This window comes from Mycobacterium palustre, assembly GCF_002101785.1.
GTDB classification, from domain to species: domain Bacteria; phylum Actinomycetota; class Actinomycetes; order Mycobacteriales; family Mycobacteriaceae; genus Mycobacterium; species Mycobacterium palustre.
In genome coordinates this window covers 1-49,190 of the sequence record NZ_LQPJ01000110.1, presented here as the reverse complement: position 1 = coordinate 49,190, position 49,190 = coordinate 1, and the positions used below count along the sequence as shown (strand labels likewise).

Sequence of the window (49,190 nt, the reverse complement as noted above, 5' to 3'; positions counted from 1 at the left end):
ACACTCAACGCCGCCACAGCGCACTCAGCGGCCTACCACCCATCAGCCGCCTGTAACCAACGTTATGGCCGGGTACAACTAGGCGCGGGCCGGGTCCGCGTCGCCGAACTCTTGCATTGACGGTGCCGGCGCCGAGGCGGTGCCCGGCGCCTGCTTTCGGTTGCCCGGACGTCTTATGGCAAATAATCACCGCGGCCGAGCCGTCCTTAGCCTGGCGGCGCCGCGGGCGCGCCCGGCTGCGGGGTGTCGGCGGCGTCGGACCCCGCGTGCTCCGGCGGGCCCGTGCGCCGGCCGGGTGCCGCGCGAGGCGGAAGGCGCCGGGGGTGGCGGCGGACACCGTGATTTCCTGCCGTTTTGTAGGACAAGCGTTCTCGCACCTCCCCGGCATCGGCCGCCGCCCGCGTTCTCGGTTCGGGCCGCGGCGGCGCAGGCCGCACAGCCGAGGCGGCGGCGCATGCGACGACCTCCGATCGGCTGAGCCACAAGAGGCACGTGCCGCCGTACTCGCTGCTGGCCGCCGTCATCGTCCCGGCCGCGCTGATCGTCGGCTCGCTGCTGTCCGAACACCCGCTCAACAAGCTCGTCAGCTTCGGCACCGTCGGGGTGTACCTCGGCTTCCAGATGGTGGTGTTCGCGGCGCTGCGGGCCCGGCTGAAAGGCTGGAAGCCGTCCGGGAAGTACCGGTTGGGCCGCTGGGGAATCGTGGTCAACGTCGGGGCGCTGGCCTACGGGTTCGCGGCCATCGTCAACATCTGCTGGCCCCGCACGCCCGAGGCGCCGTGGTACGACAACTACGTGGTGCTGTTGATGTCGGGCCTCATCGTCGGCTTCGGGCTGCTCTACATGGTGGCCACCCGGGCCTACGCCAAGAGCGACGCCCCCTACGCCGACGCCGTTTCGCGGTCCGACGCGTCGGTCGCCTGAGGCGCGGTGCGGCCCTCGCCGGGCAATGGCAGGATCTAGCACGACATGTTTCTCACGCCGCACGAGCAAGAGCGACTGCTGTTGTCCTATGCCGCCGAGTTGGCCCGCCGGCGCCGGGCCCGCGGGTTGCGGCTCAACCACCCGGAGGCCGTCGCGATCATCACCGACCACATCCTGGAAGGCGCGCGCGACGGCCGCAGCGTGGCCGAGTTGATGGCCAGCGGCTGCGACGTGCTCAGTCGCGACGACGTCATGGAGGGGGTTGCCGAAATCATTGACGACGTGCAGGTCGAGGCGACCTTCCCGGACGGCACCAAGCTGGTCACCGTGCATCACCCGATCAAATGATCCCCGGCGAAATTCTCTATGGCGCAGGCGAAATCGAGATCAACGCCGGCGCCGAACGCCTCGAGATGCGGATCGTCAACACCGGTGACCGCCCGGTGCAGGTCGGCAGCCACGTCCACCTGCCGCAGGCCAACGCGGCGCTGTCGTTCGATCGCGCCGCGGCCCGCGGATACCGGCTGGATGTGCCGGCGGCCACCGCCGTCCGATTCGAACCGGGCATCGCCCAGACCGTTCGACTGGTGCCGCTGCGGGGGCGACGCGAAGTGCACGGGCTGAGCCTCAACCCTCCCGGACGGCTCGACCCGTCATGACGCGGCTGTCCAGGGAGCGCTACGCCGACCTGTTCGGCCCGACCACCGGCGACCGGATCAGGCTGGCCGACACCGACCTGCTGGTCCAGATCACCGAAGACCGCAGCGGGGGACCGGGTTTGGCCGGTGACGAGGCGGTGTTCGGCGGCGGCAAGGTGCTGCGCGAGTCGATGGGGCAGGGGCGCACCACGCGGGCCGACGGCGCGCCCGACACCGTGATCACGGGCGCGGTGATCATCGACCACTGGGGAATCATCAAGGCCGACATCGGGATTCGCGACGGCCGGATCGTCGCCATCGGCAAGGCGGGCAACCCCGACACCATGACCGGCGTGCATCCGGACCTGGTGGTCGGGCCGTCCACCGAAATCATCGGCGGGAACGGGCGAATCGTCACGGCGGGCGCGATCGACTGTCACGTCCACCTGATCTGCCCGCAGCTGATGCCCGAGGCGCTCGGGTCCGGCATCACCACCATCATCGGCGGCGGCACCGGGCCCGCCGAGGGCACCAAGGCCACCACCGTCACCCCCGGGGCGTGGCACCTGGCCCGGATGCTGGAGGCGCTGGACCCCTGGCCGATGAATTTCGCGCTGCTGGGCAAGGGGAACACCGCCAGCCACGAGGGATTGTGGGAGCAATTACGCGGTGGCGCAGCGGGTTTCAAGCTGCACGAGGACTGGGGGTCCACCCCGGCGGCCATCGACGCCTGCCTGACCGTCTGCGACGCCGCCGGCGTGCAGGCGGCGCTGCACACCGACACCCTCAACGAGATGGGGTTCGTCGAGGACACCCTCGGCGCCATCGCCGGCCGCTCGATCCACACGTATCACACCGAGGGCGCCGGCGGCGGGCACGCGCCCGACATCATGAGGGTCGCCGCCGAACCGAACGTGCTGCCCAGTTCCACCAACCCGACGCGCCCGCACACGGTGAACACCCTCGACGAGCACCTCGACATGCTCATGGTCTGCCACCACCTCAACCCCACCGTGCCCGAGGATCTGGCGTTTGCCGAGAGCCGGATCCGGCCGTCGACGATGGCCGCCGAGGATCTCCTGCACGACATGGGCGCGATCTCGATGATCGGCAGCGATTCGCAGGCGATGGGACGCATCGGCGAGGTCGTGATCCGCACCTGGCAGACCGCGCACGTGATGAAGCGGCGCCGCGGCGCCCTGCCCGGCGACGGCGCGGCCGACAACCACCGGGCGCGCCGCTACGTCGCCAAATACACCATCTGCCCGGCGATCACGCACGGGCTGGACCGCGAGATCGGCTCGGTGGAGGTCGGCAAGCTCGCCGACCTGGTGCTGTGGGAGCCCGCGTTCTTCGGGGTGCGCCCGCACCTGGTGCTCAAGGGCGGCATGATCGCGTGGGCCGCGATGGGCGACGCGAACGCGTCGATCCCGACGCCCCAGCCGGTGCTGCCGCGCCCAATGTTCGGCGCCGCGCCAGCGCCATCGGCCGGCACGTCCGTGCACTTCGTGGCGCCGCAGGCCGTCGACGCCGGCCTGGCGGAAAGGCTGGCAGTGAACCGGCCGTTGGTGCCGGTCGCCGACGTCCGCAAGGTCGGCAAGGCGGACCTGCCGCTCAACGACGCCATGCCGCGGATCGACATCGATCCAGACACCTTCACCGTGCGGATCGACGGCGAGGTCTGGGAGGAGCAGCCGGCCACCGAACTGCCCATGGCGCAACGATATTTCCTGTTCTGATGATCCAGCCGTCGTTAGCCACACTGCTCGCGCTGGCCGACTCGCGGCTGCCCACGGGCGGACACGTCCACTCCGGCGGCGTCGAAGAGGCCGTCGCCTGCGGCATGGTGACCGACCTGCCGACGCTGAAAGCCTTTCTGGTGCGCAGGATTCGATCGCACGGGCTGGTCACCGCGTCGGTGGCGGCCGCGGTGCACCGTGGCGACCTCTCCCTCCAGGACGCCGACCAGGAAACCGACGCGCGCACCCCGGCGCCCGCGGCCCGGCAGGCGTCCCGCAGCCAGGGCCGCGGGCTGGCGCGGCTCGCCCGCCGGGTCTGGCCGGACGCGGGCTGGGACGAGCTGGGCGCGCGTCCGCATCTCGCGGTCGCCGCCGGACGCGTCGGGGCGACGAGCGGCCTGCGCCCCGGGCACACCTGCCTGCACGTCGTGTACACCACCATGACCGGCTCGGCCACCGCCGCGCAGCGGCTGCTGGCGCTGGACCCCGGCGCCGTCGCCGCCATCACCTTCGGGCTGTCCGAACTGTGCGACCGCACCGCGGCCGAGGCGAGCGCGGGGCTGGCCGACCTGTCCGATCCGCTGCTCGACACGCTGGCGCAGCGCCACGCCGAGCGCGAGCGACCCCTGTTCGCCTCCTGAAAGGTCGTCCATGACAACACATGTCCACCCCCACCCGCACACCCATCCCGATCGGCCGAAACGGGTCCGCCGGCCCGGGGAGCCGCTGCGCATCGGCGTCGGGGGCCCGGTCGGATCCGGCAAGACCGCGCTGGTCGCCGCCCTGTGCCGCGGGTTGCGGGGCGAGCTGTCGATCGCGGTGCTGACCAACGACATCTACACCACCGAGGACGCCGACTTCCTGCGCAGGAACGCGGTGCTGCCCGACGACCGGATCGCGGCCGTGCAGACCGGCGGCTGCCCGCACACCGCGATCCGCGACGACATCACCGCCAACCTGGACGCGATCGACGACCTGATCGCCGAACACGACGCGCTGGACCTGATCTTGGTCGAGTCCGGCGGCGACAACCTGACTGCCACCTTCTCGTCGGGCCTGGTCGACGCGCAGATCTTCGTCGTCGACGTGGCCGGCGGCGACAAGGTGCCGCGCAAGGGCGGCCCCGGCGTGACCTACTCGGATTTGTTGGTGATCAACAAGACCGACCTCGCACCGATGGTCGGGGCCGACCTGCAGGTGATGGCGCGGGACGCCGACGCCGTGCGTGCGGGCCGGCCCACGATCATGCAGTCGCTGACCGAGGACCCCGCCGCCACCGACGTGCTGACCTGGGTGCGCGAGCAGCTGGCCGCCGCGCCCTGATGCGCGCGGAGGTCTTGCTGGTCGCCTCCGGCAACCGGCTGCCGCGCATCGAGTGCCGCGGCGGGGCCATCCAGGCGCGGTGCACCGGGCCGGACACCGTGCACCTGCTGTCGGCGGCCGCCATCCCGCTGGGCGGCGACACCATCGACATTCGCCTCGTCGTCGAGGGGGGCGCCCGGCTCAGGCTGCGCAGCGCCGCGGCGACCGTGGCCCTGCCCGGCGCGGCCACGGCGACGTCGCACGCCAGCTGGGCGATCGAGGTGACCGGAAGCCTCGACGTCGATCTGGAGCCCACCGTGGTCGCCGCGGCCGCGAGCCATGTCTCCAGCGTGGCCGTCGCCGTGCATCACGGGGGCCGGATCCGCTTCCGTGAGCGGGTGCAGATCGGCAGATGCGGTGAGCAAGAAGGGTTTTGGTCCGGCTCACTGCACGCCGACCACGACGGGCGCCCGCTGCTGCGCCACCGGGTGGAGCTGGGAGCGGGGTCGCTGGCGGACGACAGCATCGATGCGCCCCGCGCGGTGATCAGCGAATTCCGTTACCCCGCAGGCGCTTTCACCGAAGTGGCCGACGACCAGGTGGGAACGGTGCTGACGCTCGCCGGTGGCGGCACGCTCAGTACGTGGCAGGCCGACCGGCTGCCCGGCTAGCTTGCCACCCGGGCGGTCCTTGCCGAGGCGCGCGACTCGGCGGCCAGCTCGGCCAGCTGCTCGAGCCGCGTTCGCGCGAAGGCCTGCTGGTCGGTGATGGTCAGCTGGCCGCGCCGGGTGCTCAAAAACGTCACGGTCCACGACAGCAGTGTGGTGATCTTGGTCTTGAAGCCGATCAGGTAGACCAGGTGCAGCACCAGCCACATCAGCCAGGCGATGAAGCCGCTGAACTCGAGCGGCCCGATCTTGGCGACCGCGGAAAACCGCGACACCGTGGCCATGGAGCCCTTGTCGAAGTACTGGAACGGCTCCCGCTCCGCCGGGTCGGCCCCGGCGACCTCGGCCTTGATCACGTTGGCGACGTACTTGCCGCCCTGGATCGCGCCCTGCGCGACGCCCGGCACGCCCTCGACGGCGGCCATGTCGCCGACCACGAACACGTTCGGGTGCCCGGGGATGGACAGGTCCGGCAGCACCTTGACCCGGCCGGCCCGGTCGAGTTCGACCGGCGACTGCTCGGCCAGGTCGCGGCCCAGCCCGCTGGCCTGCACGCCGGCCGACCACACCTTGCAGGCCGACTCGATGCGCCGCTTGGTGCCGTCGGAATCCTTGACCGTGATGCCGTTGCGGTCCACGTCGGTGACCATCGCGCCCAGCTGGATTTCCACTCCGAGCTTCTCCAGGCGGGCACGCGCCCGCTCCCCGAGCTTTTCGCCCATCGGGGGCAACACCGCCGGGGCGGCGTCGAGCAGGATCACCCGCGCCTTGGTGGGGTCGATGTGCTGGAAGGCGCCGCGCAGCGTGTATTTGGCCAATTCGGCGATCTGCCCGGCCATTTCGACGCCGGTCGGGCCGGCGCCGACGACGGTGAAGGTCAACAGCTTCTTGCGGCGCTCCGGATCGCTGGACCGCTCGGCCTGCTCGAAGGCGCTCAGGATCCGGCCGCGCAATTCCAGGGCGTCGTCGATCGACTTCATGCCGGGCGCGAACTCAGCGAAGTGGTCGTTCCCGAAGTACGACTGGCCGGCGCCGGCGGCGACGACCAAGCTGTCGTAGGGGGTTTCATAGGTGTGGCCCAGCAGCTCCGACACCACCGTCTGGCGGGCCAGGTCGATGTGGGTGACGTTGCCCAGCAGCACTTGCACGTTGCGCTGCTTGCGCAGCACGACGCGAGTGGGGGGAGCGATCTCGCCCTCGGAGATGATCCCGGTGGCCACCTGGTACAGCAACGGCTGGAACAGGTGATGGGTGGTGCGGGCGATCAGCTTGATTTCGACGTTGGCGTGCTTGAGCTTCTTTGCCGCATTGAGTCCGCCGAATCCCGATCCGATGATGACGACTTGGTGGCGACGTTCGGATGCAGCGGTGTTCCCGGGCTGCGGGCTCATGTTTTGGCTACTCCTGACGGTGGCTCCTGGACGCGCGACTGCAGTTAGCTACCACGCTATCCAGCCGGATACCCAGAACCCAGGCCGTTAGCATGTGTAATGAACCACATCGTCGTATCGTGCCTGGTCAGGCGAACGTGATGCTCGTCATGCCGGCCGCTGGATGCGACCTTCGTTACAGTCCGATCGGCGGACGAGGAATTCGCCGACGGGGTCGGCTCGGTATTGCGCCCGCTAGGCGAATTGGGCCAGCGCGCCGTGGCTGACGTGCAGCGTTTGGCCGGTGATATGACGCGCGGCGGGGGTGGTGAGGAACAGCGCCAGGCGGGCGACCTCGGCCGCGACCGTCGGCGGGGTGCGGGACAGGCCGTCGTAGCCGGCGGGCACGCTGCGGCCGCTGGCCACGGCGTTGACCGTGATGCCACGGGTGCCGAAAACGCTTGCCTGACCGGCGATCCAGTTCGACAGCGCCGCCTTGATGGCCGCGTCGATGCTGCCCGCGGCCGCGTTTTCCGGCACCACGCTGATGATGGAGCCGCCCGAGCGCAGGTGGTCGCCGACGGCCTGAACGGTCAGCACTTCCGACAGCACGGTCGCGTCGAGGGCGCCGCGCCAGGCCTTGGCGGTGTCGGACGTCGAATAGGTTCGTGGGTCGCCGGCGTCCGAGGACGGTGCGGGCACGTTGACGATGGTGTCGAGGTGATGCGGGAACAACCCGCAGGCCTCGGCGAGGCTGTCGGGGTCGGTAACGTCGCAGACGATGGCGTCCACGTCCAACTCCTTGGCCGCGACTTCCAGCTCGCTGCGGCGCGCGCCCACGAGCGTCACCTTGTGGCCGTCATCGCGAAAGCCTTCGGCTACCGCGCGCCCCAAGTCCGTGTCTCCGCCGGTGACCAGCACCTCCACTGCCATGACCTCCTCGAGTCTGAGCGCGCAATGACGCCAGTCCCGTTGATGTTACTGGACGGTAGCTAGGTGGCGAAATTCGCCACGGCGCGACGCGCGGATCATTTTCGTAACTATTGGGCCGTCACGCGTTTGCGACGATTAGCCGCCGCGCGAACCGCATCGTCGGAGGATAGGGTGCCTTCATGCGTCGGATCGCGATCCTGGCCGTGGGGTTTTCGGCGATGCTGCTCGCGGTCGGCGTCGGGTGCGGCCCCAAGCCGCCCGCGTCGGCCCCCGGAAAGATCGTGGTGTTCGCCGCCGCCTCGCTGAAGCCGGCGTTCACCCAGATCGGTCAGCAGTTCAAGACCGAAAACCCGGGCTCGGGAATCGATTTCGAATTCGCGGGGTCTTCGGAGCTGGCGACTCAGCTGACCCAGGGCGCGACCGCGGACGTCTTCGCCTCGGCGGACACCGCGCAGATGGACACCGTCGCCCGGGCGGGCCTGCTGGCCGGCAACCCGGTCAACTTCGCGTCGAACACCTTGGTCATCGTCACGGCGCCGGGCAACCCCAAGCACATCGGGTCCTTCGCCGACCTCGCCCGGCCCGGCCTGAGCGTGGTGATCTGCCAAAAACCCGTGCCCTGCGGGGCGGCCACTCAGCGCGTCGAAGACGGCACGGGCGTGCGGCTCAGCCCGGTCAGCGAGGAGCTCAGCGTAACCGACGTCCTCAACAAGGTCACCACGGGCCAGGCGGATGCCGGCCTCGTGTACGTCACGGACGCCCACAGCGCCGCGGACAAGGTGGCGACCGTCGACTTCCCCGAAGCCCGCAGCGCGGTGAACGTCTATCCGATCGCGGTGCTGAAGAGGGCTCCGCAGCCGGGGCCGGCGCAGAAGTTCGTCGCCCTGGTCACCGGCGACACCGGTCGAAAACTGTTGGCCCAAGCGGGCTTCGCTGCGCCCTGAATCCCGCCATGCACCGGCCCACGGACCTGCCGCGCTGGGTTTACCTCCCGGCCGCGGTGGGGGCCGCCTTCGTGGCGCTGCCGCTGGTGGCCATCGCCGTCAAGGTTGACTGGTTGCACTTCTGGTCGTTGATCACCAGCGCGTCGTCGCGGACGGCGTTGTCGCTGAGCCTGAAGACCGCCGCCGCCAGCACCGCGCTGTGCGTGCTGCTGGGCGTGCCGATGGCGCTGGTGCTGGCCCGCAGCAGGGCCCGCGCGGTGCGGGTGCTGCGACCGCTCATCCTGCTGCCGTTGGTGCTGCCGCCGGTGGTGGGGGGCATCGCGCTGCTCTACGCGTTCGGGCGGCTCGGGCTGATCGGCCGGTATCTTCAGGCCGCCGGCATCAGCATCGCCTTCAGCACGACGGCCGTCGTGCTGGCCCAGACCTTCGTGTCGCTGCCGTTTTTGGTGATCTCCCTCGAGGGCGCCGCGCGCACCGCGGGCGCCGACTACGAAGTGGTGGCGGCGACGCTGGGGGCCCGACCGAGCGCGGTGTGGTGGCGGGTCACGCTGCCGCTGCTGTTGCCGGGCATGGCGTCGGGCGCCGTGCTGGCCTTCGCGCGGTCCCTCGGGGAGTTCGGCGCCACCCTGACGTTCGCGGGCTCCCGGCAGGGGGTCACCCGGACCCTGCCGCTGGAGATCTATTTGCAGCGGGTCAGCGACGCCGACGCGGCGGTCGCCCTGTCGATCCTGCTGGTCGCGGTGGCGGCGGTCGTCGTGTTCGGTCTGGGCGCGCGGCGGCTCAGCGGAACCGGCGCCGGGTAGCCGGCCGTGAGCGAGTTGCAGCTGCGCGCCGTGGTCGCCGCGCGCCGTCTGGATGTGGAGTTCTCGGTGCGTCCCGGCGAGGTGCTGGCGCTGCTCGGGCCCAACGGCGCCGGCAAGTCGACGGCCCTGCACGTCATCGCGGGGCTGGTGCGCCCCGACGACGGCCTGGTGCGGCTGGGGGACCGGGTGCTGACCGACACCGCGGCCGGGGTGCACGTGCCCACGCACGATCGCCGCGTCGGGTTGCTGCTGCAGGACCCGTTGCTGTTCCCGCACCTCAGCGTCGCCGCCAACGTCGCGTTCGGTCAGCACAGCCGCGGGCCGATGCGGCGACGGCGCCGCGACCGGTCCGCGGTGCTGCGCTGGCTGCGCGACGTGGACGCCGAGCGCCTCGCCGACCGAAAGCCGCGGCAGCTGTCCGGTGGCCAGGCCCAGCGGGTGGCGATCGCGCGGGCGTTGGCCGCCGAACCCGACGTGCTGCTGCTCGACGAGCCGCTGACCGGGCTCGACGTCGCCGCGGCCGCGGGCGTTCGCGGAGTGCTGCGCGACGCGGTCGCCCGCACCGGCTGCGCGGTCATCCTGGTCACCCACGACCTGCTGGACGTGTTCACCCTGGCCGATCGGGTGCTGGTGCTCGAGGCGGGCCGCATCTCCGAGATCGGCGCGGTGACCGACGTGCTGGCCGCGCCCCGCAGCCGTTTCGGGGCCCGCATCGCGGGCGTCAACCTCGTCGCCGGGGTCGTGGGCGGGGACGGTTCGCTGCACGCCGGCTCCGGCGCTCACTGGCAGGTGGCGCCCGCCGAGGAGCCGGGGGAGCGGCTCACGGACGGGCAGCACGCGGTCGCGGTGTTTCCACCCAAGGCGGTCGCGGTGTATCGGGAACGGCCGCACGGCAGCCCGCGCAACGCGGTCGAGGTGACGGTGGCTGAGCTGGATGTGCGCGGGTCGGCGGTCATCGTGCGGGGCCACGAGCAACCCGACGGCGCGCCCGGGCTGGCCGCGGAGGTCACCGTCGACGCCGCCACGGAACTGCGGCTGGCGCCCGGGGAGCGGGTGTGGTTCTCGGTCAAGGCCCACGAGGTCGCCCTATATCCGGCGCGCCATCCCGGCAGCCGGTGACCTGCTCCGACGCCGGCCGGTTGCACATCGGCAACAGTAGAAAAACCTGAGCGCATCGTCAGCACGGCGCCCTTGCGTCACAGCGGTAACACGGTAGGTTCGTCGCCATGGAGCAGGTGGATCCGAACTCGACGCGCCGCAAAGGCCTGTGGGCGTCGCTGGCGCTCGCCACGGTGGCCAGCGCCAGCGCCCTTACCATCGCGCTGCCGGCGACGGCGGGCGCCGATCCCGAGACCCCTACGCCGGTCCCGCCGACCACGACGGCGGCGCCGCCACCTGCTACGACCACGGCCCCGCCGCCTCCCGGCGCACCCGGTTCGCCGCAACCGCAACAACCGGCCGACCCCAACGCGGCGCCGCCGCCACCGGCGGACCCCAACGCGCCGCCGCCGGCCGTCGACCCCAACGCCGGGCGGATCGGCAATGCCGCGGGCGGATTCAGCTTCGTCCTGCCCGCCGGCTGGGTGGAGTCCGACGCGACGCACCTCGACTACGGTTCGGAGCTGCTCAGCAAGACCACCGGCCAGCCGCCCGCGCCCGGTCAGGCGCCGCCGGTGGCCAACGACACCCGGGTCGTGATGGGCCGGCTGGACCAGAAGCTCTACGCCAGCGCCGAGGCCACCAACGCCAAGGCCGCCGTCCGGCTGGGCTCGGACATGGGTGAGTTCTTCATGCCCTATCCCGGCACCCGGATCAACCAGGACACCACGCCCCTGACCGGTGCCAACGGCATCACCGGCAGCGCGTCGTACTACGAGGTGAAGTTCAGCGACCCGGCCAAGCCCAACGGCCAGATTTGGACGGGCGTGGTCGGCTCGCCCTCCGACGGAAACGGGCCCCCGCAGCGCTGGTTCGTGGTGTGGCTGGGCACGTCGAACGACCCCGTGGACAAGGGCGCGGCCAAGGCGCTCGCCGAGTCGATCCAGCCGTGGTCGCCACCGGCGAATCCGGCGCCGGCTCCCGGTGCCCCGGCCCCCGCCCCGGGCGCGCCGGCCCCGGCGGCACCGGCGCCGGGCCAAGCACCGGCCCAGGCTCCGGCTGGCGAGGTCACGCCGACCCCCGCATCGCCGCCGCAGCGCACCCAACCGGCCTGAGCCGGCTGAGCCGTTGCGGCCGTGTACGCCAGCGGCAAGATGGACGCATGACCCCCTCAGCGACCCGAGACACGATGCGCGCCTGGCGCGTGCGCCGGCCGGGGCCGATGGGCACCGGCCCGCTCGAGCAGGTGACCGCCGAGGTGCCGCGACCCGGGCCGACGGAGCTGCTGGTCGCCGTCCGCGCGTGCGGGGTGTGCCGCACCGACTTGCACGTCACCGAGGGCGACCTGCCCGTGCACCGCGAGCGGGTGACCCCCGGCCACGAGGTGGTCGGTGAGGTCGTCGAGCTCGGCGCCCGGGCTGGCGGCCAGTTCAAGGTGGGGGATCGGGTTGGCATCGCCTGGCTGCGCCACACCTGCGGCGTGTGCAGGTACTGCCGTCGCGGCAGCGAGAACCTGTGCCCGAAGTCCCGCTACACCGGCTGGGACGCCGACGGCGGCTACGCCGAATTCGCAACGGTCCCTGCCGATTTCGCGCACCACCTGCCGAGCGGCTACAGCGACAGCGAGCTGGCGCCGCTGTTGTGCGCCGGGATCATTGGATACCGCTCGCTGCTGCGCGCCGACCTGCCGCCGGGCGGGCGGCTGGGCCTGTACGGCTTCGGCGGCAGCGCCCACATCACCGCGCAGGTCGCGCTGGCGCAGGGCGCCGAGGTGCACGTGATGACCCGCGGCGCCGAGGCCCGCGAGCTGGCGCTCAAGCTCGGGGCCGCGTCGGCGCAGGGCGCGGCCGACCCGCCGCCGGTGCCGCTGGACGCCGCGATCCTGTTCGCGCCGGTCGGGGACCTGGTGCTGCCGGCTCTGGAGGCGCTGGACCGCGGCGGCACCCTGGCGATCGCGGGCATCCACCTTTCGGACATCCCGCCGCTGAACTACCAGCGCCACTTGTTCCAAGAGCGCCAGCTGCGGTCGGTCACGTCCAACACCCGCGCCGACGCGCGGGCCTTCCTCGACTTCGCGGGGACGCATCGCATCGAGGTGACGACTCCGGAATATCCGCTGGCGCAGGCCGATCGGGCGCTGAGCGATCTGGCCGCCGGCCGCATCGCGGGGGCGGCGGTGCTGCTCGTCTAGGCCCGCGACGATGTCGGCCGCGGGTGCGGCCGGCTGCAAAGTGGGGCAATCGGCCTCAGGTCGACAGGTGCCACACCAGCGCCGCGGCCAGGGCGCCCATCCCGTTCAGCGACCAGTGCAGCGCGATCGGGGCGATCAGGCTGCCGCTGCGCCTGCGCAGCCAGCTGAAGACGAACCCGGCCGCCCCGGTGGCCAGCACGGCCAGCGTCACCCCGGCCGCCATCCCGGCGAACCCGCCGCCGAGCACCCGGGTGAAGCCGACGTTGCTGCTGGTGAGCCCCAGCGACGTGGCGACGTGCCACAGCCCGAACAGCAGCGATCCCCCGAGCGCGACGCCGCGAAAGCCCCAGGCCCGATTCAGCGCGCCGTGCAGCACGCCCCGGAAGGCCAGCTCCTCGGGGATGACCGTCTGCAGCGGGATGATGACCATCGACGCGATCAGGGCGCCGGAGATCGTGGCGTAGCGGTTGTTCAAGAACATCGGCCGGGTCACCGGCAGCAGCACACCCGCCGCGATCACCGCCGCCACCACCGCGACGGCGGCCAGCGCGTATCCCATCCCCGACTTCCAGTGTTCGCGGCCCAATCCCAAGTCGGCCCACTCGAGGCCGCGGGAGCGCATCAGCAGCACCAGGCCGACGGCGGCCGCCGGGACGGTCGCCACGCTCGCCCACGGCGTGGTGAAGTGGGCGATCACGTTGGTCAGCACCAGCACCGCGACGACGACCGCGATGTCGAGGTGGAGATGGAACCGATGCGGCGCCGGGCGGGCGTCGGCAACCGTCGCGTCGGGCATTGGGCTAGCTTACCCGCGAAGGCCGTTCGTCCAGCTCAGCCGACTCAGGGACGCTGCGCGACGGCATGCTGGCGGGCGCGGAAAGCCTGAACCTTGGCGCGGTTTCCGCAGGTGCGCATCCCACACCAATGCCGGTTCTGGGCCCGCGACGCGTCGACGTAAAGGCGCGTGCACCCGGGACGGGAGCATTCCTTGACCTTCTCGATGTCCGGTCCGGCGTACAGGTCGAGCAGGTCGGCGGCCAGCCCCGCGAGAAGCTGCGCGGCGGTTCCGCCGCGGCTGACGGCTCCGTCCGGGTGCAATATCGGCGTCAGCTGGGGTTGGGACGCGTGCGCGTTCAGCAGGTCGACGTCGGCGGCTCCGGGACGGCCGCCCCGGAGCCGCGCGAGAACCACCCGGTAGATCGCCTCGCGCAGCGCAATTGCCGCCGTCAGTTCGGCGTCAGTGACCTCGAGCGCCGTATCGACCAGACCGGCCCCCATCGCCCAGTCGGACAACCGCCGCGGATCGGTCAGCATCTCCTCCCTTGCCGAGGCGCGGTATTTCAACGTGCCCACGAAGTCCAAACACCGCCGCCCGCCGACGTAGAGGAACTGCATGTAACCACCTTGACAGGTTTCATCGGTCCTTGGCAAGATGTAACCATCCAAGATGGTTACGCAGCGGGCGTCGGCGGACAGGAGGAACCAATGGCTACGACGGTGTGGACGTTGCTCGGTATTCTCGTCATCGCTCCCGCGGGCGCTCTCGCCTTCGACCGGCCCCTGCACGGCAATTGGCTCTGGCACATCGACGCCCAGAACCCGGCGGACTACGGCGACGCTTCCGCCGCCAACGGCACACCGCAGGCGCGGTAGCTAAAAGGGGGCGACCCGCGCTCTGCTCCCAGGTCGAATGGGTCGCCTCGCTCGCCTCACTCACTACGTTCGTGCCGCTCGCTCCGCTCCCAGGTCTAATGGGTCGCCTCGCTCGCGCCACTCACTACGTTCGTGCCGCTCGCTCTGCTCCCAGGTCGAATGGGTCGCCTCGCTCGCGCCACTCACTACGTTCGTGCCGCTCGCTCTGCTCCCAGGTCTAATGGGTCGCCTCGCTCGCCTCACTCACTACGTTCGTGCCGCTCGCTCGGCTCCCAGGTCCACCCGGAGATCGCCGGGTCGTCCTCGCCGTGCTCACGGGTGTAGGCCCGCGCGGCGAGCCGGGCGTCGGCCATGCGCTGACGCAGCAGCGCGGCCTGGCTGGCCAGGCCGTCGACCCGGTCGATCACGTCCATGACGAGGTGGAAGCGGTCGAGGTCGTTGAGCATCACCATGTCGAACGGCGTGGTCGTGGTGCCGCGCTCCTTGAAGCCCCGCACGTGGATGTGCGCGTGGTTGGCGCGACGATAGGTCAGGCGGTGGATCAGCCACGGGTAGCCGTGGTAGGCGAAAATGACCGGCCGGTCGCGGGTGAACAGCGCGTCAAACTCCCTGTCCGGCAAGCCATGTGGATGCTCGGAGTCGGGCTGCAGGCGCATCAGGTCGACGACGTTGATTACCCGCACCGCCAGCCCGGGCAGTTCGCGGCGCAAGATGTCGGCGGCGGCCACGGTTTCCTGCGTCGGGATGTCGCCGGCACAGGCCAGCACCACATCGGGCTCGGCGACCGCGGATCCGGCCGTGCTCGCGAATTCCCAGATCCCCAGCCCGCGGGTGCAGTGGGCGACCGCCTGGTCCATGTCCAGATAGGACAGCGCCGGCTGCTTGCCGGCCACGATGACGTTGATGTAGTCGCGGCTGCGCAGGCAGTGGTCGGCCACCGACAGCAGCGTGTTGGCGTCCGGCGGCAGGTACACCCGCGTCAGCTCGGCACGCTTGTTGGCGACCAGGTCGATGAACCCGGGATCCTGATGCGACGCGCCGTTGTGGTCCTGGCGCCACACGTGCGAGGTCAGCAGGTAGTTCAGCGACGCGATCGGCCGCCGCCACGGCAAGTCGCGGCTGGTGGCAAGCCATTTCGCGTGCTGGTTGAGCATCGAGTCGACGATGTGGACGAACGCCTCGTAGCAGTTGAACAGCCCGTGGCGGCCGGTCAGCAGGTAGCCCTCCAGCCAGCCCTGGCACAGGTGCTCGGAGAGCACCTCCATGACACGGCCGTCGGGCGCCAGGTTCTCGTCGTCGGGCCCGATCGCCGACATCCACGCCTTCGACGTCGCGCCGTACACCGCGTCGAGCCGGTTGGAGGCGGTCTCGTCGGGACCCATCAGGCGGAACCGGTCGGGGTTGCGGGCGATCACGTCGCGCAGGTAGGTGCCCAGGACCCGGGTCGCCTCGTGCATTTCGGCGGCCGGCCGTTCCACCGGCACGGCGTAGTCGCGGAAGTCCGGCAGGTCCAGGTCGTGCAGCAGCAGGCCACCGTTGGCGTGCGGGTTGGCGCTCATCCGCCGGTCGCCGCGCGGCGCCAGCGCGCGCAGCTCGGGCCGCAGCGCGCCACCGGCGTCGAACAGCTCCTCGGGGCGGTAGCTGCGCAACCATTCCTCCAGCTGGGCGCGGTGGGCGGGGTTGACGCGGGTCTCGCTCAGCGGCACCTGATGCGCGCGCCAGGTGCCCTCGACCTTCTTGCCGTCGACCTCCTCAGGCCCGGTCCAGCCCTTCGGGGTACGCAGCACGATCATCGGCCAGACGGGGCGCTCGACCGCCGCGCCGCCGCGCGCCGCGCGCTGGATGGCACCGATCTCGTCGAAGGCGTCGTCGAGCGCGGCGGCCAGCTGCCGGTGCACGTCGGCCGGGTCGTCGCCGGCGACCGTGATGGGACGGTAACCGTAGCCGCGCAGCAGCGACTCCAGTTCGGGGTGCGGGATGCGGGACAGCACCGTCGGGTTGGCGATCTTGTAGCCGTTGAGGTGCAAAATCGGCAACACCGCGCCGTCGCTGACCGGGTTGAGGAACTTGTTGGAATGCCAGCTGGCGGCCAGCGGCCCCGTCTCGGCCTCGCCGTCGCCGACCACGCAGGCCACCACCAGATCCGGGTTGTCGAAGGCCGCGCCGTAGGCGTGCACCAGCGCGTAGCCCAGCTCGCCGCCCTCGTGGATCGAGCCGGGCGTCTGCGCCGCGACGTGGCTGGGGATGCCGCCGGGAAAAGAGAACTGGCGGAACAACTTTCGCAGCCCCTCGGCGTCCTCCTCGATGCCGGTGTACACCTCGCTGTAGGTGCCCTCGAGGTAGGCGTTCGCCACGAGCCCGGGACCGCCGTGACCCGGCCCGGTGACGTAGATGACGTTGGCGTCGCGGGCGCGGATGACCCGGTTCAGGTGCGCGTAGATCAGGTTGAGGCCCGGCGTCGTGCCCCAGTGCCCCAACAGCCGGGGCTTGATGTGGTCGGCCGACAGCGGTTCGTTCAGTAGCGGGTTGTCCAGCAGGTAGATCTGACCGACCGACAGGTAGTTGGCGGCGCGCCAGTACTTGTCGATCAGGGCCAGTTCGTCGTCGGAGACGTCGGCGCGGGTGGTTGGGCTTTCTACGGTCACCCCGCCGATTGTGCGCGCCGCGGACGAACGACGCTCGCGATCGCCGGGGCCCGATGGCGGCGACCCGCTGCACCCGGCTCCGCCGCGCTCGCGATCGCCGGCTAGTCTTCGCCGCGGGCGCGCGCCTCGTAGGCGCGGCGCTTCTCGACGTCGACGTCGTCGGTGAAGACGTGTTCGCCTCCCAGCAGGCGGTTCAGGCCCTCGGCCAGCCGGCGCGGCCAGAATTTTTGGGACACCACCATTGCGCCCGCCGCCTTCGTTATCCGCACCCGCGGCTTCGGCCTGACAATCAGGCCGACGATCGCGTCGGCGATCTCCGCCGGCTCGGCGTTGCGGAAGCCCTTCATCCCCGGCGTCCCGGCAACGAGCTCGGTGTTGACGAAGGTGGGCAACACCGCGGAGAACTTCACACCGCTCGAGTGGTACTCGAGCCGCGCCGCGTCGGTGAATGCCAGCACCGCGTGCTTGCTGGCGCAGTAGGTGGCGAGCCCGACGATGTAGAGCTCCCCGGCCAGCGAGGCGACGTTAATGACGTGGCCGGATTTGCGCGGCACCATGCGCTGCGCCGCCAGCTTGCTGCCCAGGATCACGCCGTAGACGTTGATGTCCAGGATGCGGCGGGTGACCGCATCGGGCTCGTCGACGATCCGGCCGACGGGCATGATGCCGGCGTTGTTGACCAGCACGTCGATCGGCCCGAGCTGGCGCTCGACCTCATCGAGGAACTCCGAGAACGAATGCGCGTCGGTGACGTCGAGCTTGCCGTAGACGTCGAGGCCGAGCGCGGCCCCCGACTCCTTGACCCGCACCTCGTCGACGTCGCCGATCGCGACCTTGGCGCCCAGGTTGTGCAGCGCGGTCGCGGTGGCCAGCCCGATTCCCCGGGCGCCGCCGGTGATCACCACCACCTTGTCGCGCACCTTCAGCCCGATCGATGCCGCGTTGGCCATGGTGGTCGCCCTTCCCCGAAAGTTGACGGGTGTCAATCGCCGATCCGGTAAGCACAGCACTCCGACGGCGTCCCGCGCAAATGTCGGCCTCGAGGCCGATACTGCACCGATGATCGAGGTGCGCCCGGCCGCCCCCGAGGACACGCGCGACGTGGCCCGCGTGCACGCGCGGTCCTGGCGGTCGGCCTACCGGGGGCTCCTGCCCGACGGCTACCTCGACGGCCTTGACCCCGAGGTCCTGGCCCGCCGCTACACATTCGGCCGGATGGGTATTCGGGTGCCGTCGACGGTGCTGGCGGTCGACGGGCCGGCGGTCTGCGGCCTGGTGACCACGGGCCTGAGCCGCGACGAGGGCCTACCGAACTTCGGTGAGCTGATGGCGCTCTACGTCGACCCCGCGTACCTGGGGACGGGCGTGGGGCGCCTGCTCATCACCGCCGCGCGGGAGCGGCTGCGCGGACTCGGCGTGGCCGGCGCGCTGCTGTGGGTGCTGGACGGGAATGCGCGCGCCCGGCGGTTTTACGAGCGCGACGGTTGGTGGCGCGACGGGGCTTGGCGCACAGAGACGTTCGACGGTCAGCCGGTGCGCCAGCTGCGCTATCGGCGCGACCCGGTCTAGCCCGACGCCGCGGCGAGCCACACCAGGCTGGCCGCCCCGAACGCCGCGCAGTAGATCGCGAACGGCGTGAGCGTCCGCGTCTGGAAGTAGCGCGTCAGGAACCGCACCGCCAGGTAGGCGCAGACGAAGGACGCGACGCTGCCGGCCAGCACCTGGCCGCCGATGCCGCTGGCCAGCGGCCCGAACAGCTCCGGGATCTTGTAGACCCCGGCGGCCAGGATGATCGGCGTCGCCAGCAGGAACGAGAAGCGGGCGGCGTCCTCGTGGGAGAGCCCGCGCCACAGGCCGGCCACCATGGCGATGCCCGAGCGGCTGATGCCGGGCAGCAGGGCCAGTATCTGCGAGGCGCCGATCAGCACGCCGCGGCCCAACGGCAGCTGGGACAGCCGATTGTCGATGGCCGCACCGGCGTGGTCGTCGTGCTCGACGTCACCTTCCGGCGACACCCGGCGCCGCAGCACCTCGCCCGCGTACAGGGCGACGCCGTTGAGCAGCAAAAACGCCGCGGCCGGCGCCGGCTTGCCCAGCGTGGTGCGGAACAGGTGTTCCAGGGCCACCCCGGCCAGGCCGACCGGGATGGTGGCCAGCGCGATCAGCCACGCCAGCCGCTCGTCGGGCGTCTCGATGCGGCGGTGCCGCAACGACGAGACGAAGCCGGCCACGATGCGCAGCCAGTCCCGCCAGAAGAACACCAGCAGGGCGGCGGCGGTCGCGACATGCAGGCCGACGATGAACGCCAGGTAGGGCGACTCGGGGGCGGAGACGTTGAGGTCGCGGGCCCATTGCCCGCCGATCAGCGCCGGCACCAGCACCGCGTGCCCGAGGCTGGAAACCGGGAACAGCTCGGTGACGCCCTGGAACGCGCCGACGACCACCGCCTCGACGTAGCTCAGGTGCGCGCTCATGCGTGTGGGTCCTCCCGTGGATGGTTTCGCGGCCTGCGACGATAGCCGACGCGGCCGCCGCCCACCTGTCCGGCCATGGCCGCGGTCACCAATCGGCTTGCGCCGCTGGGCTTCTGGGCCTCCGACGCGCCCGGGCTGACCGGCCGGGTACCGTGGGCGGGTGGCCGACGGGTTGCTGCATGGCGTGCGCGTGCTGGACCTCGCCTGCGGCAGCGCCGACGCGGTGGCCCGGCTGTTTGCCGACCTGGGCGCCGACGTCCTGAAGATCGAATTCCCGGGTGGCAGCCTCGGACGCGACGAGTTGCCGACGGTGGCCGGGGCCGGCATCCCGTTCGCGGTGCACAACGCCAACAAGCGTTGCGCGGTGCTGGACCCGCTCCAGGACGGCGACTGCGAACGGTTTTTCGAGCTGGCAGCCGGGGCCGACATCGTCGTGGACAGCGGCCACATGGGCCCCGCCGGGCACGCCGGCGCGTTCGGGATATCCGACGCCGAACTGGCGGCCCGCTACCCGCACCTGGTGGTGCTGGCGGTCAGCGACTTCGGTGCGACCGGCCCGCGGTCGTCGTGGCGTGCCAGCGACGCCGTGCTCTACGCGATGTGCGGCTCGCTGTCGCGATCCGGGCCCACCAATGGCACGCCGGTGTTGCCGCCGCAGGGCATCGCGTCGGCCACCGCCGCCGTCCAGGCGGCCTGGGCGGCACTCGTCGCCTACTACAACCGATTACGTTGCGGCACAGGCGAATACATCGACTTCTCCCGTTACGAGGCCGTCGTGATGGCGCTCGACCCCGCATTCGGGGCGCACGGCCAGGCCGCCGCCGGCGTCCGCCGCGCCGGCGGGTGGCGGGGCCGCCCGAAAAACCAGGACGCCTACCCGATCTACCCCTGCCGGGACGGCTACGTCCGGCTGTGCGTGATGGCGCCGCGGCAATGGCGCGGCCTGCGGCGCTGGCTCGGGGAGCCCGAGGACTTCCAGGACCCGAAGTATGACGTGATCGGCGCGCGGTTCGCGGCGTGGCCGCAGATCAGCGTGCTGATCGAGGCGTTGTTCGCCGACCAGACCATGAAGGACCTGGTGGCCGCCGGGCAGGCGCACGGGGTGCCGATCGCCGCGGTGCTGACGCCGGCACAGATCCTGGGGTCCGAACACTTCCAGGCGGTGGGCGCGGTCACCGAGGCCGAGCTCGTCCCGGGGCTGCGCACCACAGTGCCCACCGGCTACTTCGTCGTCGACGGCCAGCGCGCGGGGTTTCGGACGCCGGCGCCGGCCGCCCCGGGCCAGGACGAACCGTTCTGGAGCGCGAACCCCACGGTGGTGCCGGCGCCGTCGGGCAAGGTCGGCGACTACCCGTTCACCGGGCTGCGGATCCTCGATCTGGGCGTCATCGTCGCCGGCGGCGAGCTCAGCCGGCTGTTCGGCGACCTGGGCGCCGAGGTCATCAAGGTCGAAAGCGCCGACTACCCCGACGGCCTGCGGCAGGCCCGCCCCGGCGACGCCATGAGCGAATCGTTCGCCTGGACCCACCGCAACCAGCTCGGGCTCGGCCTAAACCTGCGCAGCCCGCGCGGCAAGGAGATCTTCGGCCGGCTGGTGACTCAGGCCGACGCGGTGTTCGCCAACTTCAAGCCCGGAACCCTGACCGCGCTTGGGTTTTCCTACGACACGCTGCGTTCGATCAACCCGCGCATCGTGCTCGCCGGCAGCAGCGCTTTCGGCAACACCGGCCCGTGGAGCACCCGGATGGGCTACGGCCCGCTGGTCCGCGCGGCCACCGGCGTCACCCGGCTGTGGACGTCCGACGATCCCGGCGACCAGGCCGACACCGGGCGGCACGCGTTCTACGACGCGACCACGATCTTTCCCGACCACGTCGTCGGGCGGGTCACCGCCATCGCGGCGCTGGCCGCGCTGATCCGCCGCGACCGGACCGGGGCCGGCGCCCACGTCCACGTGTCGCAGGCCGAGGTCGTCGTCAACCAGCTCGACGCCGTCTACGTCACCCAGGCCGCGCTGGCCGCGGGCATCGCCCGGGTCCGCGAGGACACCGGCGTGCACGCGGTCTGCCCATGCGCGGGCGACGACGAATGGTGCGTCGTCACGATCGGCTCCGATGACGAATGGCGCAGCGCCGCAACGCTTCTGGACCGTCCGGAATGGGTGGAGGACCCGCGCTTCGCGACCGGCGAGGCGCGCCGCGCCCACCGGCGCGAGTTGGTGGAGCTGTTGTCGGCCTGGACGCGCACCCGCACCCCGGGGCGGGTGGCCGAGCTGTTGCAGTCGGCCGGGGTTCCGGCCGGGCCGATGAACCGCCCTCCGGACCTCCTCGAAGACGCCCAGCTGCTCGAGCGAAACCTGTTCGCCGACATGGTGCATCCGCTGATCGAGCGTCCGCTGCCGGCCGAGACGGGCCCGGCGCCGTTTCGGCACATTCCGCCGGCCCCGCGCCGCCCGGCGCCGCTGCCCGGCCAGGACACCCGCGAGATCTGCCGAACCCTGCTGAACATGAGCGCGGGGGAAACCGAGCGGCTGATCGCCGACCGCGTCCTGTTTGCCCCGCCTGCCAACGCCTGAGCGACGCGCCGTCCGATAGGTTCGTTCCCATGACCGTCGACCCCGCGACACCGGTGCTGATCGGCTACGGCCAGGTCAACCACCGCGACGAGATCGACCCCGCCACGCCGTCGGTCGAGCCGGTCGACCTGATGGCCGCCGCGGCCCGCGAAGCCGCCGATGCCCGGGTGATCGAGGCGATCGATTCCATCCGCGTCGTGAACATCCTGTCGGCCCAGTACCGCGACCCCGGGCTGCTGCTGGGCCAGCGGATCGGCGCATCGGGGTTCACGACCCGCTACAGCCCCGTCGGCGGCAACGTGCCCCAGTCGCTGGTCAACCGGGCCTGCCTGGACATCCAGGCGGGACGCGCCGGCGTGGTGCTGATCGCCGGCGCCGAGACCTGGCGCACCAGGAGGGGCCTGAAGGCCCAGGGCGGCAAGCTCGAATGGACCGCGCAGGACGCGTCCGTGCCGATGGCCGCGATGGAGGGCGACGACGTTCCGATGGCCGGTGAGGCCGAGCTGCGGATCGGGCTGAACCGCCCGGCGTACGTCTACCCGCTGTTCGAGCAGGCGCTGCGCATCGCCAACGGCGAAGCGGCCGACGAGCACCTCGAGCGCGTCGGTGAGCTGTGGGCCCGCTTCAACGCCGTCGCGGTCGAAAACCCGCACGCGTGGATCCGCACGCCGGTGACCGCCGAGGAGATCCGGCACCCCGGCCCGCGGAACCGGATGATCAGCTGGCCCTACACCAAGCTGATGAACTCCAACAACATGGTCGACCAGGGCGCCGCGCTGGTCCTGACCTCGGTGGAGCGGGCGCGGCGGCTGGGCGTTCCGGAGGAGCGGTGGGTGTATCCGCACGCGGGCACCGACGCGCACGACACCCCGGCCGTCGCCGAGCGCGACGAGCTGCACCGCTCGGCGGCCATCCGGATCGCCGGCGCGCGGGCGCTGCAACTGGCCGGCCTGGGCATCGACGACGTCGACTACGTCGACCTGTACTCCTGCTTTCCCTCCGCGGTGCAGGTGGCGGCCGCCGAACTGGGCTTGAGCGTCGACGATCCGGCCCGCCCGCTCACCGTCACCGGCGGCCTGACGTTCGCCGGCGGGCCGTGGAGCAACTACGTGACGCATTCCATCGCCACCATGGCCGCCCTGCTGGCCGCCAACCCCGGGCGGCGCGCCCTGGTCACCGCCAACGGCGGCTACCTGACCAAGCACAGCTTCGGCGTGTACGGCACCGAACCGCCGACCGAGTTCCGCTGGGAGGACGTGCAGGCGGCGGTGGTTCGCGAGCCGACGCGCGACGGCCTGGTCGAGTGGGAGGGCGTCGGCACGGTCGAGGCGTGGACGACGCCGTTCGACCGCGAGGGGCGGCCGGAGAAAGCGTTCCTGTCCGTGCGCACCCCCGACGGCTCGCGCGCGCTGGCCGTCATCGGCGATCCGGCCGCGGCGGAGGCGACGGTGGCCGAAGACATCGGCGGCGCCAAGGTGGCCGTCGCCGCCGACGGCAGCGCCGCGCTGCGATAACGCGCCACGCGCACCGCCTTGGCCCGCGGCGCCAGTTGCGCGGCAATAGTCGCGAATCGGCTAGCGACTTGCCTATTGTCGACTTTGAGGTTGGGGAGGTGAAGCCCAGGTGCGGATCCTGGTGACCGACGCCACCGGCGCAGTCGGGCGGCTGGTCGCACGCCAGTTGATCGCGGCGGGGCACACCGTCAGCGGCATCGCCGAGCGCCCGCACCCCTGCCTTGACTCGGCCGTGGAGTTCGTCCGCGCTTCGCTGAGCGACCCCGTCCTGCAAGAGCTGGCCGACGAGGCCGACGCAGTGGTGCACCTGGCCCCGCCCGACACCCGGGCGCCGGGCGGCGCGGACCTCGACGCGATCGCGCATGTCACCGACGCGAGCAGCCGCGCCGGTGCGCGGCTGGTGTTCGTGTCCCAGGCCGCGGGCCGGCCGGAGGTCTATCAGCCGGCCGAAGAGCTGGTGGCGGCGGGCTGGGCGCCGAGCCTGGTCGTCCGGGCCGCCCCGCCGGTCGGCCGCCAGCTCGACTGGACGGTGTGCCGCACGGTGGCCACGCTGCTGCGCGCCAGGGTCTCCGCGCAGCCGATCCGCGTGCTGCACCTCGACGACCTGGTGCGCTTTGTGGCGTTGGCGCTGAACAGCGACCGCACCGGCGTCGTCGACCTCGCCACCCCCGACACCACCAACGTCATCACCGCGTGGCGGCTGCTGCGGGGCGTCGACCCGCGCTCCCGGCTGCACGGCGTGCGGGCCTGGTCACGGCTGGTCCCCGACATGGATATCACAGCGGCCCAAGAGGTTTGGGGCTTCGAGTTCGGTTGGCAGGCCCTGGAAGCGGTCGCCGATACCGCGCGCGGCCTGGTCGGGCGCCGGCTGGACCCCGCCGGCGCGACCAGCCACGGGGGCCAGCTGGCGATCCCCGTGGAGGTTGTCCCGCGCCGACGCCCCTCGGAGGCATTGCACAGCGCGGCCCCCGAGGGAATGGAGGGCGAGTTCGACGACCGGATCGACCCGCGGTTCCCGGTCTTCAGCGCGGCCCGCCTGGCCGAGGCGCTGCCCGGCCCGCTGACCCCGATCACGCTGGACGTCCAGATCAGCGGGCTGCGCGCGGCCAGCCGGGTGATGGGTCAGGCGCTCGCCCTGGGCGACGTGGTGGACGACGAGTGGGGGAACAGGGCCATCGCCGTCTTCGGCCACCGCGCCTACGTGGGGGTGTCGGCCAACGTCGTCGCCGCCACCCAGCTGCCCGGCTGGGACCAGGAAGCCGTCACCCGCCACGCCCTAATCGACCAGCCGCACGTCGGCGACGTCCTGCCGTTCGGCGAGCCCGAGCGGGCCGAAGGGGTGCTCGGCTCCATCGCCAAGGCGGTCGTCGCGGCGCGCTCCCTCGCCCTGATGCGCAACCTCAAGGCCAACACGGTCGCCTACGTCGGCGCCGCCGCGGCCGAACACCTGGACGCCGCCCAGCTGGCCGCGCTGCCGGACGCCGGCCTCGAGGTGCGGGCGTGCCTGCTGCGGGATCGGATCCACCAGGGCTGGATCCTGACGGGGCTGTGGTTGATCGACACCGGCGTCACCGCGGCGGCGCTCGAGCACAGCCGTGCCGCCTCCCGGGTGCCTGGGCTGGGCATGATCGTGGAAAGCACCCGTGTCGCCGCGCACACCGCCGAGCTGGCGGCCGTGCTGCGCGGCGATCCGCCCCTGCGGGCGCTGGCGAAGGAAGGCAACGTCGGCAGCGTCCGCGCGTTGTCGCCGAGCACCGCAGCCGTCCTCGACGCCGCGGTCGCCCGCATCGGGCACCGGGGGCCGGGGGAGGCCGAGCTGGCCAGCCAGGTGTTCGCCGACGATCCTTCGATGCTGCTCGTCGCGGCGGCCGAGGCCGCTGACGCTTCGGAGGCCTCGGAGGCTTCGGAAGCCGCTACGGCCGATGCCGTGCCGGCGCCGCCGCCGTCGCTGGCACGGCGGCTGGCCGCCAACGCCCGCGGTTCGCGCGAGCTGGCCCACGACACCACGATGCGTTTCACGCACGAACTGCGGATGACGTTGCGCGAGTTAGGGTCTCGGCGGGTGGCGGCCGACCTCTTCGATGCCGTCGACGACGTGTACTACCTGACCTGCGACGAGCTGGTCAGCATGCCCGCCGACGCCCGGCTGCGGATCAAGCGGCGCCGCGCCGAGCGGGACCGCCTGCAGGCGCAGCGCCCACCCGACGTCATCGACGGGAGGTGGGCGCCGGTGGCCGCCACCGCCGGCGCCGGCGGCTAACCGGCCCGGCCCACCAGGTCGGCCAGCGGCGATCCGGGGTCGGCCAACGCGTCGACGTCGACGGGAACCCTCGAGCGGATCAGGGCCTTGACGTCGTCGAGCACGTCCCAGACGTTGACGTTCATCCCGGCCAGCACCCGGTCCTCGCCGTCCAGCCAAAACGCGACGAATTCGCGGCCTTCGACGTCGCCGCGGAACACCACCCGTTCGAAGCCGGGCGCATGCCCGGCGTACTCCATTCCCAGGTCGTACTGGTCGGTGAAGAAGTAGGGCAGCTCGGCGTATTCGCCCGGCCGGCCGAGCATCCCGGCCACCGCCACCGCGGGCTGCTTGAGCGCGTTGGCCCAGTGCTCGGTGCGGATGCGGGTGTGAAACAGCGGGTGTTCGGCCGCGGCGATGTCCCCGACGGCGTAGACGTCGGGATCGCTGGTGCGCAACGACGCGTCGGTGAGCACCCCGCCGTCGCCCATCGCCAACCCGGCCGCCTCGGCCAGCTCGACGTTCGGTTTGGCGCCGACGGCCACCAGGACCGCGTCCGCGGCGATCGTCGACCCGTCGCGCAGGCGCAGGCCGGTGGCGGCGCCGTTGGTCGTCTCGATCTCGTCGACCTGCGCCTGCAGCCGAAGGTCCACGCCGCGCTCGCGATGCAGGTTGGCGAACACCTCGCCGACCGATTCCCCGAGCGCGAGCGCCAGCGGTTGCTTGGCCGCCTCGACGACGGTCACGTCGACGCCGCGCTGGCGGGCCGCGGCCGCCACCTCCAGGCCGATCCAGCCCGCGCCCACCACCGCCAGCGAAGACCCTTCGGTCAGAACGGAATTCAGTTCGACCGCGTCGTCATAGGTGCGCAGGTAGTGCACCCCCTCGGCACCGGACCCCGGGATCGGAGGGCGGCGCGCGGCCGATCCCGTCGCCAACAGGAGCTTGTCGTAGGTCACGCTGGTGCCGTCGCCGAGGCCGGCGGTGTGTGCGGCCGCGTCCAGGGACGTCACCCGCGTGCCGAGCCGCAAATCGACCCGGTTGTCGCGATACCAGTCCGAGTCGTGCACGGTGAACTCCGCGAGCGACTTCGCGCCGGCCAGATAGTCCTTGGATAGCGGGGGACGCTCGTAGGGCGGGTGCTTCTCGTCGGCGAACAGGACGATTTCCCCGTCAAAGTCGTTGTCGCGCAACGATTCCGCCGCTTTAGCTCCGGCGAGGCCGCCGCCGACGACGGCGAAGGTGGTCGAACTGGCCATGATCGCCACCCTACTCACGGCGGCTCAGCTCAACAGTTTCCGCAGCGTCAGCGCATTGCGCACGGCATGGCCGCCGAGGTCGTTGTTGAAATACATCCACACGTCCCTGCCCTGGCCGTCCCACTGGGCGATCCGGTCCGCCCAGCGCCGCAGCTCGTCGTCGGAATAGCTGCCCGCATAGATCGCGTCCTGGTCGGGACCGTGCATCCGCACGTACACCAGGTCGGTGGTGGCCCGCGGGACGCAAGCCAGGCCGGCGCCGCTCATCACCACGTAGGCGGCCCGGCGGCGTTCCAGCAGCCGGTAGACGACCGGGTCGTTCCACGACGGGTGCCGCAGCTCGACGGCCACCCGGATCCACTCGGGCATGCTGCGCAGGAAGTTGTCCAGCCGGGCGTCGTCGCGCTGCTGCTCGGGGTGGAGCTGCACCAGCAGCACGCCGCGGCGATCGCCCAGCAGCTGCCAGCAGCGCTCGAAGCGTTCGATCCACGGCTCGGGCGAGGCGAGCCGACGGTAGTGGGTCAGCCCCCGGTGCGCCTTGACCGACATCTTGAACCCCTCCGGCAACTGCTCGCGCCACCCGGCGAAGGTCGAATCCTTGGGCCACCGGTAGAAACTCGCGTTGAGCTCGACGGTGTCGAAGACCTCGACGAACCGGGCCAACCGCCGCGCGGACGGCAGCCCCGGCGGGTACAGGACGTCGGCCCAGTGGTCGTAGGACCATCCCGAGGTCCCGATCCGGACGGTCAACGGCGGATCAACCGGCCACCCGCCGGCACACGTCGTCGTCCAGGGAGGCCCGGACGAGCGCGGCCGCCAGCCGCGCAGTCGCCCGCGGGGCAAGCGCCGCCAGCTTCTCCGGCTGGCTGGGCAACCCCAGTCGGTCAGCCCCCGCGATGGCGCGGTCGTCGAAGTAGGGGCGCACCCAGCCCCAGACGTCCTGCACCTCGCGCAGGAAGATGTCGGCGCCGGTGTCGCCAATTCCCTTGAACTTCTTCAGCATTCGCGTGGCGTCGGCGACGTCGGGCCGGCTGCGGTCGGCGAGTCGCCGCAGGTCCCCGGAATAGTCGTCGCGGACCCGTCGGGCCATGTCGGTGAGGCGGGTGGCCGAACTCTCGTCGTAGCGCACGTAGTGGGCGCGCCCGAAGGCGCTGATCATGGTGTGCCGGTCGGACGCCAGCACGGCCGTGGGCGTGCGCAGGCCCGCGCGGAAGACCTCGCGTGCGGCGTCCATCGCGATGGCGGCATCGATCGGCTTGCTGGCGAGCATGCAAAGCACCAACAGTTGAAACAGCGGCATCGGCTTGTCGGCCATCTTGATGCCTGCCTCGGCCGCGTAGGTGGTGCCGGCGACGTCGAGCAGCCGCCGCACGCGCTTGTCCATACCGCACCCCGTACCCGCGGCGCCCCGCGGCTAACCGGGCCGCGATTTGGGCGGCAGCCCGCGCGCGCAGCCAACCCCGCGCGTGACCCAGTCCCGAAGCTGGCGCTTGGTCGCCACGGCGTCGGCGTCGACGCGCAGCCAGCCGCGGGTCTCGCGGCCCGAAATCAGCATGGGGCTGACGTGCCGGCGGCGGGACAGCTTCTCGGTGTCCTCCGGCGGCACCCGCACCAACAGACCGCCTTGGCCGCTGACGGCCACCGACATGTTGCCGTCGATCAAAAACGCCAGACCCCCGAACATGCGTTTTTCCTCGACGCCCCGCTCGGAGCCGAGCAGCTCGCGGATCCGGTTGGCCAAATCTTCGTCGTAGGCCATAAGCCGCGATTCTGCCGCAACGTGGAACAGCCAGCGTGCAACAGCCGCCCCTTTTCAGGGGCGGCTGCCACAGCTTTCGAAAAGCCGGTTTTACCTGGGCGCTCCAACGCCACCATTGACGCCCCCATTGACGCCGCCATTGACGCCGCCGGCGGGCGTGTAGGCCTGGAAGCCGCTGGAGGTGTTGACGCCCCACTGGCCCAGGTCGGGGTTGAACACCACCGGAAGTTGGGTCCCGTCGGGGTCGCCCACCGGGGGAACCCAGGTGGCCGGGAGCCCGTAGCGGCCCGGGTCGTTGTAGTGCCCCGGCGGCGGGAACCCGTTCTGCCCCGGCGGCAGCGGCGAGCCCGGCCCGTTGCAGTTCACGCCCTGTCCGCCGTTACAAATCGGCTGCCCCGGCGCGTAAGGGAGCTGCCCGGGCCCGTCGCGGTCGGGAACGCCCGGCGCGTTCGGCCCCGGGACGTTGGGGCCCGGGACGTTCGGACCCGGCACGTTGGGGCCGTTTGGGTCGGCTTGCGCGAAGCCGGCGCCGATGCCCAGTGCTGCGGATCCCAGCGCGCCGGTCATCGCCGCGGTGGCTGCGAATTTGCTCAACTTCATGTGAACTCCTTGTCGACGGTTGGGCTGCCCCGCAGGCGGCAGAACGGCCATTGACCTTGCTGTTCGGTTGATTCCCAGCCCCGGCCCAGGCCTATGGGTGACCCCCCGACCGCTGTTGGCTACCCGGGCCGGGACGGACGAAAACGGGATCGTCCCAACCAGTTCGCAACGATTTCCCAGGCGTTCGACATGGGTTCGACAGGATCGGCGCCGGGTCAGGCCGCGGCCGAGGCGGCCTGCGGCGCCGGTTCGAGCGCCTGGGCGACGATCTCGGCGACGTCGGTCATCGGCTTCACCTCGAGCGCGTCGAGCACCTCGGCCGGGACGTCATCCAGGTCCGGCTCGTTGCGCGCCGGGATGAAAACCGTCGACAGCCCGGCGCGCTGCGCGGCCAGCAGCTTCTGCTTGACGCCGCCGATCGGCAGCACCCGCCCGTTGAGCGTGACCTCGCCGGTCATGCCGACATCGGAGCGCACCCGGCGCCCGGTGGCCATCGAGACCAGCGCGGTCACCATCGTGACGCCGGCCGACGGGCCGTCCTTGGGCACCGCGCCCGCGGGCACGTGCACGTGGATCCGCCGGTCCAGCGCCTTGGGGTCGACACCGAGCTGCGGGGCGTGCGAGCGCACGTAGGACAGCGCGATCTGCGCCGACTCCTTCATCACGTCGCCCAGCTGGCCCGTCAACTGCAACCCGGGTTCGCCGTCGGTGGCGCCGGCCTCGATGTAGAGCACGTCGCCGCCCAGGCCGGTGACCGCCAGGCCGGTGGCCACGCCGGGCACCGCGGTGCGTTCGGCCGACTCCGGGGTGAACCTCGGACGGCCCAGGTAGGACACCAGGTCCGGTTCGTCGATGACCACCGGGGTCACCGGTTCGTCGGCGATCTTCGTCGTGACCTTGCGCAGCGCCTTGGCCAGCAGCCGCTCGAACTGCCGCACCCCGGGTTCGCGCGTGTAATCGGCCGCGATCTTGCGCAGCGCGGCGTCGGTCACCGTGACCTCGGCGTCGGTCAGCGCGGCCCGTTCCCGCTGCCGGGGCAGCAGGTAGTCGCGCGCGATGGCGACCTTGTCGTCCTCGGTGTAGCCGTCGATGGCCACCAGCTCCATGCGGTCCAGCAGCGCCGACGGGATGTTCTCGATCACGTTGGCGGTGGCCAAAAACACCACGTCGGACAGGTCCAGGTCCAGATCCAGGTAGTGGTCGCGGAAGGTGTGGTTCTGCGCGGGGTCGAGCACCTCGAGCAGCGCCGCGCTCGGGTCGCCGCGGTAGTCGGAGCCGACCTTGTCGATCTCGTCCAGCAGCACAACGGGATTCATCGACCCCGCCTCGCCGATGGCGCGCACGATGCGGCCCGGCAGCGCGCCCACGTAGGTGCGCCGGTGCCCGCGGATCTCGGCCTCGTCGCGCACCCCGCCCAGGGCGACCCGCACGAACTTGCGGCCCAGCGCCCGCGCCACGCTCTCGCCCAGCGATGTCTTGCCGACGCCGGGCGGGCCCGCCAGCACCATCACCGCACCCGAGCCGCGGCCGCCGACGACCTGCAGCCCCCGCTGGGCCCGACGGGTGCGCACGGCCAGGTACTCGACGATGCGGTCCTTGACGTCGTCCAGCCCGTGGTGGTCGGCGTCCAGGATTGCCCGGGCCGCCTTGAGGTCCGTCGAATCCTCGGTCCGGGTGTTCCACGGCAGGTCCAGGACCGTGTCCAGCCAGGTGCGAATCCAGCCGCTTTCCGGGCTCTGGTCGCTGGCGCGTTCCAGCTTGCCGACCTCCCGCAGCGCGGCCTCGCGCACCTTGTCGGGCAGGTCGGCGGCCTCGACGCGGGCGCGGTAGTCGTCAGACCCGTCCGGTTCGCCCTCGCCGAGTTCCTTGCGGATCGCGGCCAGCTGCTGGCGCAGCAGGAATTCCTTCTGCGTCTTCTCCATGCCCTCGCGGACGTCCTCGGCGATCTTCTCGCTGACCTCGATCTCGGCGAGGTGCCCGCTGGTCCAGTCGATCAGCAGACGGAGGCGACGGCCCACATCTTCGGTCTCCAGCAGCTGCCGCTTCTGCACGTCGGTCAGGTAGGACGCGTAGCCCGAGGTGTCCGCCAGCGCCGACGGGTCGGTCAGGCCGTTGACGTAGTCGACGATCTCCCACGCCTCGCGCCGCTGCAGCATGGCCAGCAGCAACTTCTTGTATTCGGCCGCCAGCGCCTTGACCTCGTCGTTCGGCTGGGCCGCGGGAACCTCGGTCACCTCGACCCACAGCGCCGCTCCGGGCCCGGAGGCCCCGGCCCCGATGTGTGCGCGCCGCTCGCCGCGCACGACGGCGGCGGTTCCGCCCCCGGCGATCCGCCCGACCTGCAGGATCTTCGCGATCACGCCGTGGGTCGGGTACCGGTCGTCCAGGCGGGGGGCGATGAGCAGCTGCCCGGACTCGCTGGCCTGCGCGGCGTCGATTGCCGCCCGGGCGGCGTCGTCCAGCGCGATCGGGACCACCATTCCGGGCAACACGATCGTGCCGGTGAACAACACGGGCACTGACTTGGCTTCAGCCATCACTCCTCCAAAAAGTTGAGTCTGATGCGCTTAACCCAGCCTGAAGTCCATTTGTTCCCGGCGCCCGACCGTCACGCTTGCGGCGAAATCGGCTCCAGCCGCCGCAGCTGCGTCACGTGCGCGGGCGAAAGCTCCTCGAGGCAGGTAACGCCGAGCAGCGCCATCGTCCGCATCACGCCGTCCCGCAGGATTTCGATCGCGCGAGCCACGCCCGCCTCGCCGCCGGCCATCAGCCCGTACAGATAGGCCCGCCCGACCAGGGTGCAGCGCGCCCCCAGCGCGATCGAGGCCACGATGTCGGCGCCCGACATGATGCCGGTGTCCACCAGGATCTCGGTGTCGTTGCCCAGTTCGCGCGCCACCGCGGGCAGCAGGTGGAACGGCACCGGGGCCCGATCCAATTGCCGGCCACCGTGATTGGACAACACGATGCCGTCGACGCCGCGGTCGACGACGGCACGCGCGTCCTCGAGCGTCTGAATTCCCTTGACGACCAGCTTGCCGGGCCACTTGGCCTTGATCCACTCCAGGTCGTCGAAGGTGAGGCTGGGATCGAACATGGTGCTCAGGTATTCGCCGACGGTGCCCGGCCAGCGATCCAGCGACGCGAACGCCAGCGGCTCGGTGGTCAGCAGGTCGAACCACCACTTCGGGTGCGGCACCGCGTCCAGCACGGTGCGCAGCGTCAGCGTCGGCGGGATCGTCATGCCGTTGCGGTTGTCGCGCAGCCGCGCGCCGGCGACCGGCACGTCGACGGTGGCCAGCAGCGTGTCGAACCCCGCGTCGGCGGCGCGCTGCACCAGCGCCATCGAACGCTCGCGGTCGCGCCACATGTAGAGCTGAAACCACTTGCGCCCCTGCGGGACCGCGGCCACCAGGTCTTCGATCGCCGTCGTGCCCAACGTCGAGAGCGAGAACGGGATCCCGGCCCGGGCCGCGGCCGCCGCGCCGCCGATCTCGCCCTCGGTGTGCATGAGCCGGGTGAACCCCGTGGGCGCGATCCCGAAGGGCAGGACGACGGGCTGGCCGAGCACGTTCCACCCGGCGGTCACTTGGGAGACGTCACGCAGGATCGTCGGGTGAAACTCGATGTCGCGGAAGGCCTGTCGGGCGCGCCGGATCGACAGCTCGTCGTCGGCGGCACCGTCGGTGTAGTCGAACGCCGCCTTTGGGGTGCGCCGCTTGGCGATGCGCCGCAAATCTTCGATGGTGTACGCGGCGTCGAGCCGGCGCTTGGTGGCGTCGAATTGCGGGCGTTTGAACTGGATCAGCGGCGCGAGGTCGCGCGCCTTGGGCACTCGTCGCTTGATCGAGTCCCGTCTTTTCAACCCCATCCGTCTTTTGAATTCCATGGTGTGCCACCGTAGTCGTATGTCGTTGACCGACCCCTTCGACTTGAAGCGCTTCGTCGACGCGCAGTCACCGGTTTACGGCAACGTCGTCGACGAGCTGCGCCGCGGCCGAAAGCGCAGTCACTGGATGTGGTTTGTGTTCCCGCAGCTGCGCGGGCTGGGCAGCAGCCCGACGGCCGAACGCTACGGCATCGCCTCGCTGGACGAGGCCCGCGCGTACCTGCGGCACGAGGTGCTGGGGCCGCGGCTGCGCGAATGCACCCGGCTGGTCAACCAGGTTCGGGGTCGTTCGGCCGCCGCAATCTTCGGCTCGCCCGACGACCTGAAGCTGCGCTCGTCGATGACGCTGTTCGCCCGCGCCACCGATGACAACGAGGATTTCCTCGAGTTGCTCGACAAGTACTACGGCGGCCGGCAAGACGAGCTGACGCTGGAACTTCTAGCGCGCCCTTAGGCGGGCCCCAGTATCCGCCAGCCGTGCGGCTCGACGACCACGGTGTCGACCACCTCGGGTGGTGGGGCGCCCGAGCCGCCGACGACCCGGGCGCGCGGCTTGCCCAGCCCCGACAGCGCCAGCCGCCGCGGCTCGTCGTCGATGTTGAGCGCGACCAGCAACGCGTCGTCGCCGCTGCGCGTCTCGTAGACGTAGTGGCGGTTGTCGAGCCGCAGCGCGGTGGTGCACGCCGCGTGCAGCCACGGGTTACGGCGACGCAGCCCGATGAGGTACTGATGCAACGCAAATACCGACGCCCCCAACGCGTCGGTTTGCATTGGGGGAGAGCCGAACTCGGGACGCACCGCGTCGTCTCCGCCGCGCCGCTCTTCCTTGACGCCGCGAAACCCGAGCTCATCGCCGGCGTACACGCTGGGCACGCCCCCGACGGTCATCAGGATCACCAGCGCGTGGGCCACGTGCTCGGCGCGCTCCAGCCGGCTGGCGATGCGCGTGACGTCGTGGTTGCCGATGAAGGTCAGCGGGACGAAACCGCCCAGCAGACCGTTGTGCCGCTGCAGCGCCCAGTCCAGCTCGAAAAAGTTGCCGTCGTTGAGCCCGCTCCAAATCGCCTTCCACAGCTCGTATTGGGTGGCCGAGTCGAAGGTGGCCGCCTCGACCACGGCGGCGTAGTCGCCGTGGATGAGCTCGCCGACGAACCAGGCGCCGGGGTGGTGCTCGCGCACCCGGGGCAGCACCGACGCCCAAAAGTCTTGCGGGACAGCGTAGGCGGCATCGAGGCGCCAGCCGTCGGCGCCGCGCCGCAACCAGTGCCTCATCACGTCGACCGTGTAGTCGACGACCTCGGGGTTGTCGTGGTTGAGGGTGATGAGCTCGGAGTGGCCCTCGAAGGTGTGAAAGCGGCCCGGGCGGCCGCGAAACCAGCGTGCGGAAGCCTCGTCATCGGCCGCCGCCACGTAGCGCGGGAAGTCCACGCCGACGTGGTTGAACACGCCGTCGAGCAGGATGCGCAAACCGCGGGCACGGGCCTCGGCCACCAGGTGCTCGAAGTCGGCGTCGTCACCGAGCCGGGGATCGATGCGGTAGTGGTCGGTGGTGTCGTAACCGTGTGTGCGCGAGGCGAAGATCGGCCCCAGGGCGATGCCCGAGGCGCCCAGCGCGATGGCGTGGTCGAGCCAGTCGACGAGCCGCCGCAGCCGATGCTGGTTCGGCTGCGGCGGCCCCGACGACGCGGGCGCGGGGAACGCGCCCACGAATCCCAGCGGGTAGACCTGCCACCAGATCGCGTGTTCGATCCAGGCGGGGCCCTTCACCACTGGGCTCACGACGCTGCGCTCAGCCGACGGCGACCGGCGTCTGGGCGGTCATGATCGCTTGCGCCACACCGGCAACGATGGACGCGGCCTTCAGCGCCTCGAAGATCGCCTCGCGGTCCACGCCCGCCTCCCGAAGCGTGTGCTCGTGCGCGGCCACGCAGTGCGAGCACCCGTTGATCGACGACACGGCGAACGACCACAGCTCGAAGTTGGCCTTGTCGACACCGGGATTGGCGATGATGTTCATCCGCAGTCCCGGCCGCAGGTCGTCGTAGGCGCCCTCGAGGAAACCGCGGCCACGGTAGAACACGTTGTTCATGCCCATGATGGACGCCGCGCCCAGCGCCGCCTGGTACGCCTCGGCGGACAGGATGTCGGCCGCCTCCGCGCCGATTTCGGCCAGCACCTGGGCGTTCCGGGTCGCCGCGGCGCTGGCCAGCAGCGTGCCCCACAGCTGTTCCTCGTTGAGGACGGTGCTGCGGGTGATCGAGCCCAGGTTGAGCTTGAGGTCCTTGGCGTACTCGGGCAGCGCGTCCTTGAGGTCTTCCACACTCATGTCTCGCCCCCTCCTACGCGGAAGCCCTCAGCAGCTCGCCGGCGTCGATCGTCGGGTCGCCCTTGCGCCAGTTGCACGCGCACAGCTCGTCGGACTGCAGCGCGTCCAGCACGCGCAGCACCTCGTCGACGTTACGTCCCACGGAGCCGGCGGTGGCCGAAACGAACTGGATCTCGTTGTTCGGGTCGACGATGAAGGTCACCCGGTCGGCGAAGCCGTCGGCGTTGAGCACGCCGGTGGCCAGCGAGAGCTCGCGCTTGATGTCCGAAAGCATCGGGAAGGGCAGCTTCTTTAGGTCCTCGTGCTGAGCGCGCCACTGGAAGTGGACGAACTCGCTGTCGATCGAGACACCGAGGACCTGCGCGTCGCGGTCCTTGAACTCGTCGTTGAGCTTGCCGAAGGCGGCGATCTCCGTCGGGCACACGAAGGTGAAGTCCTTGGGCCAGAAGAACACCACGCGCCACTTGCCGGGGTGGTCCTCGTTGGTGATGGTGGTGAAGTAGTCGCTGGGTTGCTTGGCGTCGACCTTCGACAGGTCGCCCGCGATCAGCGCGGTGAGCTCGTAGGCGGGGAATTGGTCGCCGATTGTCAGCAGGGCCATAGATGCTCCTTATCTGGATCCACTCAAGATTAGCTATCCGTCCCTATGATGCCGGGAGCGCTGCTTGAAGTAAAGGTGATATATCACACTATACTTATAGGCATGTCCGATAAGACCTATCAGCCGACGATCGCCGGGCTCCGCGCGTTCGTCGCAGTCGCGGAAAAGCAGCACTTCAGCAGTGCCGCAACGACTCTCGGCGTCAGCCAATCCACGCTGTCGCAGGCGCTGGCCGCGCTGGAGTCCGGGCTCGGCACCCAGTTGCTCGAGCGGTCCACGCGGCGTGTCTTCTTGACTCCCGAGGGTCAGCAGCTGCTGCCGCATGCCCAGGCCGTGGTGGAGGCGGCGGACGCGTTCACCGCGGCCGCGGCGGGGGCCTCCGATCCGCTGCGCGCCAGCATGCGCCTCGGGCTGATCCCCACCGTGGCGCCCTACGTGCTGCCGACGCTGCTGGCCGGCTTGGCCGTGGAACTGCCCGCGCTGACGCTGCGGGTCGTCGAGGATCAGACCGAGCGGCTGCTCAGGCTGCTGCGGGACGGGGCGCTGGACGCGGCGCTGATCGCGTTGCCCGCCTCTAACCCGCCGGCGGCCTGGGCGAGCGAAATCCCGATCTACGACGAAGATTTCGTGCTAGCGCTGCCGCCCGGGCATCCGCTGTCGGGAAAGCGCCGGGTGCCGCCCGCGGCCCTGGCGTCGCTGCCGCTGCTGTTGCTCGACGAGGGCCACTGCCTGCGCGATCAGGCGCTGGACGTCTGCCACAAGGCCGGCGTGCGCGCCGAGCTCGCCAACACCCGCGCGGCGTCGCTGGCGACCGCGGTGCAGTGCGTGACGGGCGGGTTGGGGATGACGTTGATCCCGCAGAGCGCTGTGCCGGTCGAAGCCGCCCGCAGCCGGCTCGGGCTGGCAGAATTCGCCACGCCCCGCCCCGGCCGGCGGATCGGTCTGGCGTTCCGGTCCTCGAGCGGGCGCGACGAGCCCTACCGGCAACTGGCGGCGACCATCGGCAAGCTGATCAACGCCGAACATCGGGTGCGCCTGGTCAAATAGCCGGTCGCCGGCGGTAGGTTCTGGCTATGGAAAAGGTCATCGCCGTGATGATGCGACCAGACCCCGACGACGACTGGTGTGCCCGGCAGCGCGGTCACGTCGCCGATGCGCTGTTGGAACTCGGCGTGTTCGGGTTGCAGGTGAACGTTCGCGACAGCGCGGTGCGTCACTCGCTGATGACGCTGACCACGATGGACCCGCCGGCGGCCGCGGTGGTGAGCATGTGGACCCAGCAATGCTACGGCGACCAGATCGGGGCGGCGCTCAAATTCCTCGCCCAGGAATGCGAGCGGCTCGCCGCCTATCTGGTGACCGAGTCGGTTCCGCTCGCGCCTCCGCCAACCGAACCACGTTGCCGAACAACGGGTCTGGCCAACATCGCGTTGCTGCGCCGGCCCGCCGAACTCGACGAGGCGACGTGGCTGACCCGCTGGCAGCGCGACCACACCGCGGTGGCCATCGAGACCCAGTCGACGTTCGGCTACACCCAGAACTGGGTGGTGCGCAGCCTGACCCCGGACGCGCCGGGAATCGCGGGCATCGTCGAGGAGTTGTTCCCGATCGAGGCGGTCACCGACCTGAAGGCGTTCTTCGGCGCCGCCGACGACGACGACCTACAGCACCGATTAGGCCAAATGATCACCAGCACAACCGCATTCGGCGCCAACCAGAACATCGACACGGTGCCGACCAGCCGCTACGTCTTCACGACGCCGTTCAAGGACTGAGGGACTGCCATGACAACACTCGACGACGCGGTGGCGCTGGCCACAAGCGAAAGCGGCCTGGCGGTCGTCGCCACCGTTCGCGCCGACGGCACGGTGCAGGCGTCACTGGTCAACGTCGGCCGGCTGCCGCACCCCGCGACCGGCGAGCCGGCGCTGGCGTTCACCACCTACGGCAAGGTCAAGCTGGCCAACCTGCGGGCCCGCCCCCAGCTGGCCGTGACGTTCAAGAACGGTTGGCAGTGGGCCACCGTCGAAGGCCGCGCGGAGCTGGCCGGGCCGGACGACCCGCAGCCCTGGCTGAAAGACGCCGACCAGTTGCGGCTGTTGCTGCGCGAGGTGTTCAGCGCCGCGGGCGGCACCCACGACGACTGGGACGAATACGACCGCGTGATGGCCCGGGAGCGACGCGCGGTGGTGCTCGTCGCGCCGACCCGCGTCTACAGCAACGGCTGAGCGCGGGCCCGTTACGCTGCACCCGTGATCCTGCAGATCGACGACGAAAACCGGGTGCGCACCCTGACGCTGAACCGGCCGGACGCGCTCAACGCATTCAACGAGGCCCTCTACGACGCGACGACCGAAGCGCTGCTGGCCGCCGCCGACGACCCGGAGGTGGCCGTCGTGCTGCTCACCGGCGCGGGCCGCGGCTTCAGCGCGGGCACCGACCTGGCCGAGATGCAGGCCCGCATCACCGACCCGGACTTCGCGCCGGGCAAGCACGGCTTCACCGGCCTCATCGACGCCCTGGCCGCGTTTCCCAAGCCGCTGATCTGCGCCGTCAACGGCGTCGGCGTCGGGATCGGCGCCACCATCCTCGGTTACGCCGACCTGGCGTTCATGTCGTCGACGGCCCGCCTGAAGTGCCCGTTCACCAGCCTGGGCGTAGCCCCCGAGGCGGCCTCGTCGTACCTGTTGCCGCAGCTGATCGGCCGGCAGAACGCCGCGTGGCTGCTGATGTCCTCGGAATGGGTCGACGCCGCGGAGGCCCTGCGGATGGGTTTGGTGTGGCGCGTCTGCGACCCCGAACAGCTGCTGCCCGAGGCCCGTCGACACGCCGAAGTGCTTGCCTCCCAGCCGGTTTCGAGCCTCATGGCCGTAAAGCACACGATGATGGAACCGGTCCGCCCGGAGATCGCGGCGGCGAGCGCGCGGGAAAATACCCACTTCGCCGAGCTGATGGGCGCGCAGGCCAACGCCGCGGCCCTGGCGGACTTCAACAAACGGCGCTAGCGGGCCGGAGAGGGCTCGAGTTCGCGCGCCGCGGCGATGATGGCGCGCAACGTGCGCCGGCAACGCCCGCAGTCGGCGCCGGCCCCGCACGCCGCGGCGACCTCTTTGCTCGTCGATGCGCCCCGTTCGACGGCGTCGCACACCGTCTGGGTGGTGGCCCCGACGCACAGGCACACGTACATCAGCACACCCCCCGCACGCTGGGATCGACCGGGACGAGCCTCATATTAGCGGAGTCTAACCTAAGTAGGTTAGACACTCCTAACCCCGGTCGTGTGACTCAGGCGACACACTGAGCACAGCATTACCTTGCTGGAAGATTCCAAACCGGCGTGGCAAAGTGCTGCTACGGCCCTAAAACTCGTGCGCTTCAGCCCGGCGCGACCGAGCGCGGCCAGCCGTGACAACCTCATACGGTAGGAGTGATCATGCAAGGTGATCCGGACGTTCTGCGCCTGCTCAACGAGCAATTGACCAGCGAGCTCACCGCCATCAACCAATATTTCCTGCACTCCAAGATGCAGGAGAACTGGGGCTTCACCGAGCTTGCCGAGCACACCCGCTCCGAGTCCTTCGACGAGATGCGCCACGCCGAGGAGATCACCGACCGCATCCTGTTGCTCGACGGGCTGCCCAACTACCAGCGCCTCTTCTCCTTGCGCATCGGGCAGACCCTGCGCGAGCAGTTCGAGGCCGACCTCGCCATCGAGTACGAGGTGATGGACCGGCTCAAGCCGGGCATCATTCTGTGCCGCGAAAAGCAGGACAGCACAAGCGCCGTCCTGCTGGAAAAGATTGTGGCCGACGAGGAAAAGCACATCGACTACCTGGAGACGCAACTGGAGTTGATGGAGAAGCTCGGCGAGGAGCTGTACTCGGCGCAGTGCGTGTCGCGACCCCCGAGCTGACGCCGATTGCCCACCGTGGGCACCCGTAGTGATCGGGATCCGGCGGAAAGGCACCCATGACGAGGGCGACACCAGCAAAGATTGAGGCCAGCCCGGCCGCGCCCGCGCCTGACGACGTCGCGGTCGACCCGCAGCGACGGAACTTCATCTTCCTCGCGGTCTTGCTCGGCATGCTCATGGCCGCCCTGGACCAGACGATCGTGGCGACGGCGCTGCCGACGATCGTCGCCAACCTCGGCGGGGCGGGCCATCAGTCGTGGGTGGTCACCAGCTACCTGCTGGCGTCGACCATCATGACCGCGCTCGTCGGAAAGTTCGGCGACCTCTTCGGCCGCAAGAAGGTGTTCCAGGCGGCCGTGGTGTTCTTCGTCGCCGGGTCGGTGCTCTGCGGGCTCTCGAGGTCGATGGGCACGCTGGTGGCGGCGCGCGCGTTGCAGGGCATCGGCGGCGGCGGGCTCATGGTGACCGCCACGGCGCTCATCGGCGAGGTGATCCCGCTGCGGGATCGCGGCCGCTACCAGGGCGCCATGGGCGCGGTGTTCGGGGTCACCACGGTGATCGGGCCGTTGCTCGGCGGCTACTTCACCGATCACTTGACGTGGCGCTGGGCGTTCTGGATCAACGTGCCGGTTTCGATCGTGGTTTTCTTCGTGGCGGCGGCGGCCATTCCGCCGCTCGGCCAACGCGCCAAACCGGTCATCGACTACACCGGCATCCTGCTGGTCGGCCTCGGCGCGTCGGGGCTGACGCTGGCCACCAGCTGGGGCGGCACCACCTATGCGTGGGGATCCGCGACGATCATCGGGCTGTTCGCCGGTTCCGCGCTGGCCCTGGCGGCGTTCGTGTGGGTGGAAAGCCGCGTCGCCGCGCCGATCCTGCCAACCCGGCTGTTCGGCAACGCGGTGTTCACGGTGTGCTGCGTGCTGTCGTTCGTGGTCGGGTTCGCGATGCTGGGCGCGCTGACCTTTCTGCCCACCTACATGCAGTTCGTCGACGGCGTCTCGGCAACCACGTCGGGGCTGCGCACGCTGCCGATGGTCGTGGGGATGCTGACCACCTCGATGGGCAGCGGTGTCCTGGTCGGCCGCACGGGACGGTACAAAATTTTCCCCGTCGCGGGCACGGCGGTGATGGCGGTCGCGTTCTTCCTGATGTCGCGGATGGACCTTTCGACCTCGGCGTTGGTGCAGTCGCTGTTCCTGGTCATCCTGGGCGCGGGGATCGGGATGTGCATGCAGACGCTGGTCTTGATCGTGCAGAACACCGCCAGCTTCGACGACCTCGGCGTCGCCACCTCCGGGGTCACCTTCTTCCGCACGATCGGCAGTTCGTTCGGCGCGGCGATCTTCGGTTCGCTTTTCACCAACTTCCTGCACAGCCGGATCGGTCCGGCCATGGTGGCCAGCCGCGCACCCGCGGCCGCGGCCGCGTCGCCGGAGGCCCTGCGCCGGCTCCCGCACGAGATGGCGGCGCCGATCGTGGCCGCCTATGCCGACTCGCTCACCCGGGTTTTCCTCTGGGCGGTGCCGGTCGCGTTGGTGGGGTTCGTCCTGGCGCTGTTTCTGCGCGAAGTGCCGCTGCGGGGCATCGGCAGCAGGCGCGGCGACATCGGCGAGGCGTTCGCCATGCCCACGAGCCAATCGCCCGACGAGATGCTGGAGACCGCGATCGGCCGGCTGCTGCGGGGCGCCCCGGGCATGCGCCTGCGCAGCATCGCGATGCGACCCGACTGCCGGCTCGACGTCGCCGGCCTGTGGGGCGTGCTGCGCATCAACCGCTATCGGCAGATGTATGGGGCGGCCCGGCTCACCGACATCGGCGACTACCTCCGGATACCGTTCGAGGTCCTCGAACCCACCTTCTCCCGGTTGGTCGCCACCGGTTACGCGCAACGCGATGGCGACGAAATGTGGCTGACGCCGGCCGGGATCCAACAGGTCGATTACGTCTACTCGCTGCTGCTGGGCTGGCTCGTCGACAAGCTGGCCCGGTCGCCGGGCTTCGAGGGCCGGCCGGACCGCGGCCAGGTGGAAGCCGCGCTCGAACGCGTCGCGCATCGCCTTCTGGCCCAACGTGATTGGCACGACGAGCCGCCGACGGTCGCCATCCATGCGGCCGGCCCCGCACCCGTTGGCTGACGGGTCCGCCCGAAATCCGGGGCTCGGGCGTACCATCACGCCATGAGCCGAATCGGAACCTTTGCCGACGACGACCTGGCCGGCTGGTTTGCCAAATCGCCCGACCTCGGTGGCGCGCTCGGCGCGTTCAGCCAGGCGGTCTACACGAAGAGCCGGTTGCCGCTGCGCACCCGCGAGCTCGCGCGAACGGTGATCGCGCACAGCAACGAATGCGTCGTCTGCGTCAACACCCGCGACGCCGACGGACCCGCGGCGGGCGTCGACGAGGAGCTCTACGAGCACGCGCTCGAATGGCGCACCTGGCCGGGCTACAGCGAACAGGAGCGGCTGGCCGCCGAATTCGCGCACCGGTTCGCCACCGAGCACACCAAACTCCGCGACGACGAAGACTTCTGGGCGCGCTGCGCCGAACACTTCTCCGACGAGTTGCTCGCGGACCTGGCGCTGTCGTGTGCGCTATGGGTCGGCATGGGCCGGGTGTTGCGGACCCTGGACATCGGCCAGGCCTGCAAGCTGACCCTGCCCAGCCGCGCGTAGCCCTTCCCACCTCAACTCATCACCGGTTGCGCCGCGACGCGGAAATGTCTGCGAAGACACGCCGGAAAACGTGGCAGCCGTTTATGTTTCGCGGGCGCGGAGGAGACCTCTTGAAGATTCGCTTCGGTGTCGGGCTGGGGGCGGACACCGCCCCGGATCGGCTCGCCGGCATCGTCGATCACCTCGAAGCGAGCGGGATCGACTCGCTGTGGTTTTCCGAGCTGGTGTACTCCCCGGCGGTGGATCCGGTGGTGGGGATGGCCTATGCGCTGGCGCGGACGACCCGGTTGAAGGTGGGCACGTCGGTGGCCGTCCTCCCGGGGCGGCACCCGGTGCTGGTGGCCAAACAGCTGGCGTCGCTGGCGGCGGTCGCCCCGAAGCGCGTGCTTCCGGTGTTCGGGTTGCGCTCGGCGATCCCGGCCGAACGCGAGGTGTTCGTCGTTCCCGACGGGCAGCGGGCGGCGGTGTTCGACGAGGCGCTGCGGGTGTTGCGGTCGGCGCTGGTTGACGACTCGGCCAGCTACACCGGCCGGTACTTCACCGTGAGGGCGGCCGCGGTGGCGCCGCGGCCGGTGCCGCCGCTCGACATCTGGTTGGGCGGCTCGGCGCCCGCGGCGTTTCGGCGCATCGGCGCGCTGGGCGACGGCTGGCTGGGCAGCTTCCTCACCCCGGCCGAGGCGCGGGCGGCCCGGCAGGCGATCGAACGCGCCGCGGCCGACGCCGGCCGGCAGATCGAGCCCGACCATTTCGGGATCTCGCTGGCCGTGGTGGACGGGGCCGACGGCGAGATTCCCCCGGAGTTGGCGGCCGCGGCGCGCCGGCGCCGCCCGGACCTCGACCCCGCCGAGCTGATCGCCGCCGGCTGGGACCGGCTACACAGACAGCTCGATGCCTACATCGCCGCGGGGCTGACGAAATTCGTCATCCGGCCGGCCGGCGCTGGGCCGATCGAGGACTTCCTCGATCGGTTCGCCGCCGAGCTGGTCGGCCGGCAGAACTGATCGGGTTTCTCATGACCGCCACCCCGCTCGCAGCCGCGGCGATCGCCCAACTGGAGGCCGAGGGCGTCGACACCGTCATCGGCACCACGGTCAACCCCGCCGGCCTCACGCAGGCCAAGACGGTGCCGATCCGGCGCACCAGCACCTTCGCCGACCCCGGGCTGGGCGCCAGCCCGTCGTGGCACGTCTTCGCCATCGACCAGACCGGCACGGCGTTCACCGACGACGCCGGCGTGATCGGCGATCAGCGCCTGCGCATCGACCTGTCGGCGTTGCGCATGCTCGGCGACGGGTTAGCGTGGGCGCCCGCCTCGTTCTTCGAGCAGGACGGCACGCCCGTCGCTGCGTGCGGGCGGGGAACGCTGCGCCGCATCGAGGGCGCGCTGGCGGAGGCCGGCATCGAGGCGGCCGTCGGCCACGAGCTCGAGTTCGTGCTGGTCGATTCGCAGGGCGGGCGGCTGCCGGCCACCCTCTGGGCGCAGTACGGCCTCGCCGGCGTGCTCGAGCACGAGGGTTTCGTGCGCGACGTCAACGCCGCGGCGGCGGCCGCCGGGGTCGGGGTGGAGCAGTTCCATCCCGAGTACGGGCCCAACCAGTTCGAGATCTCGTTAACGCCGTTGCCGCCGGTGGCCGCCGCCGACCAGCTGGCGCTGACGCGGCTGATCGTCGGCCGGGCCGCCCGCCGCCACGGGCTGCGCGTCAGCCTGTCGCCGGCACCCTTCGCCGACAGCGTGGGATCCGGTGCGCATCAGCACTTTTCGCTGAGCACGCCGGACGGACCGGTGTTTTCCGGCGGGACGGGAGTCGCGGGCATGACGGCGGCGGGGGAGAGCGCGATCGCCGGCGTGGTCGGCGGGTTATCCGAGGCCCAGGGCATCCTGTGCGGCTCGATCGTGTCGGGTTTGCGGATGCGACCCGGCAACTGGGCAGGCGCCTACGCCTGCTGGGGCACCGAGAACCGCGAGGCGGCGGTGCGCTTCATCAGGGGCGGCCCGGGCAGCCCGCGCGGCGGCAACGTCGAGGTGAAAATCGTCGACCCGTCGGCGAACCCGTATCTGGCGTCGGCGGCGATCCTCGGGCTGGCGCTTCACGGGATCAAACGACGGGCCGCGTTGCCGGAAGAAATCACGGTCGACCCGGCGAAACTGTCCGATGCGGATCGCGAGAACGCGGGCGTCCGGCGACTGTCGCAGTCGCAGGCAAAAGCCCTTGCCGCGCTTGATCATTCGCGGCTGCTGCGCGACATCCTCGGCGACCCCGCCGTGGACATGGTGCTGGCGGTGCGCCGCCTGGAGCACGAGCGCTACGGCGAGCTGGGCCCGCAGGAGCTGGCCGACAAGTTCCGGATGGCCTGGAGCCTGTGACGCCCGCGCTGGCCTCCCGCATCGACGACGTGGCGTTGATCGACCAGCACGTCCACGGGTGCTGGCTGACGCCGGGGGACCGGCGGCGCTTCGAGAACGCCCTCAACGAGGCCAACACCGATCCGGTCGTCGGCCCGGCCTTCGACTCCCAGCTCGGCTTCGCCGTCCGCGCCCACTGCGCGCCGGTTTTGGGCCTGCCGAAACACGTTGACCCCCAGGCATATTGGGAGCGGCGTCGGCAGCTCGGCGAGGCCGAGCTGGCGCGGCTGTTCCTGCCCGCCGCCCACGTCAGCGACTGGCTGGTCGACACCGGCATCGACGGGGATACGGCCGACGTGGCCGGCATGGCCGAGGTCTCCGGCGCCCGCGCCCACGAGGTCGTCCGCCTCGAGCAGGTGGCCGAGCAGGCCGCGCGGGCGCCGGGCGATTACGCCGCGGCGTTCGAAGAAATCCTGCACCGGCGCGCGGCCGCGGCGGTCGGCACCAAGTCCATCCTGGCCTACCGCGGCGGCTTCGACGGCGACCTCACCGAACCGTCGCCGGCGCAGGTGGCCGAGGCCGCGAGCCGCTGGCGCGACAGCGGCGGGACCCGGTTGCGGGACCGGGTGCTGCTGCGCTTCGGGCTGCACCAGGCGCTGCGGCTCGGCAAGCCGCTGCAGTTCCACGTCGGTTTCGGCGACCGGGACTGCGACCTGGCCAAGGCCAACCCCCTGTATCTGCTCGACTTCCTGCGGCAGGCCGCCGACACCCCGATCGTGCTGCTGCACTGCTATCCCTACGAGCGCGAGGCCGGCTACCTGGCGCAGGCCTTCAACCACGTCTACCTCGACGGCGGCTTGAGCGTGACCCACCTCGGGGCCCGGTCGCCGGCGTTCATCGCCCGACTGCTGGAGATGGCGCCGTTCGGCAAGATCCTGTATTCGTCCGATGGCTTCGGCCCCGCGGAATTGCACTATCTCGGTGCGACCTTGTGGCGCAGGGGAATTCACCGCGTGCTCCGCGGATTCGTCGACGACGGCGACTGGAGCGAGGCCGACGCCATCCGGGTGGTCGAGCTCATCGCGCGCGACAACTCGGCCCGCCTCTATGGCGTTTGACGCCCGGTGACACCGGGGTATACCGGCGGTTATGCCTAGCGTCGGCGGCATCTTGGAGTGGGCCCGCGAGCAAGTCGTGTCGCGGGTGCCCAAAGCCGATCTCGATGAGCGGGACCCCGACTACATCCGCGACCAGCTGCCGGGCACCTGGCTGCTGGCGTCGTTGTACTTCCGGGCGGACGTGCGCGGTTTGGACCGCATTCCCGCCGAGGGCCCGGTGCTGCTGGTCGGCAACCACAGCGGGGGCAACGTGCCGCCCGACACGTTCGTGTTCACCCTGGCGTTTTGTTCCTACTTCGGCGTGGAGCGGCCGTTCTACCAGCTGGCGCACAACCTCGTCGTCTCCGCGCCGCCGCTGGGCTGGCTGCGCAAGTTCGGCACGGTCGCGGCCAACCACGAGAACGCCCGGCTGGCGCCGGAATCCGGGGCGGCGCTGCTGGTGTATCCCGGCGGCGACTACGAAGTCTTCCGGCCGTCCTGGGAGCGCCACAAGGTCGACTTCGGCGGCCGGATGGGCTACGTGCGGCTGGCCCGCGAGGCCGGGGTGCCGATCGTCCCGGTCGCCAGCGTCGGCGGCCAGGAGAGCGCGCTGTTCCTCAACCGCGGGCAGTGGCTGGCCAAACTGCTGATGGCTGATAAATTGCTGCGGCTCAAGAGCATTCCGATATCGCTGGCCCTGCCGTGGGGCATCAACATCAGCGACCTGGCCGGGCATATCCCGCTGCCCACCAAGATAGTGATCGAGGTGCAACACCCGATCCGGGTCGACGGCTCGGATCTCGAGGACCAGGCGGTGCACGACAAGGTGCTGGCCAGCCTGCAGGGCGGCGTCGACCGGCTGGCCGCCGAACGCCGATTCCCGGTGATCGGCTGATGCGCGTCGAACGCCGCTGCGTCATCAACGCCGATCGCGACGCGGTCTGGAAGATCGTCAGCGAGCCCGACTGCTACCCGTCGTTCATGACGAACCTGGAGCGCTGGGAGTCGTCGAACGACCAGCGCCGCGGCCTGGGTGCGCGCTACACCGTGCACTGGAAGATCGGCTCGGTGCCCGTCGGCGGGCTCATCGAGGTGGTGGAATTCGACGAGAACCGCGACATCGCCTGGGTGGGCATCACCGGGATCTCGCTGCGCGGGCGGTTCCGGCTCCGCGACTGCGGGGACGGCAGGACGAGGGTGATCTACCGGCTCTCGTATCAGGCGCCCGGCGGCATCCTCGGGTATATCGCCGACCGCGTCGCCGTGCGCCAGGTGAGGCGCACGCTGTCCGCGGATTTGAAGTGCCTCAAAAGGCTCGCCGAGTCCTAGCCGTTTCTTCCCGCGAGCGTGCGTGGAATGCCGCCCGCACCGGCGTGTCGCCGCGCAGACACGCACGCTCGCCGCGCGACGACGGCACGCCAAACGGCGGGCTTGGTTGTGTTGCACTGGGGTGATGGCTGTTTCGATGCGGGCCGGGGCTTCGCCGCCCCGGCCGTTTCAAGGATTGGGAACCCGGACGGCGGCAGTTCGTCCCCGAGCTCTCAGCCGACCCAGCGGCCGTGCTGGCGCGCGCGGGCGTGGGTCCGGATGAGTTCACCCAACTCGCGCCGGCCCCCGCCGAGCCTGTTGCCGCCGCCCGCACCGGTTGGCTCTGAAGCGACGGGCCCCATCGCAAAGGCGGGTGGCGTGCTTTTCAGGTGTTGCGTCGAGATGTTGTGAGTTTGTTTGCCCGACAGGGGACGGCTACGGTCGCCCGTTGGGAGGGGTGGTGCGCTTTCACTGGCCCGGTGGAAGACATCAGGTCAGCAGGCTTCGCCAGAATCAGGGCGGTATCGCCCGTCCGAAATCGATTTGGCCCGTCCGAAACGCTGCTGTGACGCCGCCGTCGACGAGGAGGTCGGTGCCCGTCACGAAACTCGCCGCAGGGCTGAGAAGAAAGTCCACAACGGCCGCGATGTCGTCGGCGGTCCCGGGTCTCTGGGTTCCTGATCCGTCGATCATTGCCCGCATAGCGCCGCCCGAGGCGCCGGCCAATTCTTGTCTGCCCATCGGCGTTGCGATGATCCCGGGGCTGATCGAGTTGATCCGTGCGCCACGTCTGCCCCATTCAGTGGCGGCCATCGCGACACGAAGTTGATTAACCCGCTTGGCATGCGCATATGCCTCGCCGGGAACCTTGAAACGATTGGGGTCGTTGGCGGGCAACGCGAGGAGTTCTTCCGTTGGCGTTGTTGCCAATTGGAACTCGATGTCGGGCTCAATCGGTTGGTTCAGGTGGGCGGCCATGCTAGATATGACGACGCCCGATCCGCCACGTTCTATAACGGCGCCAAATGCATCTATCGTCAGCGCCACGCCCATTAGATCGACGGCCAGGAACGCACCCACTGTCGCTTGTTCGGGCGAGAGGCCCGCGGTGTGGACAACGGAGGACACCGGGCCAATGGATGAAGCGGCTGCGGCCAACTCGGCTAGCGAACCCCGTGACGTGACATCCACATGGGCACTGCGGACGATGTGCCCTTCGTCGGCTAGCCGGCTCGCGGCGTCGTGCAGGGATTTGGTGTCAACGTCGGCGAGTACCAGCGACCGACCGGGACCTACCCGCCGTGCGACGGCTATGCCTATACCTCCGATACCGATCACGACGCTGACATCTCGGATCATCGTGGCCGCCTTCCTTAGTCTCACAATGCGTTGCTGTGTGGGGATGACGTCCGGGCCGCGGAGATCGCAGCGCGAGTAATCGATGGCGCTACGGCGAAGTGCCTGCCTCGCAACGAAAGGCGGCGCGATGCTTTCCATTGATGGACGGACGATGGGCGCGATGAACGCCCTTCCCGCCACTTTCGTTCGTGGCTCGCTTCAGTGCTCGGAGAGGATGAGCTCCTTCCAAGTCTTAGGCCCCACGGTTGTCGCCAGATTTGACTGCGTGTATGAGCCATTGGGTCACCACCGGGGCGTGTCGGTGGCGGCGGTCAGGGTGTCGTAGGCGGTGTCGAGTTGGCGTTGACGGC

49 protein-coding genes are annotated in these 49,190 nt (G+C 70.6%); 30 read left to right on the top strand and 19 right to left on the bottom strand.

Annotation, left to right across the window (positions count from 1 at the left end; all coding sequences use genetic code 11):
- Positions 1-492: 492 nt before the first annotated feature.
- From AWC19_RS17035 to AWC19_RS17005, 7 genes are read left to right on the top strand one after another with little or no spacing between them, the layout of a single operon-like run.
- Positions 493-924: a hypothetical protein gene (locus AWC19_RS17035; RefSeq protein ID WP_085079239.1), complete on the top strand. Its 432-nt coding sequence runs from the start codon at positions 493-495 to the stop codon at positions 922-924.
- Positions 925-969: 45 nt separating this feature from the next.
- Positions 970-1,272: an urease subunit gamma gene (locus tag AWC19_RS17030; RefSeq protein ID WP_085079238.1), complete on the top strand. Its 303-nt coding sequence runs from the start codon at positions 970-972 to the stop codon at positions 1,270-1,272.
- Positions 1,269-1,583 (top strand): urease subunit beta, encoded by a 315-nt coding sequence (locus AWC19_RS17025; RefSeq protein ID WP_085079237.1) that lies wholly within the window; start codon positions 1,269-1,271, stop codon positions 1,581-1,583. Before AWC19_RS17030 ends, AWC19_RS17025 begins: the two co-directional genes overlap by 4 nt.
- Positions 1,580-3,301, top strand: coding sequence for an urease subunit alpha (locus tag AWC19_RS17020; RefSeq protein WP_085079236.1), 1,722 nt, complete (start codon positions 1,580-1,582; stop codon positions 3,299-3,301). The genes AWC19_RS17025 and AWC19_RS17020 overlap by 4 nt, the downstream gene beginning before the upstream one ends.
- A complete protein-coding gene (locus tag AWC19_RS17015; RefSeq protein ID WP_085079235.1) occupies positions 3,301-3,942 on the top strand; it encodes an urease accessory protein UreF in 642 nt (213 codons plus the stop codon). Before AWC19_RS17020 ends, AWC19_RS17015 begins: the two co-directional genes overlap by 1 nt.
- A 10-nt stretch (positions 3,943-3,952) precedes the next feature.
- Complete coding sequence (gene ureG / locus AWC19_RS17010) at positions 3,953-4,624, top strand: urease accessory protein UreG (RefSeq protein WP_085079234.1); 672 nt, start codon at positions 3,953-3,955, stop codon at positions 4,622-4,624.
- On the top strand, positions 4,624-5,274 hold the full coding sequence (locus AWC19_RS17005; RefSeq protein WP_085079233.1) for an urease accessory protein UreD: 651 nt from the start codon (positions 4,624-4,626) through the stop codon (positions 5,272-5,274). The genes ureG and AWC19_RS17005 overlap by 1 nt, the downstream gene beginning before the upstream one ends.
- Here AWC19_RS17005 and AWC19_RS17000 read toward each other — a convergent pair.
- Both AWC19_RS17000 and AWC19_RS16995 read right to left on the bottom strand, forming a co-directional pair.
- Positions 5,271-6,662: an NAD(P)/FAD-dependent oxidoreductase gene (locus AWC19_RS17000; protein WP_085079232.1), complete on the bottom strand. Its 1,392-nt coding sequence runs from the start codon at positions 6,660-6,662 to the stop codon at positions 5,271-5,273. The genes AWC19_RS17005 and AWC19_RS17000 overlap by 4 nt on opposite strands.
- Positions 6,663-6,896: 234 nt before the next feature.
- Positions 6,897-7,574: an SDR family oxidoreductase gene (locus tag AWC19_RS16995; protein WP_085079231.1), complete on the bottom strand. Its 678-nt coding sequence runs from the start codon at positions 7,572-7,574 to the stop codon at positions 6,897-6,899.
- A gap of 179 nt (positions 7,575-7,753) precedes the next feature.
- On the opposite strand from AWC19_RS16995, the gene modA reads away from it, so the two are divergent.
- The 5 genes from modA (at position 7,754) to AWC19_RS16970 (ending at position 12,610) form a co-directional block, all read left to right on the top strand.
- Positions 7,754-8,518, top strand: a complete 765-nt coding sequence (gene modA / locus AWC19_RS16990; RefSeq protein ID WP_085079230.1) for a molybdate ABC transporter substrate-binding protein — start codon at positions 7,754-7,756, stop codon at positions 8,516-8,518.
- Positions 8,519-8,526: 8 nt separating this feature from the next.
- Positions 8,527-9,321: an ABC transporter permease gene (locus AWC19_RS16985; protein ID WP_085079229.1), complete on the top strand. Its 795-nt coding sequence runs from the start codon at positions 8,527-8,529 to the stop codon at positions 9,319-9,321.
- Between the two features lie 6 nt (positions 9,322-9,327).
- Positions 9,328-10,440 (top strand): sulfate/molybdate ABC transporter ATP-binding protein, encoded by a 1,113-nt coding sequence (locus tag AWC19_RS16980; RefSeq protein WP_085079228.1) that lies wholly within the window; start codon positions 9,328-9,330, stop codon positions 10,438-10,440.
- Between the two features lie 107 nt (positions 10,441-10,547).
- A complete protein-coding gene (locus AWC19_RS16975; RefSeq protein ID WP_085079227.1) occupies positions 10,548-11,534 on the top strand; it encodes an alanine and proline-rich secreted protein Apa in 987 nt (328 codons plus the stop codon).
- 47 nt (positions 11,535-11,581) lie between these two features.
- Positions 11,582-12,610, top strand: a complete 1,029-nt coding sequence (locus AWC19_RS16970; RefSeq protein WP_085079226.1) for a zinc-binding alcohol dehydrogenase family protein — start codon at positions 11,582-11,584, stop codon at positions 12,608-12,610.
- A gap of 55 nt (positions 12,611-12,665) precedes the next feature.
- On the opposite strand, the gene AWC19_RS16965 is transcribed toward AWC19_RS16970, so the two are convergent.
- A complete protein-coding gene (locus tag AWC19_RS16965) occupies positions 12,666-13,406 on the bottom strand; it encodes a CPBP family intramembrane glutamic endopeptidase (protein ID WP_085079225.1) in 741 nt (246 codons plus the stop codon).
- A 44-nt stretch (positions 13,407-13,450) separates the two neighbouring features.
- On the bottom strand, positions 13,451-14,005 hold the full coding sequence (locus tag AWC19_RS16960) for a CGNR zinc finger domain-containing protein (protein ID WP_085079224.1): 555 nt from the start codon (positions 14,003-14,005) through the stop codon (positions 13,451-13,453).
- Between the two features lie 90 nt (positions 14,006-14,095).
- On the opposite strand from AWC19_RS16960, the gene AWC19_RS29700 reads away from it, so the two are divergent.
- The gene (locus AWC19_RS29700; RefSeq protein WP_158090902.1) at positions 14,096-14,263 is read left to right on the top strand and encodes a hypothetical protein; all 168 of its coding nucleotides are present in this window, start codon (positions 14,096-14,098) and stop codon (positions 14,261-14,263) included.
- A 239-nt stretch (positions 14,264-14,502) separates the two neighbouring features.
- On the opposite strand, the gene AWC19_RS16955 is transcribed toward AWC19_RS29700, so the two are convergent.
- On the bottom strand, positions 14,503-16,908 hold the full coding sequence (locus AWC19_RS16955; RefSeq protein WP_085079223.1) for a phosphoketolase family protein: 2,406 nt from the start codon (positions 16,906-16,908) through the stop codon (positions 14,503-14,505).
- A 101-nt stretch (positions 16,909-17,009) separates the two neighbouring features.
- Positions 17,010-17,858: an SDR family oxidoreductase gene (locus AWC19_RS16950; RefSeq protein ID WP_085079222.1), complete on the bottom strand. Its 849-nt coding sequence runs from the start codon at positions 17,856-17,858 to the stop codon at positions 17,010-17,012.
- A 109-nt stretch (positions 17,859-17,967) separates the two neighbouring features.
- On the opposite strand from AWC19_RS16950, the gene AWC19_RS16945 reads away from it, so the two are divergent.
- On the top strand, positions 17,968-18,477 hold the full coding sequence (locus tag AWC19_RS16945; RefSeq protein ID WP_085079245.1) for a GNAT family N-acetyltransferase: 510 nt from the start codon (positions 17,968-17,970) through the stop codon (positions 18,475-18,477).
- Here AWC19_RS16945 and AWC19_RS16940 read toward each other — a convergent pair.
- Complete coding sequence (locus tag AWC19_RS16940; RefSeq protein WP_085079221.1) at positions 18,474-19,382, bottom strand: undecaprenyl-diphosphate phosphatase; 909 nt, start codon at positions 19,380-19,382, stop codon at positions 18,474-18,476. The two genes, AWC19_RS16945 and AWC19_RS16940, sit on opposite strands and share 4 nt — an antisense overlap.
- Before the next feature lie 160 nt (positions 19,383-19,542).
- Here AWC19_RS16940 and AWC19_RS16935 point away from each other — a divergent pair, with 160 nt between their 5' ends.
- The 3 genes from AWC19_RS16935 to AWC19_RS16925 all read left to right on the top strand — a co-directional run bounded on the left by AWC19_RS16935 (position 19,543) and on the right by AWC19_RS16925 (position 25,731).
- Entirely contained in the window at positions 19,543-21,957 is a 2,415-nt protein-coding gene (locus tag AWC19_RS16935; RefSeq protein ID WP_085079220.1) for a CaiB/BaiF CoA-transferase family protein, read from the top strand.
- A gap of 29 nt (positions 21,958-21,986) precedes the next feature.
- Positions 21,987-23,471, top strand: coding sequence for an acetyl-CoA acetyltransferase (locus tag AWC19_RS16930; RefSeq protein WP_085079219.1), 1,485 nt, complete (start codon positions 21,987-21,989; stop codon positions 23,469-23,471).
- Between the two features lie 109 nt (positions 23,472-23,580).
- Complete coding sequence (locus AWC19_RS16925) at positions 23,581-25,731, top strand: NAD(P)H-binding protein (RefSeq protein WP_085079218.1); 2,151 nt, start codon at positions 23,581-23,583, stop codon at positions 25,729-25,731.
- Here AWC19_RS16925 and AWC19_RS16920 read toward each other — a convergent pair.
- The 7 genes from AWC19_RS16920 to AWC19_RS16890 all read right to left on the bottom strand — a co-directional run bounded on the left by AWC19_RS16920 (position 25,728) and on the right by AWC19_RS16890 (position 33,199).
- Positions 25,728-26,969: an NAD(P)/FAD-dependent oxidoreductase gene (locus AWC19_RS16920; protein WP_085079244.1), complete on the bottom strand. Its 1,242-nt coding sequence runs from the start codon at positions 26,967-26,969 to the stop codon at positions 25,728-25,730. The two genes, AWC19_RS16925 and AWC19_RS16920, sit on opposite strands and share 4 nt — an antisense overlap.
- A gap of 24 nt (positions 26,970-26,993) precedes the next feature.
- Positions 26,994-27,719 (bottom strand): DUF72 domain-containing protein, encoded by a 726-nt coding sequence (locus AWC19_RS16915; RefSeq protein ID WP_085079217.1) that lies wholly within the window; start codon positions 27,717-27,719, stop codon positions 26,994-26,996.
- A 7-nt stretch (positions 27,720-27,726) separates the two neighbouring features.
- Complete coding sequence (locus tag AWC19_RS16910) at positions 27,727-28,353, bottom strand: endonuclease (protein ID WP_085079216.1); 627 nt, start codon at positions 28,351-28,353, stop codon at positions 27,727-27,729.
- Positions 28,354-28,383: 30 nt separating this feature from the next.
- The gene (locus AWC19_RS16905) at positions 28,384-28,728 is read right to left on the bottom strand and encodes a TfoX/Sxy family protein (protein WP_085079215.1); all 345 of its coding nucleotides are present in this window, start codon (positions 28,726-28,728) and stop codon (positions 28,384-28,386) included.
- Positions 28,729-28,818: 90 nt separating this feature from the next.
- The gene (locus AWC19_RS16900) at positions 28,819-29,328 is read right to left on the bottom strand and encodes a hypothetical protein (protein ID WP_245849063.1); all 510 of its coding nucleotides are present in this window, start codon (positions 29,326-29,328) and stop codon (positions 28,819-28,821) included.
- 215 nt (positions 29,329-29,543) lie between these two features.
- Positions 29,544-31,865: an endopeptidase La gene (gene lon, locus AWC19_RS16895; RefSeq protein WP_085079214.1), complete on the bottom strand. Its 2,322-nt coding sequence runs from the start codon at positions 31,863-31,865 to the stop codon at positions 29,544-29,546.
- 71 nt (positions 31,866-31,936) lie between these two features.
- The gene (locus tag AWC19_RS16890; RefSeq protein ID WP_085079213.1) at positions 31,937-33,199 is read right to left on the bottom strand and encodes an alpha-hydroxy acid oxidase; all 1,263 of its coding nucleotides are present in this window, start codon (positions 33,197-33,199) and stop codon (positions 31,937-31,939) included.
- 37 nt (positions 33,200-33,236) lie between these two features.
- On the opposite strand from AWC19_RS16890, the gene AWC19_RS16885 reads away from it, so the two are divergent.
- A complete protein-coding gene (locus tag AWC19_RS16885) occupies positions 33,237-33,671 on the top strand; it encodes a DUF1810 domain-containing protein (protein ID WP_085079212.1) in 435 nt (144 codons plus the stop codon).
- Here the strand turns inward: AWC19_RS16885 and AWC19_RS16880 are convergent.
- Genes AWC19_RS16880 through AWC19_RS16870 form a run of 3 tightly spaced genes read right to left on the bottom strand, consistent with a single transcriptional unit; the run spans position 33,668 to position 36,144 of the window.
- Complete coding sequence (locus AWC19_RS16880; protein ID WP_085079211.1) at positions 33,668-34,996, bottom strand: alpha-amylase family protein; 1,329 nt, start codon at positions 34,994-34,996, stop codon at positions 33,668-33,670. The two genes, AWC19_RS16885 and AWC19_RS16880, sit on opposite strands and share 4 nt — an antisense overlap.
- A 10-nt stretch (positions 34,997-35,006) precedes the next feature.
- Complete coding sequence (locus tag AWC19_RS16875) at positions 35,007-35,543, bottom strand: alkyl hydroperoxide reductase (RefSeq protein ID WP_085079210.1); 537 nt, start codon at positions 35,541-35,543, stop codon at positions 35,007-35,009.
- A gap of 13 nt (positions 35,544-35,556) precedes the next feature.
- Positions 35,557-36,144, bottom strand: a complete 588-nt coding sequence (locus AWC19_RS16870) for a peroxiredoxin (RefSeq protein ID WP_085079209.1) — start codon at positions 36,142-36,144, stop codon at positions 35,557-35,559.
- Positions 36,145-36,246: 102 nt separating this feature from the next.
- Here AWC19_RS16870 and AWC19_RS16865 point away from each other — a divergent pair, with 102 nt between their 5' ends.
- Genes AWC19_RS16865 through AWC19_RS16850 form a run of 4 tightly spaced genes read left to right on the top strand, consistent with a single transcriptional unit; the run spans position 36,247 to position 39,149 of the window.
- Entirely contained in the window at positions 36,247-37,191 is a 945-nt protein-coding gene (locus tag AWC19_RS16865) for a hydrogen peroxide-inducible genes activator (RefSeq protein WP_085079208.1), read from the top strand.
- A 26-nt stretch (positions 37,192-37,217) separates the two neighbouring features.
- On the top strand, positions 37,218-37,919 hold the full coding sequence (locus AWC19_RS16860) for an EthD domain-containing protein (RefSeq protein ID WP_085079207.1): 702 nt from the start codon (positions 37,218-37,220) through the stop codon (positions 37,917-37,919).
- Between the two features lie 9 nt (positions 37,920-37,928).
- On the top strand, positions 37,929-38,372 hold the full coding sequence (locus AWC19_RS16855; protein ID WP_085079206.1) for a TIGR03618 family F420-dependent PPOX class oxidoreductase: 444 nt from the start codon (positions 37,929-37,931) through the stop codon (positions 38,370-38,372).
- Between the two features lie 24 nt (positions 38,373-38,396).
- Positions 38,397-39,149, top strand: coding sequence for an enoyl-CoA hydratase/isomerase family protein (locus AWC19_RS16850; RefSeq protein WP_085079205.1), 753 nt, complete (start codon positions 38,397-38,399; stop codon positions 39,147-39,149).
- Here the strand turns inward: AWC19_RS16850 and AWC19_RS16845 are convergent.
- A complete protein-coding gene (locus AWC19_RS16845) occupies positions 39,146-39,331 on the bottom strand; it encodes a (2Fe-2S)-binding protein (protein ID WP_085079243.1) in 186 nt (61 codons plus the stop codon). The two genes, AWC19_RS16850 and AWC19_RS16845, sit on opposite strands and share 4 nt — an antisense overlap.
- 246 nt (positions 39,332-39,577) lie before the next feature.
- Here AWC19_RS16845 and bfr point away from each other — a divergent pair, with 246 nt between their 5' ends.
- From bfr to AWC19_RS16805, 8 genes are all read left to right on the top strand, one after another.
- On the top strand, positions 39,578-40,057 hold the full coding sequence (gene bfr / locus AWC19_RS16840) for a bacterioferritin (RefSeq protein ID WP_085079242.1): 480 nt from the start codon (positions 39,578-39,580) through the stop codon (positions 40,055-40,057).
- A 56-nt stretch (positions 40,058-40,113) separates the two neighbouring features.
- Complete coding sequence (locus AWC19_RS16835) at positions 40,114-42,195, top strand: MDR family MFS transporter (RefSeq protein ID WP_085079204.1); 2,082 nt, start codon at positions 40,114-40,116, stop codon at positions 42,193-42,195.
- Between the two features lie 42 nt (positions 42,196-42,237).
- Positions 42,238-42,732, top strand: a complete 495-nt coding sequence (locus AWC19_RS16830) for a carboxymuconolactone decarboxylase family protein (RefSeq protein ID WP_085079203.1) — start codon at positions 42,238-42,240, stop codon at positions 42,730-42,732.
- A gap of 110 nt (positions 42,733-42,842) precedes the next feature.
- Positions 42,843-43,733, top strand: coding sequence for a TIGR03854 family LLM class F420-dependent oxidoreductase (locus AWC19_RS16825; RefSeq protein ID WP_085079241.1), 891 nt, complete (start codon positions 42,843-42,845; stop codon positions 43,731-43,733).
- An 11-nt stretch (positions 43,734-43,744) separates the two neighbouring features.
- Entirely contained in the window at positions 43,745-45,097 is a 1,353-nt protein-coding gene (locus AWC19_RS16820; protein ID WP_085079202.1) for a type I glutamate--ammonia ligase, read from the top strand.
- Positions 45,085-46,194, top strand: coding sequence for an amidohydrolase family protein (locus AWC19_RS16815; protein ID WP_085079201.1), 1,110 nt, complete (start codon positions 45,085-45,087; stop codon positions 46,192-46,194). Before AWC19_RS16820 ends, AWC19_RS16815 begins: the two co-directional genes overlap by 13 nt.
- A 31-nt stretch (positions 46,195-46,225) precedes the next feature.
- Entirely contained in the window at positions 46,226-47,068 is an 843-nt protein-coding gene (locus AWC19_RS16810) for a lysophospholipid acyltransferase family protein (protein ID WP_085079200.1), read from the top strand.
- Positions 47,068-47,502: an SRPBCC family protein gene (locus tag AWC19_RS16805; protein WP_085079199.1), complete on the top strand. Its 435-nt coding sequence runs from the start codon at positions 47,068-47,070 to the stop codon at positions 47,500-47,502. The genes AWC19_RS16810 and AWC19_RS16805 overlap by 1 nt, the downstream gene beginning before the upstream one ends.
- Before the next feature lie 492 nt (positions 47,503-47,994).
- On the opposite strand, the gene AWC19_RS16800 is transcribed toward AWC19_RS16805, so the two are convergent.
- The gene (locus AWC19_RS16800) at positions 47,995-48,840 is read right to left on the bottom strand and encodes an SDR family oxidoreductase (protein ID WP_085079240.1); all 846 of its coding nucleotides are present in this window, start codon (positions 48,838-48,840) and stop codon (positions 47,995-47,997) included.
- Positions 48,841-49,190 lie beyond the last annotated feature (350 nt).

Excerpts from the sequence above, each read along its gene's own strand:
- AWC19_RS17030 (WP_085079238.1), top strand. The coding sequence starts at position 970 with ATGTTTCTCACGCCGCACGAGCAAGAGCGACTGCTGTTGTCCTATGCC.
- AWC19_RS17025 (WP_085079237.1), top strand. The coding sequence starts at position 1,269 with ATGATCCCCGGCGAAATTCTCTATGGCGCAGGCGAAATCGAGATCAAC.
- AWC19_RS17020 (WP_085079236.1), top strand. The coding sequence starts at position 1,580 with ATGACGCGGCTGTCCAGGGAGCGCTACGCCGACCTGTTCGGCCCGACC.
- AWC19_RS17015 (WP_085079235.1), top strand. The coding sequence starts at position 3,301 with ATGATCCAGCCGTCGTTAGCCACACTGCTCGCGCTGGCCGACTCGCGG.
- ureG (WP_085079234.1), top strand. The coding sequence starts at position 3,953 with ATGACAACACATGTCCACCCCCACCCGCACACCCATCCCGATCGGCCG.
- AWC19_RS17005 (WP_085079233.1), top strand. The coding sequence starts at position 4,624 with ATGCGCGCGGAGGTCTTGCTGGTCGCCTCCGGCAACCGGCTGCCGCGC.
- AWC19_RS17000 (WP_085079232.1), bottom strand. The coding sequence starts at position 6,662 with ATGAGCCCGCAGCCCGGGAACACCGCTGCATCCGAACGTCGCCACCAA.
- AWC19_RS16995 (WP_085079231.1), bottom strand. The coding sequence starts at position 7,574 with ATGGCAGTGGAGGTGCTGGTCACCGGCGGAGACACGGACTTGGGGCGC.
- modA (WP_085079230.1), top strand. The coding sequence starts at position 7,754 with ATGCGTCGGATCGCGATCCTGGCCGTGGGGTTTTCGGCGATGCTGCTC.
- AWC19_RS16985 (WP_085079229.1), top strand. The coding sequence starts at position 8,527 with ATGCACCGGCCCACGGACCTGCCGCGCTGGGTTTACCTCCCGGCCGCG.
- AWC19_RS16975 (WP_085079227.1), top strand. The coding sequence starts at position 10,548 with ATGGAGCAGGTGGATCCGAACTCGACGCGCCGCAAAGGCCTGTGGGCG.
- AWC19_RS16970 (WP_085079226.1), top strand. The coding sequence starts at position 11,582 with ATGACCCCCTCAGCGACCCGAGACACGATGCGCGCCTGGCGCGTGCGC.
- AWC19_RS16965 (WP_085079225.1), bottom strand. The coding sequence starts at position 13,406 with ATGCCCGACGCGACGGTTGCCGACGCCCGCCCGGCGCCGCATCGGTTC.
- AWC19_RS16960 (WP_085079224.1), bottom strand. The coding sequence starts at position 14,005 with ATGCAGTTCCTCTACGTCGGCGGGCGGCGGTGTTTGGACTTCGTGGGC.
- AWC19_RS29700 (WP_158090902.1), top strand. The coding sequence starts at position 14,096 with ATGGCTACGACGGTGTGGACGTTGCTCGGTATTCTCGTCATCGCTCCC.
- AWC19_RS16950 (WP_085079222.1), bottom strand. The coding sequence starts at position 17,858 with ATGGCCAACGCGGCATCGATCGGGCTGAAGGTGCGCGACAAGGTGGTG.
- AWC19_RS16945 (WP_085079245.1), top strand. The coding sequence starts at position 17,968 with ATGATCGAGGTGCGCCCGGCCGCCCCCGAGGACACGCGCGACGTGGCC.
- AWC19_RS16940 (WP_085079221.1), bottom strand. The coding sequence starts at position 19,382 with ATGAGCGCGCACCTGAGCTACGTCGAGGCGGTGGTCGTCGGCGCGTTC.
- AWC19_RS16930 (WP_085079219.1), top strand. The coding sequence starts at position 21,987 with ATGACCGTCGACCCCGCGACACCGGTGCTGATCGGCTACGGCCAGGTC.
- AWC19_RS16920 (WP_085079244.1), bottom strand. The coding sequence starts at position 26,969 with ATGGCCAGTTCGACCACCTTCGCCGTCGTCGGCGGCGGCCTCGCCGGA.
- AWC19_RS16910 (WP_085079216.1), bottom strand. The coding sequence starts at position 28,353 with ATGGACAAGCGCGTGCGGCGGCTGCTCGACGTCGCCGGCACCACCTAC.
- AWC19_RS16905 (WP_085079215.1), bottom strand. The coding sequence starts at position 28,728 with ATGGCCTACGACGAAGATTTGGCCAACCGGATCCGCGAGCTGCTCGGC.
- AWC19_RS16900 (WP_245849063.1), bottom strand. The coding sequence starts at position 29,328 with ATGAAGTTGAGCAAATTCGCAGCCACCGCGGCGATGACCGGCGCGCTG.
- lon (WP_085079214.1), bottom strand. The coding sequence starts at position 31,865 with ATGGCTGAAGCCAAGTCAGTGCCCGTGTTGTTCACCGGCACGATCGTG.
- AWC19_RS16890 (WP_085079213.1), bottom strand. The coding sequence starts at position 33,199 with ATGGGGTTGAAAAGACGGGACTCGATCAAGCGACGAGTGCCCAAGGCG.
- AWC19_RS16885 (WP_085079212.1), top strand. The coding sequence starts at position 33,237 with ATGTCGTTGACCGACCCCTTCGACTTGAAGCGCTTCGTCGACGCGCAG.
- AWC19_RS16875 (WP_085079210.1), bottom strand. The coding sequence starts at position 35,543 with ATGAGTGTGGAAGACCTCAAGGACGCGCTGCCCGAGTACGCCAAGGAC.
- AWC19_RS16870 (WP_085079209.1), bottom strand. The coding sequence starts at position 36,144 with ATGGCCCTGCTGACAATCGGCGACCAATTCCCCGCCTACGAGCTCACC.
- AWC19_RS16865 (WP_085079208.1), top strand. The coding sequence starts at position 36,247 with ATGTCCGATAAGACCTATCAGCCGACGATCGCCGGGCTCCGCGCGTTC.
- AWC19_RS16860 (WP_085079207.1), top strand. The coding sequence starts at position 37,218 with ATGGAAAAGGTCATCGCCGTGATGATGCGACCAGACCCCGACGACGAC.
- AWC19_RS16855 (WP_085079206.1), top strand. The coding sequence starts at position 37,929 with ATGACAACACTCGACGACGCGGTGGCGCTGGCCACAAGCGAAAGCGGC.
- AWC19_RS16845 (WP_085079243.1), bottom strand. The coding sequence starts at position 39,331 with ATGTACGTGTGCCTGTGCGTCGGGGCCACCACCCAGACGGTGTGCGAC.
- bfr (WP_085079242.1), top strand. The coding sequence starts at position 39,578 with ATGCAAGGTGATCCGGACGTTCTGCGCCTGCTCAACGAGCAATTGACC.
- AWC19_RS16835 (WP_085079204.1), top strand. The coding sequence starts at position 40,114 with ATGACGAGGGCGACACCAGCAAAGATTGAGGCCAGCCCGGCCGCGCCC.
- AWC19_RS16830 (WP_085079203.1), top strand. The coding sequence starts at position 42,238 with ATGAGCCGAATCGGAACCTTTGCCGACGACGACCTGGCCGGCTGGTTT.
- AWC19_RS16820 (WP_085079202.1), top strand. The coding sequence starts at position 43,745 with ATGACCGCCACCCCGCTCGCAGCCGCGGCGATCGCCCAACTGGAGGCC.
- AWC19_RS16810 (WP_085079200.1), top strand. The coding sequence starts at position 46,226 with ATGCCTAGCGTCGGCGGCATCTTGGAGTGGGCCCGCGAGCAAGTCGTG.
- AWC19_RS16805 (WP_085079199.1), top strand. The coding sequence starts at position 47,068 with ATGCGCGTCGAACGCCGCTGCGTCATCAACGCCGATCGCGACGCGGTC.
- AWC19_RS16800 (WP_085079240.1), bottom strand. The coding sequence starts at position 48,840 with ATGATCCGAGATGTCAGCGTCGTGATCGGTATCGGAGGTATAGGCATA.